The 56319-nt window shown below is 60.5% G+C and carries 55 protein-coding genes (2 of these 55 cut by a window edge); 18 read left to right on the forward strand and 37 right to left on the reverse strand.

Annotated elements, in window-relative coordinates; all coding sequences use genetic code 11:
- The 3 genes in view from K7R21_RS06990 to K7R21_RS07000 are tightly spaced (at most 43 nt apart) and all read right to left on the reverse strand, a layout consistent with a single transcriptional unit that may run on beyond the window.
- Nucleotides 1–98 carry the start of a glycyl-radical enzyme activating protein gene (locus K7R21_RS06990; RefSeq protein WP_224982551.1) on the reverse strand. 796 nt of this gene lie to the left of the window's left edge, so 98 of the gene's 894 nt are visible here — the first part of the coding sequence; its start codon is at nt 96–98; its stop codon lies beyond the left edge, outside the window.
- Nucleotides 99–141: 43 nt separating this feature from the next.
- A complete protein-coding gene (locus tag K7R21_RS06995) occupies nt 142–1092 on the reverse strand; it encodes an aldo/keto reductase (protein WP_224982552.1) in 951 nt (316 codons plus the stop codon).
- Between the two features lie 15 nt (nt 1093–1107).
- Nucleotides 1108–1311, reverse strand: coding sequence for a SlyX family protein (locus tag K7R21_RS07000; protein ID WP_199389585.1), 204 nt, complete (start codon nt 1309–1311; stop codon nt 1108–1110).
- A 151-nt stretch (nt 1312–1462) separates the two neighbouring features.
- On the opposite strand from K7R21_RS07000, the gene K7R21_RS07005 reads away from it, so the two are divergent.
- On the forward strand, nt 1463–2131 hold the full coding sequence (locus tag K7R21_RS07005) for a hypothetical protein (protein ID WP_224982553.1): 669 nt from the start codon (nt 1463–1465) through the stop codon (nt 2129–2131).
- 45 nt (nt 2132–2176) lie between these two features.
- Here K7R21_RS07005 and K7R21_RS07010 read toward each other — a convergent pair whose 3' ends face one another.
- The 6 genes from K7R21_RS07010 to K7R21_RS07035 all read right to left on the reverse strand — a co-directional run bounded on the left by K7R21_RS07010 (nt 2177) and on the right by K7R21_RS07035 (nt 8577).
- Complete coding sequence (locus tag K7R21_RS07010; RefSeq protein ID WP_224982554.1) at nt 2177–2935, reverse strand: TSUP family transporter; 759 nt, start codon at nt 2933–2935, stop codon at nt 2177–2179.
- 9 nt (nt 2936–2944) lie between these two features.
- Complete coding sequence (locus tag K7R21_RS07015) at nt 2945–5155, reverse strand: hypothetical protein (protein WP_224982555.1); 2211 nt, start codon at nt 5153–5155, stop codon at nt 2945–2947.
- 95 nt (nt 5156–5250) lie between these two features.
- Nucleotides 5251–5835, reverse strand: coding sequence for a D-glycero-beta-D-manno-heptose 1,7-bisphosphate 7-phosphatase (gene gmhB, locus K7R21_RS07020; RefSeq protein WP_224982556.1), 585 nt, complete (start codon nt 5833–5835; stop codon nt 5251–5253).
- Nucleotides 5836–5873: 38 nt separating this feature from the next.
- Nucleotides 5874–6443: a D-sedoheptulose 7-phosphate isomerase gene (gene gmhA / locus K7R21_RS07025; protein ID WP_224982557.1), complete on the reverse strand. Its 570-nt coding sequence runs from the start codon at nt 6441–6443 to the stop codon at nt 5874–5876.
- A 34-nt stretch (nt 6444–6477) separates the two neighbouring features.
- Nucleotides 6478–7491, reverse strand: coding sequence for a glycosyltransferase family 2 protein (locus K7R21_RS07030; RefSeq protein ID WP_224982558.1), 1014 nt, complete (start codon nt 7489–7491; stop codon nt 6478–6480).
- A gap of 42 nt (nt 7492–7533) precedes the next feature.
- Nucleotides 7534–8577 carry a rod shape-determining protein gene (locus K7R21_RS07035; protein ID WP_015720676.1) on the reverse strand — a complete coding sequence of 348 codons (1044 nt, stop codon included), beginning with the start codon at nt 8575–8577 and terminating at the stop codon, nt 7534–7536.
- Nucleotides 8578–8818: 241 nt separating this feature from the next.
- On the opposite strand from K7R21_RS07035, the gene K7R21_RS07040 reads away from it, so the two are divergent.
- Nucleotides 8819–10399, forward strand: coding sequence for a peptidylprolyl isomerase (locus tag K7R21_RS07040; RefSeq protein WP_224982559.1), 1581 nt, complete (start codon nt 8819–8821; stop codon nt 10397–10399).
- A gap of 99 nt (nt 10400–10498) precedes the next feature.
- Nucleotides 10499–11389: a phosphoribosylaminoimidazolesuccinocarboxamide synthase gene (locus K7R21_RS07045; protein ID WP_224982560.1), complete on the forward strand. Its 891-nt coding sequence runs from the start codon at nt 10499–10501 to the stop codon at nt 11387–11389.
- 117 nt (nt 11390–11506) lie between these two features.
- On the opposite strand, the gene K7R21_RS07050 is transcribed toward K7R21_RS07045, so the two are convergent.
- The gene (locus K7R21_RS07050; RefSeq protein WP_224982561.1) at nt 11507–11863 is read right to left on the reverse strand and encodes a YtxH domain-containing protein; all 357 of its coding nucleotides are present in this window, start codon (nt 11861–11863) and stop codon (nt 11507–11509) included.
- A gap of 166 nt (nt 11864–12029) precedes the next feature.
- On the opposite strand from K7R21_RS07050, the gene K7R21_RS07055 reads away from it, so the two are divergent.
- Nucleotides 12030–13133 carry an NAD(P)-binding domain-containing protein gene (locus K7R21_RS07055; RefSeq protein WP_224982562.1) on the forward strand — a complete coding sequence of 368 codons (1104 nt, stop codon included), beginning with the start codon at nt 12030–12032 and terminating at the stop codon, nt 13131–13133.
- A gap of 179 nt (nt 13134–13312) precedes the next feature.
- Here K7R21_RS07055 and K7R21_RS07060 read toward each other — a convergent pair whose 3' ends face one another.
- On the reverse strand, nt 13313–14104 hold the full coding sequence (locus tag K7R21_RS07060; protein ID WP_224982563.1) for a tetratricopeptide repeat protein: 792 nt from the start codon (nt 14102–14104) through the stop codon (nt 13313–13315).
- A 156-nt stretch (nt 14105–14260) separates the two neighbouring features.
- Here K7R21_RS07060 and ptsP point away from each other — a divergent pair, with 156 nt between their 5' ends.
- Entirely contained in the window at nt 14261–16603 is a 2343-nt protein-coding gene (gene ptsP, locus K7R21_RS07065) for a phosphoenolpyruvate--protein phosphotransferase (protein ID WP_224982564.1), read from the forward strand.
- Nucleotides 16604–16644: 41 nt separating this feature from the next.
- Here the strand turns inward: ptsP and K7R21_RS07070 are convergent, their stop codons facing one another.
- Nucleotides 16645–16881, reverse strand: a complete 237-nt coding sequence (locus K7R21_RS07070; protein WP_224982565.1) for a YtxH domain-containing protein — start codon at nt 16879–16881, stop codon at nt 16645–16647.
- A 192-nt stretch (nt 16882–17073) separates the two neighbouring features.
- Between K7R21_RS07070 and K7R21_RS07075 the strand changes: the two genes are divergently transcribed.
- Complete coding sequence (locus K7R21_RS07075; protein WP_224982566.1) at nt 17074–18081, forward strand: peptidylprolyl isomerase; 1008 nt, start codon at nt 17074–17076, stop codon at nt 18079–18081.
- A gap of 173 nt (nt 18082–18254) precedes the next feature.
- Here the strand turns inward: K7R21_RS07075 and K7R21_RS07080 are convergent, their stop codons facing one another.
- The 4 genes from K7R21_RS07080 to K7R21_RS07095 form a co-directional block, all read right to left on the reverse strand.
- Complete coding sequence (locus tag K7R21_RS07080; RefSeq protein WP_224982567.1) at nt 18255–18770, reverse strand: ferritin; 516 nt, start codon at nt 18768–18770, stop codon at nt 18255–18257.
- 123 nt (nt 18771–18893) lie between these two features.
- Complete coding sequence (locus K7R21_RS07085) at nt 18894–19700, reverse strand: glycosyltransferase (protein ID WP_224982568.1); 807 nt, start codon at nt 19698–19700, stop codon at nt 18894–18896.
- Nucleotides 19682–20350 carry a class I SAM-dependent methyltransferase gene (locus tag K7R21_RS07090; RefSeq protein WP_263630532.1) on the reverse strand — a complete coding sequence of 223 codons (669 nt, stop codon included), beginning with the start codon at nt 20348–20350 and terminating at the stop codon, nt 19682–19684. Before K7R21_RS07090 ends, K7R21_RS07085 begins: the two co-directional genes overlap by 19 nt.
- Before the next feature lie 275 nt (nt 20351–20625).
- Nucleotides 20626–21387, reverse strand: coding sequence for a slipin family protein (locus K7R21_RS07095; protein WP_224982570.1), 762 nt, complete (start codon nt 21385–21387; stop codon nt 20626–20628).
- Between the two features lie 142 nt (nt 21388–21529).
- Between K7R21_RS07095 and K7R21_RS07100 the strand changes: the two genes are divergently transcribed.
- From K7R21_RS07100 to K7R21_RS07110, 3 genes are all read left to right on the forward strand, one after another.
- Nucleotides 21530–22906 carry a sigma-54-dependent transcriptional regulator gene (locus K7R21_RS07100; protein ID WP_224982571.1) on the forward strand — a complete coding sequence of 459 codons (1377 nt, stop codon included), beginning with the start codon at nt 21530–21532 and terminating at the stop codon, nt 22904–22906.
- Between the two features lie 703 nt (nt 22907–23609).
- On the forward strand, nt 23610–24260 hold the full coding sequence (locus K7R21_RS07105) for a LysE family translocator (RefSeq protein WP_224982572.1): 651 nt from the start codon (nt 23610–23612) through the stop codon (nt 24258–24260).
- A gap of 13 nt (nt 24261–24273) precedes the next feature.
- Nucleotides 24274–24804, forward strand: coding sequence for a GNAT family N-acetyltransferase (locus tag K7R21_RS07110; RefSeq protein WP_224982573.1), 531 nt, complete (start codon nt 24274–24276; stop codon nt 24802–24804).
- A 19-nt stretch (nt 24805–24823) separates the two neighbouring features.
- Here the strand turns inward: K7R21_RS07110 and K7R21_RS07115 are convergent, their stop codons facing one another.
- A complete protein-coding gene (locus K7R21_RS07115) occupies nt 24824–25180 on the reverse strand; it encodes a DUF1622 domain-containing protein (RefSeq protein ID WP_224982574.1) in 357 nt (118 codons plus the stop codon).
- Nucleotides 25181–25200: 20 nt separating this feature from the next.
- Between K7R21_RS07115 and K7R21_RS07120 the strand changes: the two genes are divergently transcribed.
- Nucleotides 25201–25671, forward strand: coding sequence for a hypothetical protein (locus K7R21_RS07120; protein WP_224982575.1), 471 nt, complete (start codon nt 25201–25203; stop codon nt 25669–25671).
- Nucleotides 25672–25816: 145 nt separating this feature from the next.
- Here the strand turns inward: K7R21_RS07120 and K7R21_RS07125 are convergent, their stop codons facing one another.
- The 3 genes from K7R21_RS07125 to K7R21_RS07135 form a co-directional block, all read right to left on the reverse strand.
- Nucleotides 25817–26470 carry a hypothetical protein gene (locus K7R21_RS07125; RefSeq protein WP_224982576.1) on the reverse strand — a complete coding sequence of 218 codons (654 nt, stop codon included), beginning with the start codon at nt 26468–26470 and terminating at the stop codon, nt 25817–25819.
- A gap of 488 nt (nt 26471–26958) precedes the next feature.
- Nucleotides 26959–28662, reverse strand: coding sequence for a 6-pyruvoyl-tetrahydropterin synthase-related protein (locus K7R21_RS07130; RefSeq protein ID WP_224982577.1), 1704 nt, complete (start codon nt 28660–28662; stop codon nt 26959–26961).
- 90 nt (nt 28663–28752) lie between these two features.
- Nucleotides 28753–30273, reverse strand: coding sequence for a hypothetical protein (locus K7R21_RS07135; RefSeq protein WP_224982578.1), 1521 nt, complete (start codon nt 30271–30273; stop codon nt 28753–28755).
- A 38-nt stretch (nt 30274–30311) separates the two neighbouring features.
- Here K7R21_RS07135 and K7R21_RS07140 point away from each other — a divergent pair, with 38 nt between their 5' ends.
- Nucleotides 30312–30752 (forward strand): PaaI family thioesterase, encoded by a 441-nt coding sequence (locus K7R21_RS07140; RefSeq protein WP_224982579.1) that lies wholly within the window; start codon nt 30312–30314, stop codon nt 30750–30752.
- Between the two features lie 133 nt (nt 30753–30885).
- Here K7R21_RS07140 and K7R21_RS07145 read toward each other — a convergent pair whose 3' ends face one another.
- The 16 genes from K7R21_RS07145 to K7R21_RS07220 all read right to left on the reverse strand — a co-directional run bounded on the left by K7R21_RS07145 (nt 30886) and on the right by K7R21_RS07220 (nt 48237).
- On the reverse strand, nt 30886–33498 hold the full coding sequence (locus K7R21_RS07145) for a hypothetical protein (RefSeq protein ID WP_224982580.1): 2613 nt from the start codon (nt 33496–33498) through the stop codon (nt 30886–30888).
- A gap of 128 nt (nt 33499–33626) precedes the next feature.
- Entirely contained in the window at nt 33627–35207 is a 1581-nt protein-coding gene (locus K7R21_RS07150; protein WP_224982581.1) for a hypothetical protein, read from the reverse strand.
- An 84-nt stretch (nt 35208–35291) separates the two neighbouring features.
- The gene (locus K7R21_RS07155; RefSeq protein WP_224982582.1) at nt 35292–35633 is read right to left on the reverse strand and encodes a DUF192 domain-containing protein; all 342 of its coding nucleotides are present in this window, start codon (nt 35631–35633) and stop codon (nt 35292–35294) included.
- A 2-nt stretch (nt 35634–35635) separates the two neighbouring features.
- Complete coding sequence (locus tag K7R21_RS07160) at nt 35636–36238, reverse strand: porin family protein (protein WP_224982583.1); 603 nt, start codon at nt 36236–36238, stop codon at nt 35636–35638.
- Between the two features lie 25 nt (nt 36239–36263).
- Nucleotides 36264–37175, reverse strand: a complete 912-nt coding sequence (locus K7R21_RS07165) for a hypothetical protein (protein ID WP_224982584.1) — start codon at nt 37173–37175, stop codon at nt 36264–36266.
- A 225-nt stretch (nt 37176–37400) separates the two neighbouring features.
- Nucleotides 37401–38312, reverse strand: coding sequence for a type II secretion system F family protein (locus tag K7R21_RS07170; RefSeq protein WP_224982585.1), 912 nt, complete (start codon nt 38310–38312; stop codon nt 37401–37403).
- Nucleotides 38313–38321: 9 nt separating this feature from the next.
- Nucleotides 38322–39287 carry a type II secretion system F family protein gene (locus K7R21_RS07175; RefSeq protein WP_224982586.1) on the reverse strand — a complete coding sequence of 322 codons (966 nt, stop codon included), beginning with the start codon at nt 39285–39287 and terminating at the stop codon, nt 38322–38324.
- Between the two features lie 8 nt (nt 39288–39295).
- Nucleotides 39296–40600: a CpaF family protein gene (locus K7R21_RS07180; protein WP_224982587.1), complete on the reverse strand. Its 1305-nt coding sequence runs from the start codon at nt 40598–40600 to the stop codon at nt 39296–39298.
- Nucleotides 40601–40627: 27 nt separating this feature from the next.
- The gene (locus tag K7R21_RS07185) at nt 40628–41749 is read right to left on the reverse strand and encodes a response regulator (RefSeq protein ID WP_224982588.1); all 1122 of its coding nucleotides are present in this window, start codon (nt 41747–41749) and stop codon (nt 40628–40630) included.
- A 22-nt stretch (nt 41750–41771) separates the two neighbouring features.
- The gene (locus K7R21_RS07190) at nt 41772–42863 is read right to left on the reverse strand and encodes a pilus assembly protein TadG-related protein (RefSeq protein WP_224982589.1); all 1092 of its coding nucleotides are present in this window, start codon (nt 42861–42863) and stop codon (nt 41772–41774) included.
- Nucleotides 42842–44299, reverse strand: a complete 1458-nt coding sequence (locus K7R21_RS07195) for a type II and III secretion system protein family protein (RefSeq protein WP_224983423.1) — start codon at nt 44297–44299, stop codon at nt 42842–42844. The genes K7R21_RS07190 and K7R21_RS07195 overlap by 22 nt, the downstream gene beginning before the upstream one ends.
- 36 nt (nt 44300–44335) lie before the next feature.
- A complete protein-coding gene (cpaB, locus tag K7R21_RS07200; protein ID WP_224982590.1) occupies nt 44336–45262 on the reverse strand; it encodes a Flp pilus assembly protein CpaB in 927 nt (308 codons plus the stop codon).
- Between the two features lie 23 nt (nt 45263–45285).
- Complete coding sequence (locus tag K7R21_RS07205) at nt 45286–45762, reverse strand: TadE family protein (protein ID WP_224982591.1); 477 nt, start codon at nt 45760–45762, stop codon at nt 45286–45288.
- 199 nt (nt 45763–45961) lie between these two features.
- Nucleotides 45962–46156, reverse strand: a complete 195-nt coding sequence (locus K7R21_RS07210) for a Flp family type IVb pilin (protein ID WP_224982592.1) — start codon at nt 46154–46156, stop codon at nt 45962–45964.
- Nucleotides 46157–46228: 72 nt separating this feature from the next.
- The gene (locus tag K7R21_RS07215) at nt 46229–46384 is read right to left on the reverse strand and encodes a Flp family type IVb pilin (RefSeq protein ID WP_224982593.1); all 156 of its coding nucleotides are present in this window, start codon (nt 46382–46384) and stop codon (nt 46229–46231) included.
- Between the two features lie 374 nt (nt 46385–46758).
- On the reverse strand, nt 46759–48237 hold the full coding sequence (locus K7R21_RS07220; protein WP_224982594.1) for a sigma-54 interaction domain-containing protein: 1479 nt from the start codon (nt 48235–48237) through the stop codon (nt 46759–46761).
- Nucleotides 48238–48432: 195 nt separating this feature from the next.
- On the opposite strand from K7R21_RS07220, the gene K7R21_RS07225 reads away from it, so the two are divergent.
- The 4 genes from K7R21_RS07225 to K7R21_RS07240 all read left to right on the forward strand — a co-directional run bounded on the left by K7R21_RS07225 (nt 48433) and on the right by K7R21_RS07240 (nt 51867).
- Nucleotides 48433–49842 carry an ATP-binding protein gene (locus K7R21_RS07225; RefSeq protein WP_224982595.1) on the forward strand — a complete coding sequence of 470 codons (1410 nt, stop codon included), beginning with the start codon at nt 48433–48435 and terminating at the stop codon, nt 49840–49842.
- 173 nt (nt 49843–50015) lie between these two features.
- Complete coding sequence (locus K7R21_RS07230; protein ID WP_224982596.1) at nt 50016–50213, forward strand: GSU3473 family protein; 198 nt, start codon at nt 50016–50018, stop codon at nt 50211–50213.
- Nucleotides 50214–50708: 495 nt separating this feature from the next.
- On the forward strand, nt 50709–51338 hold the full coding sequence (locus K7R21_RS07235) for a hypothetical protein (protein WP_224982597.1): 630 nt from the start codon (nt 50709–50711) through the stop codon (nt 51336–51338).
- Nucleotides 51325–51867: a hypothetical protein gene (locus K7R21_RS07240; protein WP_224982598.1), complete on the forward strand. Its 543-nt coding sequence runs from the start codon at nt 51325–51327 to the stop codon at nt 51865–51867. Before K7R21_RS07235 ends, K7R21_RS07240 begins: the two co-directional genes overlap by 14 nt.
- 266 nt (nt 51868–52133) lie before the next feature.
- On the opposite strand, the gene K7R21_RS07245 is transcribed toward K7R21_RS07240, so the two are convergent.
- Entirely contained in the window at nt 52134–52640 is a 507-nt protein-coding gene (locus K7R21_RS07245; RefSeq protein WP_224982599.1) for a hypothetical protein, read from the reverse strand.
- Between the two features lie 181 nt (nt 52641–52821).
- On the opposite strand from K7R21_RS07245, the gene K7R21_RS07250 reads away from it, so the two are divergent.
- The 3 genes from K7R21_RS07250 to K7R21_RS07260 all read left to right on the forward strand — a co-directional run.
- Nucleotides 52822–54036: a molybdopterin molybdotransferase MoeA gene (locus K7R21_RS07250; protein WP_224982600.1), complete on the forward strand. Its 1215-nt coding sequence runs from the start codon at nt 52822–52824 to the stop codon at nt 54034–54036.
- Nucleotides 54037–54386: 350 nt separating this feature from the next.
- Nucleotides 54387–55217 carry a c-type cytochrome gene (locus K7R21_RS07255; protein WP_224982601.1) on the forward strand — a complete coding sequence of 277 codons (831 nt, stop codon included), beginning with the start codon at nt 54387–54389 and terminating at the stop codon, nt 55215–55217.
- Nucleotides 55217–56319, forward strand: partial view of a nitrate reductase subunit alpha gene (locus K7R21_RS07260; protein WP_224982602.1) — the 5' portion only. Its footprint extends 2470 nt past the window's final position; the window shows 1103 of its 3573 coding nt (coding positions 1–1103); its start codon is at nt 55217–55219; its stop codon lies off the right edge, out of view. The genes K7R21_RS07255 and K7R21_RS07260 overlap by 1 nt, the downstream gene beginning before the upstream one ends.

The following is a 56319-nucleotide window of genomic DNA, read 5'->3' on the forward strand; positions in this document are numbered from 1 at the left end:
CGCGCCGGGCACCCTTTCAGGAACACCGTGGTCCGGATCCCCGGCCCATCGTGCAGCGAGTACCGCTGCACGTTAAAGACAATGCCGCTGCTCGTCATAATCGCATCATCCCCATCATTCCCATAATGCCATCGCTGCCGCCTACACCACCCGGATCATGAACTCCGGGCACGCCGCCCCGCAGTACCCGCACAGGATGCAGGTATCGTCGTCCACCTTCGCCTTGCCGTCCACCATGGCCAGTGCATTGTTGGTGCAGGCCGGCACGCAGGCGCCGCACCCCTTGCAGAAGGCCTCCATGATGGTGAGCTTGCGCCGCCTCCCCTCCAGGGTGTTCCAGAGCGCCTCGTCGGCGCGCCCCTCCTGGAACAGCGCCAGGTTGCCGTCGATCTCGGCCTCCGAGAGCATGCCCAGGGCGATGCCGTGTACCCCGTCAAGCCCCAGCACGAAGCGCAGGCTCTCCCGGGCCGTGGAGATCAGGTTGCCGCCCGCCAAGGCCTTCATGGCGTACACGCCCTTCCCCGCAGCGGCGCAGGCGGCGATGGCGGCAGCCATCTCCTCCTGGGTGCCGTCGATGATTCCCATACCGGTCCGGTTGATGAGCGGATGCACCACCTCGATCTCCGGGTGCTGCACCGACTTAACCATGGCGCTCACGAAGTGCGAGGAGAGCCCCACGTGGGCAATCTTTCCCTCTTCCTTCATCCGGACCAGCGTCTCGATCACCTCGGGGCGCTCCACGAAGGGGTCCGCCACCCGGGCGCCGTGCAGGTGCACGATGTCGAGCCGCTCCACGCCCAGTTCCGTGAGCGCCCGCTCGACGTGGCCGCGCGCCGCCTGCGCCGTGTTGGCGTGGGTTTTGGAGGCGATGAAGACCTCGCCGGTGTACCCGGCCAGTGCGGCGCGGATATGCGGGTAGGTCTGGTACAGTTCGGCGGTATCCAGGAGGTTCACGCCGCGCTCCAGGGCGTAGCGGATCAGGCGCCCCCCCTCTTCAGGGGAGAGCGAGGCCTGCAGGGGGCCGAGCGGAAGGGTGCCGAAAACAAGGGGATTGATGCTGAGACCGGTAGAGCCGAGGGCAACTGTCTTCATGTGATTCCTGTTTCGTTAGTAGTGGGGCGGAGGCTCTTCTTCGGACGGGAGCCTGTTTTCGGAAGCGCTCAGGCCGCGCAGGTGTTCCTTGATGATCTTCAATTCCTTGGTGAGCTGATCGATGAGGGCCTGGTGCCCGGTGACCACCTCGTTCAACTGGTCGATGATGTGACCCTGGTGCATGATCAGCATCTCCATGTCAGTCAGACGCTGTTCCATAGTGAACTCCTTGTCGTGCCGGTTGTGAAGCAGGCAAAAGTTTAACCTGATTCAGTGCGATAGCCAAGATAAAAAACTTCAAAAACCGGACGGATTCTGATAATTTCGCTGACGCTTTGAGCACGAGAAGTGCGGGGCACGGGAGGTAGCGATGCAGGAAACACCGAAGTCGAGCAGCGAGCGTCACATCGAGGCCATCATGCAGCACCTGGAGCCGGGGAGCGACCGGTACGAGGTGCTGGACAAGGCCAAGCGCTTCAAGTCGTCGTGGGTCGAATTGGGCGAGAAGCTGCTGGACGTCAGCAAGAGGGGTCGTTTTCGCGAGTGGGGTTACGGCACCTTTGAAGAGTACTGCGTGCAGGAGATACGCATCAAGCGCGGCACCGCCGAGAAGTTGACCATGGCCTACCGGTTCATGGAAAAGGAAGAGCCGCAGTTGTTGGACCGGCGCGAGGAGTTGCGTCCCCTGCCCGATTTCAGGTCGATAGACCTGTTGCGTCAGGCCAAGGAAGAGAAGGGATTTTCCGCCGAAGAGTACGGCGATCTGAGAAAGCGCGTGGTCGAGGACGACAAGAGTCATCCCACCGTACTGAAGAAGTTCAAGGAAGTGGCCGCGCTGCGTGAAGAGCCGAATCCCTTGGTGCCCCTGAAAGCGGCCGTTTCAGCCGCCAAGCGGCTGGACAACGCGCTGCGTCTTTTGGAGAGCGTGCCGCAGGAGTATGTACAGCAGGTGGCCGAGGTTTTGAACCACCTGGAGCAGGAACTGAACGCCCGCGACCTGGGCGCCGAAACCGAAGCCGGCAACCTGCGCGAGATTTAGTTGCACGAGCTGCCACCCCCGGGGTGGCAGCCGCACCTTCCAGCCCTAGCGGTAGCTATCCCAAAACAGCTTCGCCGTCACTGCCAGAACCGAGCAGATGAACACCGGCCTGACGAACCTGGTCCCCTTGTGGATCACCAGCCTGGCCCCGGCGCGCGCGCCGACCGCCTGCCCCGCCCCCATCAGCAGACCCGCCCCGAACAGCACGTGCCCTCCCGCCACGAAGATCACCAGCGAGACGATGTTGCTCACGAAGTTGAACAGCTTGGTGTACCCGGTCCCCTTGCGCATGTCGAAACCGAGCCCGAGCATGATGGCGATCACCCAGAAGGAACCGGTCCCCGGCCCGAGGAAGCCGTCGTAGAAGCCGAGCGTCAGTCCGGCCAGGGTGTAGAAGAGCCTGCGCGGCAGGCGCGGGTGCACCTCCTCGGCGCCGAGCTTCGGCGTGAAGATGGTGTAGCAGAGGATCCCCAGCAGAAGAAACGGGATGCACTTCTTCAAAAAGCCCGGGTCGATTTGCTGGACGGTGTAGGAGCCGAGGATAGCGCCGATGGTGGTCCAGATGACGCCGGGGAGCGCGTCGCGCAGGTTGACGGTGCCCGCCTTGACGAAGTGGGTCATGGCCGAGCACGAGCCGAAACTGGCCTGGAGCTTGTTGGTGCCCAGCGCCGCCTGCGGCGGCAACCCCATGCCGAGCAGCACGGGAATGGTGATCAGGCCGCCGCCTCCGGCGATGGCGTCGATGCAGCCGGCAACTGCGCCGGCAAGGAACAGGACGGGAAAAAGAACCGGTGAAATCTCCATAAACTACAATTACTCCCCTACCTGTTGTTGTTCGTTACGTTTGCGGTACGCCGTGTAACTCTGGCGTGCTATCGATACTGCCAAGGGAATCTCCTTCAAGGCGATGCTGTCATCGGCAACCGCCTGCGCCACGTAATACATCTGCTGCCAGGGGATGGGCGCCTCCCCTCCTGCCGCCTTCAGCCACAGTGTTTGCAGCACGAGCCGCTGCAGCAACACCGGTCGCTGCTGCTCCAAGACCTGGTCGCACAGCCGCTCCAGCACCGTCGCTGTCTTGAGCGCCTTGCCAGCGCCGCGCGCCGCCTCGATAACGCGGTCGACCGCGCTCCCTTCCACCCTCCACTGCCCGAACAGGGCGCGGTAGCCGTGCCACCGACCCGACTCCTCCAGGGCAAGCAGCTGCTCGCTGGGGCTGTCCAGCGAACCTTCATGGCCGCCTGAAGGGAACTGGCTCCGCAGGTGCCTGCCCCCTTTAGCCTCTTGGGCCAACAGTTGCAGCATCTGCACCGGGTCGCACGTGCTCCCTTTCCAGTGGTCGCGCCCCAAAAGCTCCGCTGCCCGGACCAGCCAGTGCCCCGGCACCCTCCCCGCTTCGCTGCCGGCGGCGAGTGCCATGCCCACTCGCAGGTCGAGGTAGTCACCGGTGGACGGCAGGCAGCAGCGGCGGCTTCTGGCGGCCCTGACGAAGTCCTCCCGGTCCCGGCGCGTCTCCAGGCGCACCACGGTGCAGTCGGCGATACCGTTTTCCTCCAGAAGGGTCACTGTGCAGCCGGCGTAGGCACCCTGGTCGGCAACGATGATATCGAAGACCTGGCCGCCGGAACCGTCCAGGCAACTCGCGTAGACCGTCTCCTCGCCTGGAGGCTCCAGGTGGGCGCACGGGACGCGGCCCCTGCGCGCGTTGTTGATGGTCTGGTCCACGATGCTCCGGGTCGGCTCGGCGAACCAGTTGCGCGCCATGATCAGGCGCCTGAGCGTAGTGGGCGTCAGCGTCGCCCCCGCCACCGCGACCAGCATCCGCGCTACCTCGCGGGAGAGCTCGGGGTCCGGGTCGAAGACCAGCAGCGCGGCAATTTCGCGCAGAAAGGGGGCGTCTGCGGTCAAAAGCTCCCAGGTCAAGCCCGGCCTCAGTTCCGGGTCGTTCACCGAGAACAGTTCCAGGATCTCCTGCGCCCCGGCAAAGGGGCAGGTCACTCCCGCCGCGGCGAAATGCCTCAGAATGCCGGCGACAAACTCCTCGCTCGAGGCGGCGCCGACATCGAGTGATCCCTGCGCCTCGCCCTCCCCCTCAACCGCCTGGCAGATGCCCTGCAGCTCGGCAATCAGGTTCAGACGGCTGCGCAGCAGGATGTCGGCTACCGAGAGGCGCAACTGGGTGCCACTCCTCTCCCGGTACACCCGCAGTGCCAGCGCGCTTTGCAGTCGCTGCAGCTGCGCCCTCGCCCCCGGGCGCCCCCCCGCCGCTTCCACCTGGTAGAACTCCAGGGTCAGGGAGAGGATCCTCAGCGCCGCCGAGACCCGGTCGTGGTCGGCCTTGGCATCGCGTCCCAGTGTCGCCAAAAGCGAGGCCAATTCCTCCACCGCCAGCGGGTCGGCAAGCAGGTGGCGGTGGAGTTCGTCCTGCAGCCCGAGCAGGACGGCGATGGGGGCGCTCACCCCGGCTCGCGCGTACAGTTCCACCAGGCGCATGAGGCCCGAAGGGCTGCCCTCTCCGGCACAAGGGGGCTGGGGGCACGAGGGGGTGAATCCGTGCCGCACCGACTCGGTGAGCATGCTCTCCAGGTCCGGCGCCGGCAGGGCCCGGTAGAAAAGATCGCCGGGAAGCGGGAATGCCCTGCCGCGGTAGGGACTGCCGTCGATCAACTCCCGCACCTCGCGGTAACGCTCATACATGCGCGTCACCCAGTCCGGGCGGGAATTGAGTGTGTGCACGCAGAAGTCAAGCAGGTCGGCAGCATAAGGAACTTGGTAAGTAGAGCCGTCCAGGTAGGGGCCGGAAAAGGGACCGTCGCCGTCGAAGCCGAGGCAGATCATCGCCTTTTGCCGCTGCTTCTGGTCCAGCACCAGGAGGGCGACCCGTCGGCAGTCGCACCCCGGGGTGGTGCAGTAGCACTCGACGAACGCGTAGCTCCCCCTCGGGATCCGTGCGCTCTGCGCCAGCAGTTCCAGGGTCATGGTAGACCCGGCGGCGTTCGGGAAGATCTGGTGGTACGGCTTCATGCCCACTCCATCGAAAAAGGCCGCTCCTGCCGGTGATGGAAAACCGGTCGGTAGCGGCCGCGAAAAGAAGGCGGACGTCACTCACTGCTGCCGGTTCAGCGTTTTCTGCGCTTCCCCTTTCCCTCGGCGATGATGATGGCCTCCACCGCCGCCTGCAGGTCCTCGTAGGCCCGCACCCCTTTGGGAAGCCGGGCCGAATCCGCCGCGCCGTAGCCGGTACGCACCATGAGCGCGCGGCAGCCGGCATTGATGCCCGCCTCCACGTCGGCCAGCTTGTCGCCGATCATGTAGGAGCGGGAGAGGTCGATATCGAAATCGCGTGCCGCCTGCTGCAGCATCCCCGGTGCGGGCTTGCGGCAGGAACACTCCACCCGGTAGTCTCCAACGCCGTGCTCGGGGTGGTGCGGACAGAAGTAGCAGGCGTCGATGGTGATGCCGAAATCGCCCAGTTCCTCGTGCATCCGGTCGTGGATCGCCTCCAGCGCCGCCTCGTCGTACAGGCCGCGCCCGATGCCGGACTGGTTGGTCACCACGACCAGGAGGAAGCCGGCGTCCTTGAGCCGCTGCAGGGCGTAGGGGACCCCGGGGATGAGCCGAAACTGCTCCGCCCTGCTCAGGTACTGCACCTCTTCGTTGATGGTCCCGTCCCGGTCAAGAAAAACCGCCCGCCGCTGCTCCATGGTACCCCTGGCCTTTCCCGCCTCTTCCCGCCTCGCCGCTACGAAAAAAGTTCACGCTCCACGAGGTCGCACAGGATGTGGATCATGGTGATATGCCCCTCCTGGATCCTGGGGGTGTCATTGCTGGGAACCACCAGGGCGAGCTCGGCCACACCCTTGATGCTCCCCCCGTCCTTGCCCAGGAGGGCGATGGTACGGCACCCAAGGCTCTTGCCTGCCTCCAGGGCCAGCTGCACGTTGGGAGAGTTGCCGCTGGTGGAAATACCGACCAGCACGTCCCCCGGTGCGGCATGCGCCTCGACTTGACGCGAGAAGATGCGGTCGAAGCCGTAGTCGTTCCCCACCGCGGTGAGGATGGAGGTGTCGGTACTGAGGGCGATGGCCGGCAGCGCGCGCCGCTCCAGTTTGAAGCGCCCCACGATCTCAGCGGCAAAATGCTGTGCGTCGGCGGCGGAACCACCGTTGCCGAACACGAGCAGCTTCCTGCCGTCGCGCAGCGCCTGGGCCAAAAGCGAAACGGCGCTCTCCAGGGACGGACAGAGGTCCCGTTCGAGCGCCGCGATGACCTGGGCGTGGGCCTGGAGCTGGGCCTTGATCTCTTCTTTCATCAAACCTCCATGTGCGGGTGTCCCCGCGGCAATGCTAGTGAACCCGGCCCTTGATCCTCTCGGCAAGTTCGGAGAACGAGAGGTAGCTCTCGCTCCAGGGAAACGGCAGCCCGTCAACCGCGGTCACCGGCATGGTGCCGGGACGCTGGGCGACCAGCTTCTGGTAGAGCCGCCGCCTCATGCCGTCCCAGGACAGGCGCGGCAGCGGCACCAGCTTCACGTTCTCGTGCAGGCAGCAAAGCCCGGACTGCTGGGCCGACACGTACAGGGCATGGGGCAAAAGCAGCGTGTAACTGTCGCCATGGCGCGCACCCAGGAGCAGCGACTCCAGTTTCTGGCCAAGCAGGTCCAGTTCGACCCCCTTGGGCACGTGCACCAGGAAACTCCCCCCCTCGCCCCAACGCTCCCGGAACAGGGCAATGCTGCGCTGCAGAATCTCCCGGCGCCTGAGCTCAGACCCCAGCGGTACCTCCTCCTGGTGACTCACCAGGGGGCCCGGTACCTGGAAGGTGAAATACCCCTTGGCGCAGGCGCGCCTGGTAAAGTCCTTGAGGCACCAGGCACCTCCGTCCAGGTGCTCGTCCAGGCCACCGATCTCGCGGTAGAGCTCGCGGCGGATCACCATGGCAGCGAAAGAGCCGTTGGCAACCTCGCAGGGGCCCTCGCACGGTTCGCCAGGATCGAGACAGGGCAGCAGGATGCCGGCCTCGGCGTGCTGCTGGGCAAACTGCAGTAGCGGGTCAAGCCAGCGGGGAGTTACTATGCTGGTGTTGCGCACCAGGGCCAGGAAAGGGGCCTCGGAGCTCTCAAAACCGCGGTTGACGGCACGCACGAACCCGATATTGCTGTCGTCGCGCATCAAAAGGGCGCGCTCGTCCAGCCCGTCCGCGAACTCCTGCAACATCCTCTCGGTGTCGCGTTCGGATCCGCAATCAACGATGATAAGCCGGGCATTCGGGGTGTGGTTGATCAGGTTGACCAGGCAGTTTCGAGTCTCGTCGGGCCGGTTCCATACGGGTATGATGACGTCTATGATAACGTCGGTCATGAGCATCCCTCGGGCAGAAACGGCAAATGGGAGAACGGGGAACTAGGAGCTGACCGCTACGTTGCGCAACAGCGCGAGTTCGTCGAGCACCTTGCCGGAACCGAGCACGACGCAGGAGAGCGGGTCTTCTGCGGTCACCACGGGAAGACCGGTCTCCTCGCGCAGCAGCACGTCGAGGTTACGGAGCAGCGCGCCGCCGCCGGCCAGTACTATCCCCTTGTCCACCAGGTCGGCCGCCAGTTCGGGCGGGGTACGCTCCAGGCAATTGCGCACCGCATCCACGATGGCGGTAACCGGCTCGGAGAGCGCCTCGCGGATCTCGTTGGAGTCGATCTCGGTGGTCTTGGGTATCCCGGACACGAGGTCGCGCCCCTTGACCTCCATGTGCAAAAGCTGGGTGCCCGGGTATGCCTCGCCGATCTCGATCTTGATCAGCTCGGCCATGCGGTCGCCGATCAGCAGGTTGTACTTGCGCTTAATGTACTGGACGATCGCCTCGTCCATCTTGTCGCCGCCCACCCGGACGCTCTTGGTGTACACGATGCCGGCCAGCGAGATCACGGCAACCTCGGTAGTACCGCCCCCGATATCGACGATCATGTTGCCCGACGCCTCGGTGATGGGGAGTCCCGCACCGATCGCGGCCGCCATCGGCTCCTCGATCAGGTACACCTCGCGGGCACCGGCGGACTCAGCGCTCTCCTTGACAGCGCGCTTTTCCACCTGGGTGATTCCGGAGGGGACGCAGATGACGATCCTGGGACGGACCAGGGTCTTTCTGTTATGGACCTTGTGAATGAAGTAGCGCAGCATCTCCTCGGTGATATCGAAGTCGGCGATGACCCCGTCCTTCATCGGCCGGATCGCCGTGATGGTGCCGGGGGTGCGACCGAGCATCTTCTTTGCCTCCATCCCTACGGCGAGCACCTTCTGCTGACCGTTTGGCATCTTCTGGACCGCAACCACGGAGGGCTCGCGCACCACGATTCCCTTGCCCTTGAGATAGACGAGGGTATTGGCCGTGCCGAGGTCGATGGCGAGGTCGTTAGAAAACATGCCGAAAAGGGCATCGAAAATCTTGAGCATGCATGAACTCCTTTGAATTATCGCAATAGCCGGGCCCTTGCCCGGCGTCAAAGGAGGAAATATAGCAAATGGTACACACCCTTGCAAGAAAGAAAACCCGCACCATGACACACGCCGGGCACAGGGATGTCGGTATACTGCTTCATTCTACCGTTGCTTTTGCGATTAAAGTATATTATCATTCGCCACTCTTGATTATGAAATAGACTCAATTTTATGAGCGCAAAGGAGCCGAACCGGAATGCTAGGCGTAATGAGGAAGTACAAGCAATCCATTGTCATCAAAGTTGTATTCATTGTCATCGTTCTTTCTTTCATCGGGACCATCTTCCTGGTCTGGGGCAAGGGCGGCAGTGATGGACGCGGTGGCAAGAGCTATGCGGCAACGGTAAACGGCACCAAGATATCCCTCGAAGAATTCCAAAAGAGCTACTACCGCACCCGCGGCCTTTACGAGCAGATCTACGGCCGCTCCCTCACCCCGGAAATCGAGAAGCAGATGGGGATCAAGAAACTCACCATCGACACCCTGATCGACAACGTCCTCATCCTGGACGAGTCCAAGAAGATGGGCATCAAGGTCAAGAAGGACGACGTGGCCGCCGAGATCGCCAAAATACCGGCCTTCCAGAGAAACGGCGCCTTCGACTTCGGCATCTACCAGCAGACCCTGAAGGCCAACCGCATCACCCCCAAGGACTTCGAGGAGTCCCAGGAGCAGGAGATGCTGCTGCAGAAGACCCGCAACAAGATCAAGGAATCCGCCACGGTGACCGACGCCGAGGTTAAGGACGCCTACAAGAAGCAAAACGACAAGGTGAACCTCGCCTATGTCTCCTTCTCCCCCGCCGACGTCAAGGGAAGCATCAAGCTGACCGACCAGGAGCTCACCAGCTACCTGCAGGACCACCAGAACGAGTTCAAGACCCCGGAACAGATCTCGGTGGCCTACACCCTGGTCAGCCCGGCTCAGGCCGCCGGCAACGTCAGCGTGTCCCCGGAAGAGGTGCAGACCTATTACCAGAAGAACATTGACCGCTACCAGGGCAAAGGGGGCATCCTGCCGTTCGCCGAGGTGAAGGACAAGGCCACCGCCGACGCCCAGAAGCAGAAGGCAGCCAAGGAAGCTTACGAGAAGGCCGCCACCGCGGTCAACAAGTTCAAGGCCAACGGCGACCTGGACGGGGCCGCGGCCTCCCTGGGCAGCAAAGTGGAAAAAACCCAGCTGTTCACCGCCAAGGCACCGGCGGCAGCGCTGGCCGGCGAGAGCGAGGTAATCGCCCGCGCCTTTGCCCTGAAGCAAGGTGAGCTTGGTGGCCCGGTTGAGACCGCCAAGGGGATCTACCTGGTCAAGGTGCTGGACAAGAAGCCGTCCGCCGTTCCGCCGCTGGCCCAGATCAAGGGCGCCGTCGAAGCCAAGGCCATCGCGATCAAGGCCGCCGACCTCGCCAAGAAGAAGGCAGAGGAAGCGCTGGCACAGTTCGCCAAGGGCGGCGTAGCCGCCAAGGAGACCGGCAGCTTCGGCTACGCTCCGACCGGCCAGGTGCCCACCATCGGCGCATCCCCCGAGATAATGGAAGCTGCCTTCACCCTCAACGCTCCCAACCAGGCCGCCAAGCAGCCCTTCAAGGTGGGCGACCGCTGGTACGCCGTGGCGCTCAAGTCCCGCACCGAGGCGCCGCTTACCGGCCTCGCCAAGGATTCCGGCTCCATCAAGGCGGCGCTGCTGCCCAAGAAACAGCAGGAGGCCCTGGACAAGTGGGTCAAGGACCTGCGCAGCAAGGCCAAGATCGACGTCAATCCGCTGGTGCTCCAGGACTAGACGGGAAGTACCACAGGTTACAGTGCGAGGTGGAGGGTGCGGGTGCACTCTTCACCTTTCACTTTTCACGCTCAGCGCGAATAAAAGGAGAATGCACCAATGACAACACCGGTACTCAACACTGACTTCCCCGGCCTCAAACTTGCCGCACGCGGGAAGGTGCGCGACATCTACGACCTCGGGGAGACGCTGCTCATCGTCACCACCGACAGGATCTCCGCCTTCGACGTCATCATGAACGAAGGCATACCCAACAAGGGGTACGTCCTGACCCAGATCTCCGCCTACTGGTTTCGCCAAATGGAAGACATCATCAAGAACCACATCATCTCCACCGATGTGGCCGATTTCCCCGCTGAGTGCCAGCCCTACGCCGACGTCTTGGCCGGCCGCTCCATGTGGGTGAAGAAGGCCCAGCCGCTCGCGGCCGAGTGCATCGTGCGCGGTTACATCTCCGGCTCCGGCTGGAAGGACTACCAGCAGACCGGCGCGATCTGCGGCATCAAGCTCCCCGAGGGGCTCAAGGAAAGCGACCGCCTGCCGCAGCCGATCTTCACCCCTTCCACCAAGGCAGAGCTCGGCACCCACGACGAGAACATCTCCTTCGAGCGCATGTGCGAGATCTGCGGCAAGGAGATCTCCGAGAAGGTGCGCGAGGTGACGCTGAAGATCTACGAGAAGGCGCGCGACCTGGCCGACCAGAAAGGGATCATCATTGCCGACACCAAGTTCGAGTACGGCATCTACGACGGCGAACTGATCATCATCGACGAGTGCATGACCCCGGACTCCAGCCGTTTCTGGCCCAAGGACAGCTACAAGCCGGGCGGTGCGCAGCCCTCCTTCGATAAGCAGTTCCTGCGTGACTACCTGGAGACCCTGGACTGGGGCAAGACCGCTCCCGCCCCGCCGCTTCCCGAGGAGATCGTCAAGAAGACCGGCGAGAAGTACATGGAAGCGCTGGTGAAGCTGACCGGCAAGGGGATTTAAAGGCAGGCCAAGACAAAGATTGAGACAAAGCAAAGGCCCCGCATCGACGATGATGCGGGGCCTTTTTCTTGCCAACATCAGGCAGCTTGCCTTGTCCCCCTCCCCTTGCGGGAGGCCCTACCCTATCAGCTTGGCCAGTCGCGACCTCTCCTTCATCAGCCGCGCCTCACCGTCCTCCAGGGCCTTCAGAAGTCCCTTCTTGGCGCCGTAGGCCATGTCCTTGCCGCGGTCCAGGATCTCGGAGGCGCGCTCGCCAACTGCTTCGGCCATCTCCCCCACCTGCTCGGAGAAATCCTCAACCGCCTCCAGCGCCTCTTCGCCTTTGCGGCGCGCCTTCTTGGCGTAGCGGCCGAGCTCCTTGCGGGTTTTCTCGCCGCTTTGCGGCGCGTACATAAGGGCGACGCCAGCCCCGATGATCCCTCCGGCCAGGAGCAGCAGCGCCCCAACCATCACCTTGTTGTCTCTTTCGGCCATAGCCCCTCCTCCTTCGCCAGCGTTGTTTTTTTCGGACTGCCTCCCTATACTACCCGATGCCGCCTCTTTGCCAAGCACGCTTCTCATTATTGCTAGGAAGCACCCGGCCAAACGTGTATAGTTGTACCGTTATAGAACACCCAGAAAGAGACCCGCGAGGAGCACAATGGATCAAAAATACGATGTACTTATCGTCGGCGGAGGCCCCGGTGGTGTGGCCGCTGCTTACTTGTGTCACAAAAACGGGCTTTCCCACCTCCTGATCGAGGGGGGCAAGTCGATCTTCCAGGGCATTGCCAACACCTACCCCGAAGGGAAGAACGTCTATCCTTCCAAACCCAAGGAGAACCCGGAACCGTTCCTGGTGGAAGAGCTGCGTCCGCCCGACAAACCGGTCACCGTGGAGAAATACATCCAGTACGTGCAGCACTTCGTCCAGCACGAAGGGCTCAACGTGCTCACCGACACCCAGTTCGAGAACATCGAAGAAGGTCGCGACTACCTGAAGGTGCACACCTCCCGCGGCACCTTCCAGGCCAAGAAGGTGCTGCTCGCCTTCGGCAGCTCCATCCCCAAGGAACTCTCCGTGTACGGCGACGCCAAGATGGTCGCCAAGGGTCTTGACGATCCCAAGAAATACATCGGCGTACGCACCCTGGTGATCGGTGGTGGCAATTCCGCCGCCGACGTCATCATTTCCATCCTGAAGGAGAAGAGGAACGCCAACGACAAGGAGCCGGTGTACTGGGCACACGTTGCCGAAACCTTCGACGTTAACAAGGAAACCGCGCAGCGCCTGGGCGAGGAGATCCTTCTGGGGGGTAACATCCGGCTCCTGCCCGGCGCCACCCCGAGGATCGGCGAAGTCGATGACGAAGGTGTGGACCGGTTGGTGATCCGGGTCAGCGAGGACAAGATGGCAGGCGGTATCGAGCGTTACCACGCCATGAGTTTCCCGATGAAGAACGTCATTGCCTGCATTGGCAGCCAGGGTCCCACTTCCATCTACGACAAGATCGGCGTGCAGACCATCGCCTGTGCCGAGGGCGTGTGCCAGGTGGCCAAGGAAGGAGACCGCTTATTGCTGCTCACCGCCGACTTTGAATCCACCAGGAAGGGAGTCTACGTGATCGGCGGCGCCATCTCCCCCTCCTACATGCGTATCAGCAAGGGGGCGATCCACGAGGAGCGTCACCCGAACCTGATCTACACCGCCGTCAACGACGCCCACCACGTCGTCGACGCCATCCTGAAAAAGATAAAGAAGTAAACGCCTCACCGAAGCACCGAGCCGCTGCCATAACACGAGAAGGCACCCAAACGTCCCCCCTTTACGAAAGGGGGGACAGTGGGGATTTGCCTCTCCCGCTGCAACAACAAAAAAGGGGAGCCCCAACAGGCTCCCCTTCTCACTTCATATTTACTTTAACCAGTCTCTAGTCCTGGCCCCTACTTCATCTCTTCCTTAAGCCCCTCGATCACAGCCTTAACCTCGGCGATCATCTCCCTTGCCTGCGGCGAGTGTTCCCGCTTCAGGTAGTTCTCGAAGTGCTTGATGGCCTCAGCGGTGCGGTCCTGGTCGATGCAGATATTGCCCAGGGTCAGGTAGCTCATGGTAAAGTCCGGGTCAAGCCGGATCGCCTCCAGCGTCTCGCGCTCGGCAGCCTCGAGGTCGTCCATGTCGTAGTAGAGCTCGCCCAGGTTGAAGCGGGCGGTGGCGTCAGTGGGATCGATCTCGATGCCCTTGTGGTAGGCGGCGATCGCCTTCTCGTTGTCACCCAGGCCGTAGTAGAGGTCCCCCATGGCGTTCAGAGCGAAGACGTTACCCGGATCGAGCTCCAGCGCCTTCTGGAAAGCCTTCAGCGCGTCATCGGCGCGCTCCATGGCGTTGTAGACCAGCCCCATGCTGACGTAACCGTCGCACTCCTTGGGCTGCAGCTCGGTCACCTTGCGGTAGCAGGCCAGCGCGTCCTTGTGCTTGCCCGATTCGAAGTAGACATCGCCCAGGGCGGTCAGGCCGTCCAGGTCCTGCGGGGCCAGCTCCAGCCCCTTCTTGAGGGCGGCGACGGCATCGTCGACGTGCCCCGACTCGGAGTGCGCCTCGCCGAGGTAGAAGTATCCCTCAGCGTTCTGGGGCTCCAGCTCGATGCAACCCTTGAAAGCCTCGATGGCCTGAGCGTACTCGCCGGACTCCATCTGCGCTATGCCGTTTGCCAGCTTTTCCTCAAAAGTTGTTGCCATTGCCACCTCCACGACTCCAATCGGATTTCATTGGCGCACACTATAACAGAGAAGCCCCCCTTTTGCCAACTTAAGAGCTACTTAAATTGCATTAAAACCTTTCACATATCATTTTTCTCATCTATACTGCGAGCATCACACGCAAAGGGGAAGGCAATGCCAGAGGAGGCTGGTGAGCAACTGGGACTGAGGACATTGGAGGACATCAGCGCGCTGATTCTCCAATCCCACGATCTGCAGGAGACTCTGGACAACATCGTTAACCTGGTGGCTAAGAGGATGTCCTCCGACGTCTGCTCCATCTACCTTCTGGAGAAGGACGGCGAGACCTTGCGCCTGCACGCCACCCGCGGCCTTTCCAGGCTCTCGGTCGGCATCACCATGAAGATCTCCGAGGGCCTGACCGGCCTGGTCATGGAGCAGCGCGGCGTGGTCGCCACCGATAACGCCCCCCGCCATCCACGCTACAAGTACTTCAGAAAGACCAAGGAGGAGAAGGTGCTCTCCTTCCTGGGGGTCCCTTTCTTCGAACGCGACAACCCGATGGGGGTCCTGGTCATCCAGAACCGCGAGGCCCGCACCTTCACCCCCCAGGAAATCAGTGCCGTCTCCACCATCGCCTGGCAGATCTCCAGCATCGTCTCCAACGCCAAACTGCTCGACTCGGTACGCAAGAAGGAGGAGGAACGCGCCTTTTTTGCAGCCGAGGTGGACCGCCTCAAGAAGAGCGGCGTCCTGAAGGAAGGCAGCCGCCCTGCCCGCAAGTCCCCTTCCTCCGCCGCCCTGACCGGTATCGGCATCTCCCCCGGCTTCGCTCTCGGCAAGGTCTCCATCCTGCACCACAGGGGCCCCACCGACGAGGCGATCCTGGAGCGGGCCCGGCCGCGCTCCGAAGAATTGAACATGTTCCACCAGGCCCTGGAGAAGGCGCGCATCCATACCATCTACATGGAAAAGCGCATGGGCGAGATCCTCTCCGAAGCGGACGCGGGCATCTTCCACAGCCACCTGATGATCCTCGAGGACCGCGGCTTCATCGCCAAGATCACCACCCTCATTGAGGAAGGGCTCGGCGCGCACCGCGCGGTGAACCAGGTCGTGGAGGCCTACGTCTCCGCCTTCGCCAGGATGGAGGATCCCTACCTGCGCGAGCGCTCCGCCGACATGGAGGACATCGGACGTCGGATCTGCGACGCCCTGAACGGCCACAGCAAACACCGTGAGCGCCTGCGCGAGGAGCGCATCATCGTGGCGCGCGAACTGCTCCCCTCGGACCTTGCCATCATGGACCACGGCAAGGTGATCGGCATCGCCACCGAGAAAGGGAACCAGAATGCCCACTCCGCCATCATGGCGCGGGCCCTCGGCATCCCCGCCGTCTTCGGTGTCGAGGGGCTCCTGCAGCGGGTCGGCGTGCGTAGCGAGGTGGTGGTGGACGGCAACTCCGGCTGCGTCTACGTGAACCCGGACCACTCCGTGAAGCAGGAATACGTGCGGCTGCAGGGCGATTTCGACCAGAAGCAGCGCGCACTGGAGGAGATCCGCGGCCTCCCCGCCTGCACCCAAGACGGCTGCAGCATCTCCCTCTTGGCCAACATCGGCCTTTTGAGCGACCTCAAGGTGGCGCACCTGCATGGGGCCGAAGGGGTGGGCCTGTACCGCACCGAATTCCCCTTCATGACCCGCGCCTCGTTCCCCACGCGCCAAGTGCAGGCATCCGTCTACCGCAAGGTGCTGGAAGGTTTCCCCGACATGCCGGTGCACATCAGGACCCTGGACATCGGCGGCGACAAGGGGCTCTCCTACTTCCCGCACCCCAAGGAGGACAACCCGTTCCTGGGGTGGCGCTCCATGCGCCTGTCACTGGACCGCGAGGATATCCTGCGGGAGCAGCTGGCGGCCATCCTGATCGCGTCCGGGTCAGGGAAGTGCAACCTCATGTTCCCGATGATCTCCGGAGTGGACGAGGTGCGCCGCATCAAGGCGATCCTGGCGCAGGTCCAGGAGGAGTTGACACGCGAGGGACGCAGTTTCGACCCTGAGATAGGCTTCGGCGTGATGGTGGAGCTCCCCGCGGCGATCCTGGTGATCGACATGCTGGTCCGCGAGGTCGATTACGTCAGCATCGGGACCAACGACCTGATCCAGTACACGCTGGCGTGCGACAGGAACAACCCCAGGGTGCGCAAGTGGTACGACCCGTACCATCCGGCGGTGCTGCATTCGATAAAGAAGGTGGCGGATGCCGCGGCGAGCGCGGGAAAACCGGCGTCGCTGTGCGGCGAAATGGCGGGAGAACCGATCAACGCGGTACTGCTCATGGGGCTTGGGCTGCGCTGTTTCAGCCTGTCGGCGCCCAACATTCCCAAAGTGAAGGAGGCGGTGCGGCGCGTCACCCTACAAAAGGCACGCGAGATCGGCGACCGGGTGCTCGCCATGGAGAGCGCCCAGTCGATAAGGGAGTACCTGGAAGCGGCCCAGCGGGAACTGGGGCTGTAAAAACAAAGGCCGGACCCCATCGGGGGCCCGGCCTTGTTACGTTATATCCAGCAGTCGCCGCCGTCGTAGTTCATCTGATCGGAGCCGTTCTTCCTGGAGCGCAGCTTCGCGTTTTTCACGCACCCTTTCAGCTTGTCCATCGCCTCGTCTTTCGCTTCGCCCAGCTTCTCGCGGACCTCGCGACCGGTTTTCGGGGTAAAGAGGAGAGCGGCACCCGCAGCTACCGCGGCTCCGGCCAGGAAGGCCAACAGAGCGGCCTGTTCGCTTTTCTTCGACATGTCGTATACTCCTTTTGGTTCTGGAAGTTATAACCGGAGAAAAATGTGCAGTCATTCTTACCACATTCCGCAGCACATTAAAACCCCCAACAGCAAATAAAGACGCTTTTCCCGCCTTTCTGTTTTCTGATTTGAATTGAACTGCATTAGATGCTACTATCCGCCGACAATAAAACTTAAAAGGAGATGTGCATGTTTTCCTTCAAGAAATCCTCTGTACCTGTCGCTGCCGCCCTGCTCATGGCCTTGACACTTCCCGCTGCAGCACTTGCTGAAGAAGCCAGCAGCACCGCGGCCAAGCCGGTCGCCAAGGCAGCGGCCATCGTGGTATTGCACGTCAACAACTCGGTGATCACCAAACTCGATCTCGATCGCGCCCTCAAGGTCATGCTGGCGCAGAGCCAGGTGAACCAGCCCTTAACGCCCGAAGCCCAGAAAGAGGCCGAAGCCGCCGTATTGGACCAGCTCACCTCCGTTGAGCTTCTGTACCAGGAAGCCAACAAGCTGGAGATTCCCGACCTCGACAAACAGGTCAACGACAAGGTGGCCCAGAACCGCGCCAAGTTCAAGACCGACCAGGAGTTCATCGACGCGCTGAAGAGCGTCGACATGACCATGCAGGACATGCAGGACTTCACCCGCAAGGACATCGTGATCAACAACTTCATCGAGCAGAAGTTCACCGCCAAGGCGGCGGCCACCGATGCCGAGGCGAAGAAGTTTTACGAGGACAACAAGGACCAGTACTTCAAGCAGCCGGAAGCCGTCCGCGCGAGCCATATCCTGGTGAGTGCCGACGGGAAAGCCACGCCGGAGGAGCGCAAGCGCGCCAAGGAGAAAGCCGAAGCGCTGCTTAAGCGCGTGAAGGCCGGTGAAGATTTTGCCGCGGTTGCCAAGGCCGAATCTTCCTGCCCCTCCGCGAGCCAGGGTGGCGATCTCGGCGCCTTCGGTCGCGGCGAAATGGTACCCGCCTTCGATAAGGCCGCTTTTGCGCTCAAGGTCGGCGAAGTGAGCGGCGTGGTCGAGTCCGAGTTTGGCTATCACATCATCAAGGTGACCGATAAGCAGGAAGCCGGTGCCGAGAAGTTCGAGAACGTAAAAGACAAGATAGCCGACTTTCTGAAAAAGCAAAAAGTGCAGCAGGAAGTCACCAGCCTGGTCGAGCAACTCAAAAAGACCGCCAAGATCGAGAAGAACTAAGTCCCCTGCTCCACCGATAGCAATAAAAAAAGGGCCCGCAGCAACGGGGCCCTTTTTCTTTTCAAAATTCACCAGCTCAGCAGTGCCGCATCCAAGAAGCGTCGACGCGAAGCACCACGTCCCCCCCTTTTGCGAAGGGGGGACAGGGGCGATTTGGCTCCCGGAAGCCTCCCTTACGCCGCCGTAGTCGGCGGCGGCACAAACACCCTAGCCGCCAGCTCTGTGTCAAGCATCAATAGCCCCTGCCCATTATCCCCGATCAGCTTCAGCTTACCGATGATATCCCTGTCGTTCTCCTCCTCCTCGATCTGCTCGGTGACGAACCACTGCAGGAAGATGTTGGTGGCGTGATCCTTTTCGGACAGGGCAAGGTCGGTGAGTCCGTTGATGGACGCAGTGATGGTAAGCTCGTGCTTCAGGGTCTGTTCGAACATGTCCAGGAGGTTCTTGAACTCGGCCGGCGGGGCGTCGATCGCCTGCAGCTTCACGTGCTCGCCGCGGCTGTTGATGTAGTTGTAGAATTTCATGGCGTGAACCATTTCTTCCTGGTACTGGACCATGAACCAGTTGGCACTCCCTTTGAGTCCGATGGAAGCGGCATAAGAAGACATGGATAGATAGAGGTAGGCAGAGTAAAGCTCATTATTCAGTTGGTTGTTGAGAGCGACGCACAGCTTTTGGGTCAGCATCAGGTTTTCCTCCTTGAAATCAAATAGCACGTTCTCGAATTATCTTCTCAGTGTCGTTCACGTACTATGTTACCTGAGGCTGAGCCGTTGGCAAGCAGGGTATACGCTAGGCAGGTAGTGTGGTCAGACCCGTGATTCCACCGGCCGACTGTTCCAGCCATCCAGGTAGCGTTTATACCCCTTCCGGGCTGGCGTCCTCAGGTACACGAACAAGGTGGCAAACTCCGCCATCGCCTTCAGGTAATCCGTCATGGAAACCTTGGAACCTTTGACGTCATACCATTCCTCGAGGGGGTATTCGACCCAATTGGCGCACACTTCGAGGCTAGGGGCTTCAAGCACCAGGGGAAACCTGGCCAGGACCTCGACATCGAAGGTCCATCTCACCTTGAAGGGACTGGAGAAGACAATTTTCAACGCCGTGGAATTGCGGAAGATCTTGGCGCCGCACTGGGTGTCGTAGACATTCATGCCGAGAAGCAGCGAGGCGAAAGTCGCAAAAATCCTGCCCAGGTAATGTCGCAGAGGTCTGCGCTTGATCCTCCTGCCCAGCAGTCGAACACGCGCTCCCAGCACGGCATCGACATGGCGCTTCTCCAGCACCTCGCGGAACTCGGTGATGACCTCCAGGGGGGTGGCCAGGTCCGCGTCCCAATACCCGATGTAGTCAAACGGTCCCTCGCTCGCCTCCAGGATACCGCGTCGGACCGCCTCCGCCTTGCCGCAGTTTACCTCGAGGTCGAGCACGTCGACCTGGGCCGGGTTCTTGTCCCTGATGGAGGTGAGAATCCTGAGCGTATCGTCTCTGCTGCCGTCGTTAACGAAGAGAAAGGACAAGGAGGGATCGCTGCGCAAGGCGGCGAGGAACGAGTGCGGTTGCAGGCGCTGCGATTCGTTGTAACAGGGGACTACTATCCGTGTTTGTCGCACAGCACCCATCCTGTCAGGCCCGGTATCTTGATACCCAACCGGCCTGCGGCAAGGAGAATCTTGTTGTCCAGCTTGAGAGCCAAGTGGATCAGGGAGGTAAGCAAAGGCCCTTTGCGCCAATGCCCCACCCCTTCTGAAGAGTCGGCGGATTTGAGCACCTTGAACAGCACCAGCTTTGGCAGCAGCAACGAGAAGAAGAGGTAACCGCAGCGGCGGGATGTCAGCCCGGCCTCCTCGACCACCCGCAGTAACTGTGGCAGGCTATAGCGCCGGTAGTGCCCCAGGAAGTAATCGTGCCCGCTAAAGATGGCCTGAAACGCCGGTACCGTGATCAGGACCAGCCCTTTGCCCGCCACGTGGCGCTCGACGATGCCGGCAAGAAAGGAGTGATCAGTTTGGACATGCTCCATCACGTCCAGCAGCAGCACCAGGTCGAAGCTCGATTCATCGGGCAACTCCTTCCGGAAGTCGATCCCCCCCTTGGTGGCGGAGAACTCGGCAATCTGCTGATCGGAAAGGTTGGTATCCACCGCCGTGATCTTCAGACCCGGGATCTCTTTGCCAAGGCTCTCCGCGATAAAACCGTCGCCGCACCCAATATCGAGGACTCGCATTCCCGGTGTCAGGAAGTCGGACAGAATCTCCAGCAAGGCATCCCGCCGGGAAGTTTCCCAAGGATGTCTGTTCCGATTGTCGGTCCGTGCCTCTTTCAGGTCCATCCGCCGTTACCACGCCTTTGCCGACAGTTTAAGATTGCGCCAATGTCTCACATCGCCATTACATAGTCAACTTTGAATGCAGCCGGCAACTGCTCCAGTCAAAGCGTCGCACATGCCACGGTATCCCCTTTGCGAAGGAGGGACAGGAGGGATGATTTGCCTCTTTTTAGTCTGCTTTTAACTTGCCACCCCGCCCCTCCAATCCCCTATGTCCCCATCTTATCAATAAACATCTTAATCAAGTCGATAGGCACCGGGAAGATGGTGGTGGAGTTTTTTTCCGCCGCGATCTCCGTCAACGTCTGCAAGTACCGCAACTGCAGCGACATCGGCTCGTTCCCCATGATGGTCGCCGCCTGCGCCAGTTTCTCCGAGGCCTGCAACTCGCCCTCAGCGTGGATGACCTTGGCGCGCCGCTCGCGCTCGGCCTCCGCCTGCCTGGCGATGGCTCGCTGCATCTCCTGCGGCAGGTCGATGTTCTTCACCTCGACCGTGGAGACCTTCACCCCCCAGGGCTCAGTCTGCCGGTCCAGGATCTCCTGGAGTTCCTTGTTGATCTTCTCGCGGTTGGCGAGGAGTTCGTCCAGGTCAACCTGCCCGAGCACGCTCCTGAGCGTCGTCTGGGAAAGCTGGCTGGTGGCGTACAGGTAGTTCTCCATCTCGACCACCGCCCGCACAGCATCCACCACGCGGAAGTAGATGACCGCGGAAACCTTCACGGTGACGTTGTCGTGGGTGATCACGTCCTGGGAGGGAACGTCCATGGCCACGATGCGCAGCGAAACGCGTACCAGCCGGTCGATGCCGGGAATGATCAGCACGAGACCAGGGCCGCGTACCTTTTTAACCCGCCCCAGCCGGAACAGTACCCCCCGCTCGTATTCAGGGAGGATGCGGATTGCATTGGCCAAGAAAGCCACGATGAAAAACAGGACGATAAGCACCGGAAACAGGTTCACGACGTTCATGATTTCCTCCGCGGATACTGCTTAATAAAGGGCGATAAACCCGCGTAAGTATATCGGAACAAGGCTTTACGTCAAATATGCATATTGCCAAATGCTTTCATCCATGTTATTGAAGAAATCTCTAACACTGGGAACTCACCGAATGAAACCCACCATAAAAATACTGCTCATAGAAGACGACGACGGCAGCCGCGAGGCGATGCTCATCTTGCTCAAGGCGAGCGGCTTTGCCATCAAGGGGTGCTCCAGCGGCAAGGAAGGCCTGGACCAGTTGGCCGGCGAGCCGTTCGACATCGTCATCAGCGACCTGTTTCTGCCCGACATGAACGGCATCGACATCCTGACCCGGGTGAAGCAGGACTCCCCGCACACCGAAGTCATCCTGGTCACCGGTCACGGTTCCGCCGAGACCGCGGTGCAGGCGATGAAGAAAGGTGCCTACGACTACATCACCAAGCCCCTCAACATCGAAGAGCTGCGCATCATCATCGACAAGGCCGTCGAGAAAGGGCAGCTGTTAAGCGAAAACGTCTACCTCAAGAAGCAGTTGCAGGACAAGTACGAGTTCGCCAATATTATCGGTAACTCGCAGGCCATGCAGCAGCTCTTCTCGCGCATGAAGCGGATCATCAAGACCGACTCCACCGTCCTCATCCTGGGCGAATCCGGTACCGGCAAGGAGCTGGTCGCCAAGGCGATCCATTTCAACGGCAACAGAAAGGACAAGCCGTTCATTGCCGTCAACTGCTCCGCCATCCCCGAGAATCTCCTGGAGAGCGAACTGTTCGGTCACGTAAAGGGAGCCTTCACCGGTGCGGTAAAGGAAAAGGTAGGTAAGTTCGAGGCCGCCAACTACGGCACCATTTTCCTCGACGAGATCGGCACCCTCCCGATGCACCTGCAGACCAAGCTGCTGCGTGTGCTCCAGGAGCAGGAAGTCGAGCGCGTCGGTTCCAACAAGCAGATAAAACTCGACGTGCGTGTCATCTCCGCTACCAACGTGAACCTCGAGGAAGAAGTCGCGCGCGGCAATTTCCGTGAGGACCTTTTTTACCGACTCAACGTGATCCCGGTTCTCATTCCTCCGCTGCGCGAGCGTATCGAGGACATCCTCCCCCTCACCCGTCACTTCCTGGCGAAGAACTGCCACTCCATGCAGCGTCCCATCATGCACCTCGACAAAGAGGCGTTGGAGGCGTTGGAGGCGTATCCCTGGAACGGCAACGTGCGCGAATTGGAGAACATCATGGAGCGTATCGTTGCGCTCACCGAAGGCGATGTTATTACCCTGCGCGACCTACCCGCCAACATCGCCAAGAACTACCAGGAAGGCGCCCACTCCGTCAGCGTCACCCCCGCCGGTATCGACATGGTGCAGGCCATCAGTGAGATTGAAAAGCGCATGATCGGCGAAGCCTTGCAGTTATCCGGCGGCGTCAAAGCCCGCGCCGCCGCGATGCTCAGCATCAACCGCACCACCCTGGTCGAAAAGATGCGCCGCCTCGGCATGCCGCTGTAGACCGGCCCCGTCGCCGCGCGCTGCCGATTGCGGTTGTTTTTGAGGTTCACTCCTCCCCGCTACCGCCCTGAAACATCGGAGGGACGTTGCTGAGATTTTGAGATTTACAAGCGCAACAAAGACAGAAAGTCAAAATCTCGGCAACGTCCCCCACTCATTTAACTTCGCGCGGAAAGCTTATTAGCGGGAGGAGGAGCCTTGCCTGACGGAGGGAATCCCCACTCCAATGGCGCCGATGGCCCGCGTCCCTATAGCCGCAGTACCTAAACAGCCGGTGATTTCTCCGTTCCTGATCACCCACACTCCCTGCTGGGGAACTTCAACCTGACACACCATACCCATCGCTACGCTGCAGTCGCCAGCACTGAAGTTGACGCTATGGTCTACCTGGCCGTTGTACGAGCAGTCGCATTCACAATGGAACGTTTGCTGCTTTGGTAGAGCCAGCCCCTGACTGGTTCCCCCCAATATGACGCTCACCCCCAAACACCCCACCACACACGTTTTTGAAAGTAGCCGCATTGCGTACCTCCTCTAGGTTAGGTGATAATCTCATATGCAACTGGAGACACTACTGCAAAATTAACAATCGTCAATGTTGCAAAAAGGTTTTCTGCTGCCTCGGGGGCTAGAGGGGACGTGCTTGCGTTGACACTAAGAATGGGCTACATTTCCCAAACTTCATGCTGTGAGAGGTATCTCCGTGTTCTCAGTTCTTTTGACTATCTGGCTACTTTACGCCGCTATTCTTCTTAGCCCAGGTGCCAACACCCTTTTAATAACACAACTGGCCGCCAGCGAGCAGGGCCGCTCTGCATGCGTTGCCGCACTCGGAGTTGCCTTAGGCTCTACACTCTGGTGCGTCAGTGCGGTGTTCGGAATCCACGTAATCTTCGTGGTTTTCCCGGCGATGCGGTTGACGCTGCAGGTAGGAGGCGGCATCTACCTCCTCTACATCGCCAGCCGCCTCTGGCGTGCGTCCTCGGGAGCAATGACTCGGATGGAGCTGCGTGCCTCTAAAAGTGCTATCGCCGCATTCCGCCTCGGATTTCTTACCAACATGACCAACCCGAAAGCGGCCTTGTTCTTTGGCAGCATCTTCGCGGCGTCGTTCCCTGCAACTCCAAGCAGGGCCCTGCAAGTAGCCGTGATCGTAATGGTCATGGTGAGTTCGAGCTGCTATCACCTGTTTCTAGCGTACTTGTTTTCCCGCGACAAGGTACGAGCCGGTTACGCACGGTCGCGCGGCACGTTCAACCGCATCGCAGCGGTAGCCGTCAGCTCCCTGGGGCTTGGGTTGCTGGTAGCCACCTTAAGAGAGGCACGCCACCAGTTCTTCGCGCCGTCCACTTGACCTGAGGAATCACATGAGTGAACAGAATGTAGTGCGCTGCAGCTTTGAGCGACACGGGGATGCGATACTGGATATTTTCAATGATGCGATCGTGCACTCGACTGCGCTCTACGAGTACCAGCCGCGGACACGGCAATTCATGCAAAACTGGTTCGAGACCAAACGGTCGGCGGGGTTCCCGATTATCGGTATCGAGGACTGCAACGGGGTGCTGCTGGCATTTGGCAGTTACGGCACATTCCGCGCTTTCCCCGCTTTCAAGTACACGGTGGAACACTCGGTATATGTGCACAAGGACCATCGCGGACGCGGCCTTGGCCGGTCCGTGATGCAGGAGTTAATAGCAGCGGCGCGCGGCAACGGGATGCATGCCATGATAGGCGGCATCGACGCCACCAACACCGGCAGCATTGCACTGCACGAGCAACTCGGCTTCAAACACGTCGGTACCCTGCCCCAGGTCGGCTTCAAGTTCGGCAAGTGGCTCGACCTCGCCTTCTATCAGCTGCTGCTCGATACCCCCGCCCACCCAATCGACGGCTGAACAATTTCGACCGGCTCTATCAGCTCGGAGGCGCTTCCTCCGGTTTCCGCTGCCAGGGCCAGTGGCCTTCAAGCTCTACTTGCAAGGCCATGCTCAAAAAGGTCCGAATAACAACTATAACGCCCAGAACTAACACCCCTCCCAGGGTGGGGGTTACGGCAACGGTGCGGATGATGTCCGCTGCAACAAGAAATTCCAGGCCGAGCAGGATCCCCCGTCCGAGGTCCTGACGCAACTGCTTAAATCCGTCCTCGACCCTACGACCTTGGACGGCATACCTGGTTACCGCCACCACTAGACCGACACAAATGGCTATCACACCTGCCCCGTCGATAACGACGCCAACCGTCTCGGCAACCTCCTTGAAAGTTAGCATAGAACCTCTTATGTAAGAGCTTGTTTGGATCGCTTGGCGAGGTTTTGCGTCGGTACGGGTTGCGGGCCCGCCTCACTCATGTACTTATTCTAATTTTATCAGAACTTTCCGCAAGGGCCACCACAGAGAAACGAGACCTCCTGGTTAGGAGACGCGACCTCCTAGTTAAAGAACGCGACCTCCTCGTTAAGGGACACGACTTCCTCGTTAAGGGACACGACTTCCTCGTTAGGGGACACGACCTCCTCGTTAGGGGAAGCGACCTCCTAGTTAGGGGAAGCGACCTCCTAGTTAGGGGACACGACAACCTAGTTAGGGAACGCGACCTCCTAGTTAGGGAACGCGACCTCCTAGTTAGGGGACGCGACCTCCTAGTTAGGGGACCCGACCTCCTAGTTAGGGGACACGACCTCCTAGTTAGGGGTCAGGACCTCCTAGTTAGGGGTCAGGACATCCTAGTTAGGAGACACGAACTCCTGGTTAGGGCGTAAGTACATTAATGAGGGGGAAGGAATTTTTTTTGGTTGTGAGTTAGGAACCAGCTTGGATGCGCTGGTACAACCATTGAGGCGCGTGGTTGGAAGAAAACGGAACGAGGGTGCCTTGGTGGCACCCTCGCTGGATGTGGAAGGAACGTCAGGAGATCAGGACACTGGTGATTGAAGACCAGGGACCGGGGCCATCGGGACCGTGTTGTCTCATCCTGAAGAAGGTGTTCACCGGGTCCAGGTTATCCAAGACCATGTTTCTGGCATCCGGGAACATGGATTTGTGAAACCAATCCGACTCGACCGCAGGATCCTTGGTGTTGATGTGAATCTCGTAGTTATAGGCGCCATGCACAGGACTTGCGCTAGCCATAGCCTTTCTCGGTTCACCGGAATTGGTGACAGTAAAATCGGCAGAAGCGGTAAGAGCAACCTTGGCCCTGCGGAAACTTCTACGCTCCTGAGCGATGTTAAAACCGGTGGTGTACAAGGCATCGGGATTCCGCATCGACACCGCTTCCAGGAACGAGGCCATCTCATCGAGGAGGGCTATGACCTCTTCTATAAGTTTGTCCCGCTCGCGGATCAGAAGCCGATCGCCATTACTAGCCAGACGGTAGGCTGTCACCAACGCCGTCACCAGTTCTACGATCTTTTGCAGGAGCGCGGCATTGCCCCCCCAAACCGAATCGGGGTAGTTCTTGTTGCCAATCAGGCTAAGCTGCACCTTCTGTGAAAATGCGAGAAATTCTTTCGGACCAAACCGGTGATAGTCCCTCTTTATCCTCCTTTGCATGACCATTGATGCCTCCTTTGCCGTTGGTGCGTTGGTTTCCACGCAAAATTAGATATAGCTAACGGGCTAAAGGATATAAAGCACCTTGCACATGTCAAGCGGCTGGGACGACACCAGGCTCCCTTCCTCGATCGTAAGGGCTGGTGACAACGAACAGGTGTAACGGGAAAGGACCGTATCATAGTGTCGGGCTCATTCCGAAACTGGCGGAGCCCACTTCAGCAGCGGGCTTTGTTTTTTTGCCGCTCCGGCTGACTCTTTACCCCGAGCCTGGTCTGATGCCGGCGGTTTCCCCAGGAGAAAGTTCCTCACCTTTTCCGAAAGGGGGACGGAGGTTTCTCCGACGGAGACATCCTGGATATCCTTAGCGGGGCCCGACAAGGTAACTGTCTGTACCTCACCGGAGGCGTACGTGATGACCAGGGTGTCGGCAAAAGCAGGACAGGCGACTGCCACTGCCAAGGCAGCCACGGTTAACGACTTCGTGCAGTAGTTCATGACATCTTCCTTTCTACGGCTATATTTTGTTTCTCTGTGATCATTTGCCCTACAGTGAAGGCTAGGTAGCCAAGTAGCATCGTAAAAAATGCAGCGGAAATGTATTTAGCGGCTGCCCGCAAAGGTGTGTCGACGAACCTGAGGGTAACGAGATGATTTCCAGGAGCGACCCCGATGAGAATTGCTCCACTTCCTGTCTCCACCCCGACCGGCACGGCGACTCCGTCAATGTCGGCTATCCAGCCTGGATAGTACGAGGTGGCGACCCTCACGACAGCTCGCGTCGAAGCATTTGCCGCCAGGACACGACGCTCCGGTAACCACTCCCGTACCTGCGACGATGCGGTACCGGCAACAGTTTCAACTTTTATTGTTTTTTTAGTCAGCAGTGCATCAAGTTCCGTTACCGTCGCAGGGGTGTATTCCCGTGCCACGGGATAGCCCCGGTATCCTGCTGCGATGGTGCTACCGCTCTTGGCCACAATGATCCCCCCGACCAACAGTACCGTAAGCAGGGAGTACACCACGGCCTTATCACGCGTCCCAGAACCTGCACATCCGGCACCTCCTGAAACCACCTTCCCGGCGAGGAAACACAAGGAAACCTCCATCAGCGACAGGAAACGCCAAGGGAATTGCAGGGTGGCTAAGCCGGGGAGTGCCACCCACAGCGGTCCGGACAAGGGCGTTGTCATGAAGAGGGCAACCAGGAACAGCAGGGTGAAAAAGGTATGCTCCCCCTCCTCTTTCTCTTTCGCCCCGCCCCGTAGCACAGCAACCAGCGAGATGAATACGACCAGGTCCAAAATGGTGGCGAGATGTAGCATGGCCCCGAAATTATGCAATCCCTGCGGCGCGTGCCCCAGCCAGAACAGGAAGTTATCCCTGAAATTTCCCACGAAGCATCGGACGATGAAGTCGATGTGGACGAACTTCCTCTCGAAGACGACCGGCACCAGGTAAAAGGACGCGAGCCCCAGGCCACCCGCCATTGCGGTCATGGCCAGAGTGGCGTCCCTCACCTTCTTATGGGACAAGTACTCAAATACGAAAAAGGCGAGCAGGACCGGGGTAAAAATATAGCCGGACACAAGATGGGTGAGGATCAGAGCAGCATAGGTGACGCTCAGCCCCGCAGCATGAAGGTGTTTGCGATCGGAGCTGAACACTCCGTGCGCGAAGAGAAAGACCAAGGGGAACCAGGTGAAGGCGAACAACTCAGCAAGGGTACAGCGAGCATAAAGGTCAAGCAGGTGGTATGGCAACACCTGATACAGGATCCCCGCAACCAAGGCACCTTCCCGGCCGCACAACCGTCCGGCAGCGTGGAACATGGCGATCCCCGAAATAAAGAATGCAAGCAAAATGGTCACGATCATCGCGGCCTGAACAGAGCCTGACAACAGGTTAAGGGCAGCCGTCAAGTAATAACTAAGAGGGGCATAAAAAACGAAATTGGGACTGCCGTACCCCATGTTGGCATCGGCAACCCAGCGCGGCAAGATGACTCCGCTGTGAAGGGAACTGGCAAACTGATCGGCCTGGAAAAGATGAAATCCCACGTCGTGCGCGAGGGGGAGTGCCTGCCGGACCAGGGGCTGAGCCGCGAAACAACAAGCACCGAGGGCAAGCAAGGCGTACGCAATGCCGATCCGACAGGAACGAGCCCTGGCTAGGATGTCTGTGAGAAGGTTCCACATCCTGGTATTTCCTTCAAGTATCCAACAGGAACTTTAAGGTTGCCCAAGGTAAGGGCATTTTGTATCTTGCACCGACCAGCGCATGCAGCATCACTGCGACTTGCGCGCCGTCCTGTTCTTGAAAACCTCCCAAGGACCTGACTTGGCAACAAGGTCACAGTAGCGGAACAAGTCCGGGTAAAGCGACCCGGGAGCGCTGCGAACCAGCAGGTAATCGTAATACGTGCCGTACCGCTCCCAAGAGAAGTCTGCCGGCTTTTTCGGGTAGGGAAGCACCACTCCCGGCTGGTACTGTACCGGCATCATGGCGTTGGGGAACAGCGTCGGCGTTGCCCCTCCTCCCGCAAACATCTGGTAGTATTCGGCGTCGTGGCTATGGATCTCGTTGAAGTAGTAAGGGTCCAGAAAAGGCGAATCGGACCGGTACACGAGTGGAAGTACAAGCGAGTTCTTCTGCGCAACCGCAGCCACAGGGAGGATAGCTTCCTTCTCGAAGGCGACCGCATGCTGCAGGCGAATCGATTGTATCAGCAGCGCCAGCGCGCATACGGTGAGCAGCGCGGCATGACGAAACGGGATCCGCAGACAGCACAGAAGCAGCGCCAACGAGAAATAGGAGACTGGCGCGAGGCGAAGGTTGAAGTAGGAGTAGTAGCCCATCCAGAAAGGAAGGACGAAGATGCCGACCAGTGACGCGGCGAACCAGGCCAGAAAGCGCTTGTCGATAGTGTCCTGGTCGGTACGACGCCTCCATGCCATATCGAAGACGACAGCGACGACCACCCATATCATGACGCAGGACCAGTCCGGTCCGCCAATGATGCGCATCCCGGTGAACTGGAGCAGGTAAAATGCCAGGGAGCGGTGCGGCACCAACCAACGCACGCTCCACGGTACGCTGGTAGGGGTGGCGCTTGGGCCATGCTGGGCCATGTACCAGACACCAATGACCACCGCCATGACCGCCGCCGGCAGCAAGGTCCGCAGCAACTGCTTGCGCTGGGCGATCGAGGTCAAGGCGGGCGTCGCGGAAAGGGCTATGTAGACCAGCAGGCTGTACGGGTGGATCAGGAAAAGAAGGATCAGGTACATGCCGTGGCGTGCCACCCTTCCCACCGAAGGCCCAGCAGCCAGCGCATCGAGGTCCAACAGGGCGAGGAAAATCAACGGCAGCGACAGGACGAAATTTGGGAACCCCAGGAAGTACATCTGGTTGAAGGCAAAGGGGAAGAGGAGCAGGCTGCCCCAGGGGTAGCCGCTCGGCGGCGCGAGGCGCCGCGCAACCAACGCCAGCAGGCCCATCAGCAGTATGTAAAGTGAAAAAAGGATCTTACCCGCAGTCTCGACCGCGCAGACCAGGGTGAGCACTTTCATGGCGAGGTACCACAGCATGTACGGGCGCACGCCGAGGTCGATCCGGTAGAACTCCTGCCAGTTGTACGAGGGGTCGTGATAGGTGGCCATCACCTGGGCGAGGAACAGGTGTTGCGGGTAGTCCTGCATCGGCAGGAGACGGCTCGCCCAGATCGGCCACACCGATGCGACTGTCAACGCCGCGAGGGAAACGTAGAAAAGGATGGCATCTTTACCTGTACCAGGCCTGCTTATCATCGGGCTCCCACGGGCATCACAAGCAAAAAGGAGGTTTCGTGTACCACTACGACGAGGATATGACGGGCAGCGCCGCGCAGTTCCAGCTTTCGGGGTGGATCGCCTGCGCCCCCTTCGAGGAGTACCTCGGCATGCGCATCGAGGAGGCCGGTGACGGACGCGCGGTCCTCAGCATGCCGTTCAAACTGAAACTGGCGCAGGGTGTGGGGCTCATGCATGGAGGCGCTATCACCTCCCTGGCCGACACCGCCGTGGCCATGGCCATCAAGAGCATTCTGCCGGAGGGATCCGACTTCGTGACGGTGGACCTGCACCTGAAATTCTTCGCCGCCGTTCGGGAAGGCTCGGTCCGCGCTGTGGCCCGCGCCACCCCTCAGGACGAGCGCAAGATCGTCGGGGTGGCTGAGATCTTCAACGGGGACACCAAGGTGGCGGAGTTCAACGCTTTCTTCATCGTCAAGAGGAGGGGGCCGGAATAAAAAGGCGGGGCAAACTGCCAAGGCAAATCCCCCCTGCCCCCGCTCAGCAAAAGGGTGGGACTCTTGGGCAGGTCCACTGCTTCGTGGGAAATACCCTGCACGTCGCAGATCTCCAAAGAACCAACTACAGTCTTTACTGGCCGTACTCTTTCCACACGAGGCCGGTGTCGGCGTTGAACTTGGTGATGCCTTCGCTGTCCTGCATGGTGCCGGTGAAGGCTTCGTCGTCTTCCCAGAGGATGCCGTCGGGCATCAGCACCCGGGCCACTACGGCTTTGCCGGCAATGTTCCGGGAACCGAGTTGCTTCAACTTCCCGGTCTTGCTCATCTCGAAGATCTTCAAGGTGAACTTGGCATTGGACGCCTCTTTGCCTTCGCTCTCGGCCGTGAAGGTGTAGATCCCCTCGCCGGCCTTTTCGATGACGGCTTCCTTGGTTTTTTCCGGCGTCTTTACTACCACTGGCGTTATCTTCTGCTCGCGCCTTGCTTCTGAACGGCTGAGTGCCCTGCCCCGCTTCGACTTCGGGTACTCCTTGAAGGAAACCGTGATCTTGAGGTCGCTGGCGCCGGCAACAATCAGCTTGAGGTCGCCATGCATGGAGGGAATCACTACCCCTTTTTCTTCCGGCGGCTTCTCGGACGGTCTTGGCCCCACCGTCTCCTTCTTCGCCGGTTCGGCAGGCTTCACCGGCATCGGCAACTGGCTCGCCGCGGCTAGCGCGGCACGGCGTGCCTGCTCGGCCTTCTCCGCGGCAAGGCGCTCGCGGGCGAGTTGGTCTGCCTGGGCGCGCATGGCGGCCAGACGCTCGGCTTCTGCCCTCTTGCGCTCCAGCATCTCCTGCTCCGCCCTTTTCTTCTCAGCCGCGGCCAGACGCGCCAGCTCCGCCTGGCGTGCGGCTGCCTGGACACGCTCCTGCGCCAGCTTATCCTGTTGGGCCTTCAGGGCCGACTGACGCTCCAGCTCCGCTTTTCTCTTCTCCAGCAGCGCCTGTTCGGCCAGCCGCTTTTTCTCCGCCGCGGCCTGCCGGCGCTGCTCCTCCTGCCGGGCCGCCAGTTGCTCACGCTCGCGTGCGGCCCGTTCTGCCTCGGCACGAAGGGCTGCCTTGCGATCCTGTTCGGCCTTTTTCTTCTCCTCGGCAATGCGCTTTTTCTCGGCCGCAGCCTGGCGTAGTTGTTCGGCCCGCTGTGCCTCCAGCTGCTCCCGCTCTCGCGCGACCCGATCCGCCTCGGCGCGCTGGGCGACCTTGCGCTCCCGCTCTGCCTTGCGCTTTTCCTGCACGACCTGCTCGGCCAGCCGCTTCTTCTCGGCTGCCGCCTGGCGGCGCTGTTCCGCTTTTTCGGCTTCCAGCTGCTCCCGCTCGCGTGCCAGGCGCTCCGCTTCGGCGCGCTGGACCGCCTTGCGTTCCTGCTCCGCCTTGCGCTTTTCCTGGGCCGCCTGATCGGCCAGCCGCTTTTTCTCAGCTGCCGCCTGGCGGCGCTGCTCCGCCTTCTCGGCTTCCAGCTGCTCCCGCTCGCGTGCCAACCGCTCCGCTTCTGCGCGCTGGGCCGCCTTGCGCTCCTGCTCCGCCTTGCGCTTTTCCTGGGCGGCCTGATCTGCGCGCCGCTTTCTCTCGGCCACAGCCTCACGCTCCTGCCGTGCCTTTTCGGCCGCCAACAGTTCCCGTTCCTTGGCCTGTTGTTCGGCCAGGGCGCGGGCCGCCGCCACGCGCTCCCGTTCGGCCTCCCGTTGTTCCTGCTGTTCCTGCTCGGCCTTGGCTGCTGCTACGCGGCGCTCCTGCTCTTCCTTCTCGGCAACGGCACGTTCACGTTCACGGACCAGCCGCTCCTGCCTGGCCCGATCCGCAGCCCGGCGCTGCAACTCCGCCTGGCGTTTTTCCAGTATTTCCTGTTCGGCACGTTTCGCCTCGGCGGCCTTGCGCTCCAGCTCGGCTTTCTCCGCTGCCGCCTTTTCCCGCTCCAGGGCCAGCTTTTCCTGGCGTACCTTTTCCGCTGCCCGGCGCTCCAGGAGCGCCTTTTCGTGGGCCACCTTCTCCTGCTCGGCTTTCTGCCTGGCCGCTTCGGCTGCCTTGCGCTCCGCGTCTCTTTTTTCCGCGGCTTTGCGTTCAGCCTCTTGTTGCTGGGCCGCCTTACGCTGCCGCTTGGCCTCCGCCTCGGCCTGCCGCTCCTGTTCCGCCTTTACCTCCGCGAGTCGCTTGCGCTCGGCTTCTTCCCGGGCTCGTGCCTCCTCGGCCGGATCCGGTTGCGGCGGTGTATCCAGCTCCTCAACCTCGGCTTCCTCCTGCTCTTCCTGAACGGGTTTGGCCTTGGCCACCACCAGTCCCTTTTTAGGGTCCTGCGCCAGCTTTTTCGGCTGGCTACCGGCGCTTTTCGCGGTCACCATCTCGATGTCGGCTGTTTCTGGGACTGCTGCGGGCAGAGGTTCTTCGGGCAGGGACTCTTCAACTGCGGTTACAGGGGATTTCGGCAGCACAGTAGCAGCGGCACCGCTGGCAGGCTGCGGATCGACCTGCGCCGTGGCCATGGGAGCGCTACTGGTCTCTGCGGGGAGTGCGGTTGGCGCCATGGGCAACGAGGACGTGTCAAGCCAGAGGATGTCGAACCGCGCGCTGAGTCCGGTTTGGGGATAGAAAAGCGACGATGACGTCAGCGCGAGGAACAGCAGCGCGTGCACGACCAGCGACCCGGCAACTGACCAGGCCCCGTCAAGGCGTCTCCTCCTTTTTATCAACCGGATATGGTCTTCCATAGTTATTCCAGATGCGGTGGAAACTTGCTGTTCCAGGTAATGATCCCTGCAAATCCACCTGCCCTCTTCGCAGAGGCTCGATTGGCGAGGCGGAACTTTGCCACTTTACAGTCCCTTCTGCTACCCGATCAGACCTTGTCGTCCTTGTCGTCCTTTGGGACAGGGCGGACCGCAGGATACTTCCTGATAAGGTACTGGTACTGTGGCACGTTGCGGACAAAGATGTTGGCCACCTTGTCGGCGTAGATGAGCTTCCAACCCGGGTTGGCCTGCAGGTACCGAGAAAAGGGCGCGTTGGCGTCGAAAAAGACCCAGGAGATGCGGTACTTGTCTAACACCCCTTCCCACCCCTGCTGAAAGTTGGTCACCTTCTTGTATTCCTTCACCCTGGCGCCACCGTACATGTCGAGCCTGCCATCGATGAACACCTTGTACATCGGGGCTGCACTGTAGATGACACAGTCTCCGAATTCGTCATTGTTGAACATGTTGCCGCTGATCCTTTCCTTCTTGAGGAATTCGATGGCGGCTACCGGTTTAACTTCAGGGCTGAAAGTGAACTCTATTTTACCCGTATAGATGGCTACAAGCACGGCGCCGACAGCGACAGCAGGCCAGAGATGGCCGTAGGACCTGGCATCGATGGCGGCAATGTTGCGGGACCGGGTTTTGAGGAACGTGGCCAGTTTCAGATCGGATCCCTTGAGCATCTGGTCCAGGTGTTTCCCCCAGATCGGGGTCACCACGATGACGAAAAGTGGTATGTACCGGGCGGAGAACAGTGCCATGTAGAGGAAGAGGACCATCAGGGCGGCCTCGATGAAGTTCAGCTTCACCTTGGAGAAGCCTAGGGTGGCCACCAACCCCAGCAGGTAGACCTCGAACCACCTGACGTAACTCTCGTGGAAATTGGGCGAGAGAAACTCAGAAACCGTGTCCATGAGATCCTTGGAGGAGGTCAACTGGAAGGGGAACAGCAGGATGTGAAAGCCGTAGGGATTCATCAGGGTGACGACCAGGCACACCCCGGTGGCCACGCCGAGGGCGCGCAACTTCTCCAGGCTTGGCCGCCCCTCCCCCCCCTTTTTGAGCACCAGGTCGAGGCCGTTGCCCAGCAGGTAGACCCCGAGCAGCATGAAGCCCCCCATGAAGCCCCCATGCAGGTTGACCCAAAGGAGCATGATGACGGGCAGCAGGTAGAGCCCTTGGCGCCGGTCCTCGTACTGGAACCGGTCCAGCAGGCGGTGCCAGATCACCATGAACAACATGGAGATGATGTGGGGTCTCGCTAGCCAGTGCAGGCACGAGGCGGCAGTGGTCAGGATGACCAAGGGGATGGAAACAATTATGTTGTCGAGGGTTGCATCGACAACCTTGAACAAGAGGTAGAAAGTGAGCGCGATCAGGAAAGCGTAGAAGGTGACAACGCCGGTCAGCCCGGAGAAACGGTGGATGACCGCCATAAGAACCTCGGACAGCCATTCGTGCGCGGTCCAGGGCAGCGGCGGGGAAAGGTAGGAGAACATGTCGTAACGGGGGATGGTCAGGGTCTTCAGGATGTACTCGCCGGCGCGGACGTGGTAGCCGGTATCGCCGTCGCCGAGCAGGTTCTTCCCGGAATGGACGGTCATGAGCAGAAAAACGGAGATAAAAAGGAAGTCTCCGATCGATGGAACCAGGAAGGAAGAGCCGCTTTTGGGTTTGATCAATCCATGCCACCTTTTCAGTTCACTACCGGATCCAGCTGACGTCTACACCGGGTCTTAGCCGTGGAAGGCTTGCGGGCAGGAACTTCACGTAATCTCAATCCGGTTTCCCACCGCGGTAACATCGGCGTCGAGGACACCGGCAGGCAGTTCCAGCACACTGTAGGCCCGAGAGCAAAAAGGGGACACGCGGTTGGGGCGCAGCGTCTTCGCCACGGCCACCACCCGCATGTCCCGGTCCATGAAAAGCACGTCGATGGTGAATCTCATCCCGAAGGTGTGCACGCTGCTGCAGGGCCTGATCCATAGCCCTCTCCCGGCGGGAAGCTCGCGCCGCCCGAGGAGACCTTTCAGCCGGGCGAAGAAGCTGTCGGCCAGGTCAACTTCCCGGGCCAGCACCTTGCCGGTATCGAGATCCACCGCCGTCATGGTCAGTCGAAGGGGTGTTCCGGAAGGAAGAGCCGCACGCCGACCATGCCCAGGAAGCTGGTGGGGTCGTACTCGTTGGCGGTCGATTTCAGGTCGCCGGTGGGCGCGAAGACGCCCTTCAGTTCCGCCGTCAAGGCGATCCCCCTGGTCACGAAGTAGTCCACGCCGGCGCTGACATGCCCTCCCGTCGTCCAGGACAGGTCGAACTTGCCGTTGTACTTGTTGGTGAAGCTCCCCTGGATGAAATCGACCCCCGCCCCGAGGTAGGGAACCAACTGCCTGTCCGGGGTGAAGCGGTACTGCAGCCCAAGGGAGAAGTCAGTGAGGGTGACGTCCCCTACTTTCCCGCTGCCGTTCTCGACCGACAGTGACGGCGCATGGGTGATGTCTAGCTCGGCAGCGAAGTTACTGCCGAAGCCGTAGATGAGACCGCCGCCCGCGGCGAAGCCGGTACCGGACTTGGTGGTGCCGCTGATCAGGTCATCCTGCAACGGCATCTGGAAGCCGAGCTTTCCGGTAAGGCCGATCCTGCCGTCGATACCGGCGGCGAAGACGTTCGACGTGAGTAGCAGCAGTCCCATCAGTAAGGAAGTGATAAGGCGCATCAAGTAGTCCCCCTTGGTGATCATATCAGTTTGATGACGGCTGGCTATTGGCCTGGGTGTTCACCAGTGTCGCAATAAAGCCGCCGTAGGAGAAGATTTTGGCCGCAGGGTTGCTCCAGTCCGGCGCCTCGACCTTGTATACCAGCGAGCACGAGTTTTCACTGCCTATTTCAGGAACGGCCACTACCACACCGGCATTGAAGATCCCCTTGCCGGTGTCATCCGTGGTGACGGTCTGCTGCAGGGTTTCCGGTGAGTCGATGAACACGGGACAATTCCCGATCTCGCTGTAGACACTGACCGTTACCGGGACGCGGGTGCGCGGGTAGCCGTTATTGTCCAGCACCTGGAAGGGAACCAGTTGCAGAATCATCCTGGGATCAGAAGGAAGTGGAACGGCATTCAGGCTTACCTTGATGGTGTTCAACGTGCCGTCCGGATCGGTGGGGCTTTTTGTGGTCAAAAACTTGATGATGTTGGTTTCGCTACGCAGAATTTTGGTTATGGCGACAGCGGTGACCAACTGCCCGTTTACCGAAGAGGACGCCTTGAGGATGACGTCAACCGCCGACGTTGTAGTCTCATCAGCTTTCACCACATTGACCGCGGTCCCATCGGAGACGGTCTGCTGTATGGGAGTGGCGATGGTGACCGGTCCTTCGATGGCCTCGAACTTGATGGGCTGTTGTGATACAGGCCTGTTTTCCGAGTCGGTCAGCGTAGCAGTCGCTATGACAGAGCCATTCGAACCGACCGTGGCAGGCACGCTCAACGAGAGCTTATACGAAAGCACCGTACCAGATCCCGTGGGCGTGCTCGCATCACCCGTGCCCGGGGTGAAGGGGTTCGTGTTGCCACTGGAGCTGCCGCCGCACCCGGCCAAGGACATGATCAACACCGGCAGGAGAACGACTGCCGCCCTGAGTATACCTCGCATATTTCCTCCTCAAACTTCACGGGTTCATAGCAGAATTGGGTGTTCGCCCCTAAGGGCGGCTCCCGGTCAGGGAGCCGCCGGGCACGAGAGAAGTTACTTCCTGGCCAGCCGCGTGTAGATAAGAGCCAGTTCGACCGCGATGATCAGCAAAACGATTCCGTCAAAATCCAGTTGCATGAGGTGGTCTCCTTTCCTGCTCGTTTTTCCCCGGTGGGGGTAACCTATCTACTTCATCAGGACCTTGCTGATCTGGACGTAGGCCGGCCCGAGGATCACCACCAACAGGGCCGGGAAAACAAACAGGATGAGCGGGAAGATCATCTTGATGGTGGTCTTAGCGGCCGCTTCCTCTGCCATCTGCCGCCTCTTGGTGCGCAGCGATTCGGCGTGGACGCTCAGGGCCTGGCTCAGGCTGGTACCAAAACGCTCGGTCTGGCTCAGCATGGTGACGAACGCCTTTACGTCATCGACCATGGTTCGCTCCGCCATGTCCTTGAGCGATTCGATCCTCGGCTTGCCGGCCCTGGTCTCCATGGTGGCTACCTTTATTTCCTGGGCCAGGGGATCGCCGGCGAACTGGGGCGTCTCCGTGGTCTTGATCAGCGCTGCGTCCATGCTGAGGCCGGCGTCGACGCAAACCGTGATCAGGTCGAGGATGTCAGGCAGGGTGTGGAAGATCTTCAGCCTGCGCTCGTTGAACTGGTGGTAGAGCCAATAGCTGGGAGCGAGATAGCCGACGATTGCCAGGATCGCAGAGATCAGGATCACCTGCCGGTCGAACTCGAGCCCCTTTGATATTACGTAGAGAAACAGGTAGGCAGCGGGCAACCCGCAGGCGAGCAGAATCTTGGCGCCGAAGAAGACGTAGACACTCTCCCTTTTGTAGCCGGCAGCGACCAGCATCCTCGAGTACTTGTTGCGCTCCTTGGAGGAGAGGTTGAGCATTTTCCCCACGTCGCTCAGCTGGTCGTACCACTTGGGGGCCTCGGGGACCAGCTCGATCTTGCTGACCTCCTGCACCTCGAACTTCTCCAGGCGAGTCTGGACCACGCTGCGCCGTGACAGGTAGGGATAGACTCCCGCCCAGGTAAGGAGAATGATGGCTATGAATACGGTAGCAGTTATGGCGTAGAGCATCTCTGGCCCCTAGATCCTGATCCTGATGATCTTTCTGATGACGAAAAGACCCACCACCTGCAGCACAATCGCCAGTGCAAGTACGTAGAGTCCCTTGGTCTCGGTATAGAGCGCGGACTCGTATTTGGGGTTCAACAGGTTGAAGAGAACGAAGGTGACCACGGGCAAGACGCCCAGCACGTATCCGGTCATCCTCCCCTGGGCAGTGTAGACCCGGACCTGCCTCCTGATCTTCAAACGCTCACGGATGGTCTTGGCGAGGTTCTCCAGGATCTCGGAGAGATTGCCCCCGACGTCGTTGTTGATGGCGATGGCGGTGGTGAAAAACCTCAGGTCGAGACTTTCGATCCTCTCGTTGAGGTTGCTGAGGGTCTCAGTGATCCTCAGGCCTAACAGCTGCTGTTCGTAGGCGGTTTTGAACAACTCCCCCACGGGGTCCGCGATCTCCTCGCCGACCAGCTGGATGGCGCTATTGAAGGAGTGGCCGGCACGCAGGCTCCTGGAGATCATGGTCAAGGCGTCGGGGAAGTTCTCGGTGAACTTTTCCAGCCGCTCCCTGATTTTGAACTGCAGGTAGGCAAACGGGAGCAGCGACAGGAGCACCGCCCCGACAAGGGCCGCCAGGATCGATTTCGACAGCAGCAGGATCAGTATGAAGGCCAGCACCGTGACCGAGGATGCGACCATGACAAAGCGCGAAGCGGTGATCTTCAACCCAGCGTGGTCGAGTTTCTTGTCGAGATCGCGGGTCAGCGGCAGCTTGGCGAGAATCTGGTCCAGGGGGGGGATTTCCCTGATGATCTCGGCACGGAGATCCTCCGGCATCCCTTGGGCGCTCTTGTCCCGGGCCAGGCGCTGCAATCGCCTCTTCAGTTCGTACTTAGGGGAGTTCCTGACCGCGGTGACGCCCAGGTAGAGCGCGATGAACAGGCAGAAAACCGCGAGGAAGGTTATGATCAGGATCGGTACCAGCAAGGTTCCTCCTAATTTTCAAAGATGTCCCGGGGCAGCTCGTATCCGTACACCCTGAAGCGTTCCGCGAACAGCGGCCTGACCCCGGTAGCCCGGTACTCGCCGACCACCCTCCCCTCCTTGTCGATCCCCTTCTGGTCGAAGACGAACACGTCATGCATGACGATGGTGTTACCTTCCATGCCGGTGACCTCGGAGAGCTTCACCACCTTCCTAGTACCGTCGGAGAAGCGGACCAGCTGCACCACCACGTTGAGCGCGCTCGCCACCTGTTCCCTGATGGCGCGCTCAGGGAGGTCCATCCCCGCCATGAGCACCATGGTCTCGATGCGGGCCAGGGCGTCGCGGGTCGTGTTGGCGTGCACAGTGGAAATGGAACCGTCGTGACCGGTGTTCATTGCCTGGAGCATGTCCAGCGCCTCGCCGCCGCGGATCTCGCCCAAGACGATGCGGTCCGGCCTCATCCTGAGGGCGTTGCGCACCAGGTCGCGCTGGGTGACCTCGCCCCTCCCCTCGATGTTGGGAGGGCGGGTTTCCAGCCGCACCACGTGCTCCTGCTTGAGCTGGAGCTCGGCGGAGTCTTCGATGGTGACCACGCGTTCGTCGTGGGGAATGTAGGCCGAGAGGACGTTGAGCATGGTGGTTTTACCGGTACCGGTACCGCCCGAGATGAGGATGTTGAGCCTGGTCTTCACCGCTCCTTCGAGGAGCCGCTGCATGCGCGCGTCAAGCGTACCCAGGGTGAGGAGGTCTTCCATCTTGAGCGGGTCCTGGCCGAAACGCCGGATGGAGAGCACCGGACCGTCCAGGGCCAGAGGCGGGATGATGGCGTTGACGCGGGAACCGTCGGGAAGCCGCGCGTCCACGTAGGGAGAGGACTCGTCGATGCGGCGGCCGACCTTGGAGACGATGCGCTCGATGATCTGCATCAGGTGGGCGTTGTCCTTGAAGCAGACGTCGGTCTTGGCCAGCTTGCCGAAGCGCTCCACGTACACCTGCGAGGCCTTGTTGACCAGGATGTCCGAGACGTGGGGGTCGGCCAGGAGCGGCTCAAGAGGTCCCAGGCCGAAGGTCTCGTGCTGGATCTCGACCACGAGGCGGTCACGCTCGAACTGGTTCAGCGGCACCCCTTCCTCGATGATCAGATTTTCGATGACGAAGCCGATCTCCCGGTTGAGCTCGTTGCTCCCCAACAGGTCCAACTTGGCGAGATCGAGCCGCTCGATCAGGCGCCGGTGGATGCGGCTCTTGAGATCCTGGAAGAATTCCTGGTCCTGCATGGTGCCGGGGGTGCGAAACGGGTCGTTAGGCGTCATGGTGGCCTCTCGTATCGGTAGTCTGCGTTACTTGACCAGCTCGGCCAGCGTCAGGAGCGCCTTGCTGACTGGCGACCGGGGCGACATCTTCACCACCGGCATCCCCTTGTTGATCGAGGCGACCACGTCCAGGTACTCGTTGGGTATGGTCTGGAATACGGTGTGGCCGAGTACCTTCTCGGCGTCCTTCACTTGGATGTCCGCCTTGGGGAGGTAGCGGTTGACTACCAGTTTCAGGCGGTCCTTGCGCAGCCCCTTGCGCTCCATGGCGGTCAGGTAGCGCTTGGAGTTCTTGAGGGCGGGGAGACTGAGAGCGGTGGTGAAGAGCACCACGTCCGAGGATTCGAAAATGGCCATGTTGCACCCGGCCAGCGGCCCGCCGCAATCAACTACCACGTAGGTGAAGACCCCCTTGAGAAACTCCAAGATGCGGCGCACCTGATCCGGGGTGATGGAGATGGCGTCGTCGACCTCGTTGGGCTCGGTAAGCACGAAGGGGCCGGAGGAGTGCCGGGTCATCACGGTCATCAGGAAATTGGCGTCGAGCCGGTCAATGTTGCTGGTGACGCTGCTCAGGGTGTAGGTCGGGTTGACGTCGAGGAAGGTGCTGATGTCCCCGGAATAGAGATTCAGGTCCACTAGCGCCACCTTGGTCCCTTCCGAGGCAAGGCTCGCGGCCAGGTTCACCGCGACCGTGGTGGTGCCGGTGCCGCCGGTCGGGTAGTAGACCGAGATGAGCTTGCCGTTGGGGGTCTTGTCGGAGCTGGAGGAGAAAAAGAAACGGCCCACCTTCTGCAGGGCCTGTTTCAGTTCCTCCTGGGTGATGGGGCGCAGCATGTATTCAACGGCGCCGGCGCGCATGAGCGAGAGGATCCAGTCGGAATTGCGCTCGGCGGAGCTGACGATGACCGAGGTTCTGGGAAAGCGCGAGGTGATGTGCTGCACCTCCTGCATGCCGCGCTGGATGTCGTTCACCTCGAGGATGACCACGTTGGGGGCGCTGTTCTCGATGAGCCGGACCCCATCGGCAAAGGTATCCACGGAGCCCGCGATGCTGATGGTCTCCGCAAACGGCCTCAGGGTTGCCTCGATGGATTCGCGGGCGGAGGCGTCGCTGTCGATGATGGCCAAAGTGATGGAAGGAGGCATATGGGTCGTCGATCCTTTGTCGTTATTTCACCAGGGAGGCCTTGTCCCCCAGGAAGTTGGTGGTTTCGCAGGCTTCGCAGCTGATTGACAGCACTTCTATGTAACCGTCGGGACCACCACAAGAGGGAAGAGTGCTGGGGACGGTACCACTGTGACCGCCCGGCACGCTGACGTCGGAGATGGTGATCTGCGCGTACTGAACCAGCGAGGTGAAGCGCTCGCCCCATGAGACCGACGAGGGGCAAAGCCCGAAGATCGGGACCAGGATAGTCCAGGTGCCCCCGGGGGAAGAAGGCGTCCTCTTGGCGACGAAGGTGTCCTCCAGCACGTTTTTCACCTGGCCGAGGCCGTTGTTGGTGTAGAGCGTCTGGCCACAAAGCCCCAGCGGGATATCCTGCCTTCCATCGATCAGTTCCGCGACGACGCTGTTGCGCCCAAGATCGGTGGCGTGGGAGGTCGCGGAAAACTCAGTCCACCCCACGGTGTAGGTGTAGTCGAGGCCGCAGGCCGGATCCTTGGCCTGGGTCTGGTTGAAGTAGACCCTGAAAGGGGTCGGCTTGGAGCAGAGGTCCTGGCACAAGACCACCGGGGCCGAGGGCTTTGGGGGGCGGCAGGCGATGGCCTCCGACTTGGCGCTCATCTGCCCCCAGTTGAACACCTGCCCGAAAAACAGGGCAACCTGCTTGTTGTCGGTGCTGATCCCGGTCCCGGTCTCGGTGTTCCTGCGGGCCACCACCTTGACGGCGTTGGCGACCTTGCCGGCCGGCACGGGGTTGGCCAGCGTACCGGCGGTCTTGTCCCAGTAGCCGATGACCACGTCGCCGCCATTATCGTTGGTGTCGTTGCGATCGACCTTCACCTGTTCGCCGGCCGCCTGGTTCTTCTCGGCGAAATCCTTGGCTGCCTGGCGCGCCGCTGCGAAATTGGAAAGCTTGGCGACGCCGGCCAGGGCACCAGCGTCGGCCGCGTTTTGCAGCTGCCCCTTGGCGACGTACATGTACCCCATGTCCACCGCCAGGCTGACGAAGGCCACCAGCACCACCAGCATCAGGGCGATGTAGACGATGGCGAAGCCTTTGTCGCCGAGCTTTTTCAATCCCCTAAAGGCATCCATGACAGCTCCTTCTCCTGTCCCGGAGTAAGCTTTCTGTCGGTCGGAAGCTCGGTCTTCACGCCCGGGGCCGTCGGCTGCACGAGCCTGGGCGTGATGAAGAACACCAGCTCCTTCTCCTTGATCTCCTTGCTGCTGGAGCGAAACAGGGCACCGAGTACCGGGATGTCGCCCAAGACCGGGATCTTGGACATGTTCTTGATCTCCTCCTCCTGGAGCAGACCGGCCAGGATCAGGCTTTCGCCGTCCTTCAGCTCGACGCTGGTCTCCACGGTCCTACTGTCGATAATGGGATAGCCGTTGACCGGCAGGAAGCCCTGGATGCTGCTCACCTCGGCCGGGTTGATCTTCAGGGAGATGGTGCCGTTTTCCATGACTTCAGGCTTGAACTTCAGCTTGATGCCGATCGGCTCGTACTTGATGGTGGTCGTGGCCTGGCCGTTGGTGCTCTCCACGATGGCGATGGGGACCTTGCTCCCTGCCAGGAAGTTCCCCTCCTGGGAGCTTCTCACCAGGAGGTTCGGCTCGGCGAGCACCTTGGCATGCCCCTTGGACGAGAGCGCCTGCAGCACCGCGGCGATACCGGCGGGGAAGTAGGAGACACCGACCTGGAAGGTGTCCAGCGAGGGGAAGTTACCGATGCCCGTCCCGGTCCCGGACAGCGTGCCGTTGGGGCCGGCGATCAGGTTGGAGAAGCCTTCGCCGGTCTTGCCCTTGATGGCGTAGCTGATGCCCATCTCCCGGAGCGAACTCTTGTCGATCTGGGCCACCTTGACCTGCAGCAGCACCTGCTGAGGCGCGTTGACCGTGATGTTGTTGATCACCTTGCCCGCGTACGCCTTGGCGATCTCGACGGCCTTGGCCTTGGTCAGGTCGTTGGCAACGTTGCCCGAGAGTACCACCGTGTCGTTGGCGTACTGGACCTCGATGGTCTCGGTCGGCGCGATCTCCTTCAGCTGGGTCTCGATAGCCTGGCGATCACCGGTCACCTTCAGGTCGAAGAAGGTCGGCGCGGGGCGTTCGTCCCCCTCCCCCTTGGTCCAGATGATCATGCTGGTGCTGCCGATCATGATGCCGTCGAGCTTCAGCACGTATTCAGACAGGACCTCGGGGACCACGAACTTGTTGGTGTTGCTCACCTCGGAGTCGGAGCTCCTCTTTTTGGTCACGCTGACCGGCACCGGCACCACGACGGTCTCGTTCGTTCCCGGCCTTGGGAGGGTGACCGTCTGGTCCACGTCCTTCTCCTTGGCCTCCTTGTTGGTGTTGGCGAGGGTAACCAGGACGATCTTCTTGTTCTGGCTCTTGAAGTCCACCAGGATGCTCTTGTAGAGGCCCACCTCCAGGGGAACACCGGCGGTGGCGGCGGTGGCGAAAGCACAGGTCAATAACAACGCCCAGGTCAACAGCAGCAGTTTTCTAGTCGGGACCATTATCATCAAAGCACCTCATTCGTGAGCTTTTTGCCGTAGTGGTTACTGGAGCACGAATTCCTTCGTGGTCCGCACGCCGCCGTCGATCACGGTAACCGTGTGTCCCTTGGCCGGGGCCGGGGCCGGAGCTTTCGGCTCGGTGGCCCGGGGGGCCTTGGGGGCCGCCGCTACCTTCTTGCGCGCAGGACGCTTCTGCACTGCCTTGGCCGGTGCGGCCACCGCAACCGGCGCCGGCGTGGCCTGCATGGGGGTTCCGGCAAGCACGCGCGCAATGGTGGCGCCCCTGGCGTCGATGGGAGCCGAGTCGGCGATGTTCCTGAGCAGGAGCTGCAGCGATCCCTTGCTGCCGGCCAAGACCAGCTTCTCCGAATCGTCCGGGGTCAGGTCCAGGGTGACCGTGGGCACGATGACCGGCTTTCCCTCCTTCTGCTCGGTGATCTGACCTGTGGCGAGAACCGGCACGTTCTGCAGGATGATCTTGCTGATGTTCTCGTTGGGGGAGCCCGGGATGGCGGTGGTCAAGACGATGTCGACGCGGTCGCTGGGGGTGATGAAGCCGGCCACGCCGGCCACCTCGTTGACGGCAACGGTCGTCGCGCGGTGCCCGGGGGGGACGATGTAGGTCATGAAGCCGGTGCCCGCCGCGCCCACCTTGGGTTTAAGCTTCGACTCGGTGACCGCGTCGCCGCTGGAGATGGGGCGAATCGCCACCCTGCCCACCAGCGACTTGAGGTCGGCGGTACTGCCGGCAGGGATGCTGTCCTTGGGCCAGGAGGTGACTTTCAACTGGGCTTCGCTGATGGCACTGCCGATGGTAATGTCAGCCGCGGCGACGACAAGCGGCTGGGGCTGGACCGCCTTGGTCTTATCCATTTCCTTTTGCAGGTAGTGGAACGTGAGCCATGCCGCAATGCCCGCAAAAACCAGAGCAAGAATCGCAACGACGATTACTGCCTTGGGTCGTGTCATAGCACCTCCTGGAGATAATCAGATTACTCATAACGCATCGAAGCTTCGCCGGTGATGGTGTTGGTGATCGGTATCAAGATGGGGAGGATCGCCTCGAACTTGTCCCAGGTAAGGCGGACGTCAACACTGTCGCCGGGACTAAGGCCGGAGGGAGCTTCCAACTCGGTGATGGTGATGTCGACGGTGACATCGGTCTTGACGATGCCGTTGTAAATACTGTTGCAGATCGTCTTGTACACGGGGCCGTTCTGCCCGTTGAACTCGCTGTCGGTGCACAAGAGCTTCTTGGACGAATTGCTGGTGGACATGCCGTTTGGGTGCGTGGTGGCGTCGTACTTCGGCGTCACGACGGCCGTGCGCGCGCCGGCCCGCGCTGCATTGTTCAGTGTGTTCTTGAGAAACATGGCCCGGCCGAACTCAAAGAGTCCCATGATCAAGATGATCACCAAGGGAAGTATTATCGCCGCTTCGACGAGAGCCTGTCCTTTTTGATCTTTCATTGTGTTTTCCTAATCACATACTGTCACAACCTCAACACTATTGGTATCCTTTTATACAAAAAAGATAATATGTCAAGTGCAGACATTATAAAAAAGGGAGAATCTGCGCTTCTGATAGAACACGTCATGTCAGAAACTCAGAGTCTCCCGTAGGCTGCCGAGCCAACCTGATGCAGCTTTTCAACAGGGGCAGCCACTACTAGTTGAGGGCGCTGTTCACCTTGCTGAAAACGGTGTTCGCCTTGCCGCCGATACCGGTGACCATTGCGATGACGACGATGGCAATGAGTACGAGAATGAGAGCGTACTCAACAAGCCCCTGACCCTTCTCGTTCTTCAGGGTGCTCATACTGGTCAGAAACTTCACGTACAGCGACATCAAAAATTCGGTCATGACACGTCTCCTTTTGTGTTATTAGTCGGCGCTTTGCACACGCCATAGCGATGCTGCCGTCAACTGCAACCGTCACCCCCCGGCGTTACTCACGCTGGAGTTGATCGTCTCGTACGTATTGCTCAGTTTTACCCCCAGGCCCGAGACCATGGCGAAAACCACGATCGCTATCAGCACCAGTATCAGTGCGTACTCTACGAGCCCTTGGCCTTTGTTGTTCGAAAGCATGAGACGAAGACTTCTTAGAGGGTTCTCACAACAAGACATAAAGGCTTCCTTTGTCCATGCGGGGACTGACAGGAGATCATGCTCAACATGTTATTCAAGCAATTAAAAGATGTCAATCCGCGGATAGCCACAAAAGAATTATTTTATTGTAATGCTTTTATAGCAACACTGTGGCAATTGAATATTTTTTAATTCAGAAAATATTCAGCACATAGTGTGCCGGTATTAGCGGAGTGGAGTGGCCTAGAGGACAACCTCTTGGAATCCTTATACCAATTTCAGGCTAAACCGTGCCGGACCGCGAGGAGGAAATGGCAGGTGAAGAGGCAACTATGTAAAGAGAGTGTAAAGGAAGTGTAAAGCGCGCTGTAAACTCACGAGTCGCGCCGGCCGGGGCGGTTCATGGGAATGTCGTGCTTCCGGATCAGGGCGTACATGCTGGGGCGGCTGATGTGCATCTGGCGCGCCGCCTTGGCGATGACGTAGCCGTTTTGCTCCAGTACGCTGATGACGTGCTCCTTCTGGGACAAGGGGCGCGCAACGGGGTCAGGCACGGATAGTATTGGCTCATCCTGGCCCAGTTCCATACACTCCGGGTCGATTACCTCCCCGGCCGCCATCAAAAAGCCCCGGCGCACCTTGTTCTCGAGCTCCCGCACATTGCCCGGCCAGGGGTGGACGCGGATGGCGTCCAAGGCCTCCTCCGAGAAATCAAGGAAACGGTTTTCGCTGTGGGAGAACTTGTCCAGGAAATAACGGGCCAGGCGGACCTTGTCCTCCCCCCGCTCGCGCAGGGGGGGGAGCTTGATAGTGAAGGAGTTGAGCCGGTAATAGAGGTCGGTGCGGAACGCCCCCTGCGCTATCGCCCCCTGCAGGTCGCAGTTGGTGGCCGCGACGATCCTCACGTCGATCTTCCTGGAGGCGGTCGACCCTACCGGCTGAACCAACCGGTCCTCCAGAAAGCGCAGCAGCTTCGCCTGCAGGGCAGCCGGCAGGTCGCCGATCTCGTCCAGGAACAGGGTGCCGCCATCGGCGGACTCAAACTTCCCCTTCCTGGCGGTGTAGGCCCCGGTGAAGGCCCCTTTCTCGTAGCCGAACAGTTCCGCCTCAAGCAGGGTCTCTGGAATGGCGGCGCAGTTGACGGCAACGAAGGGTCCCTCCCGGCGCGTGCTCAGGCTGTGCAGTGACTTGGCGGTCAACTCCTTGCCCGTGCCGCTCTCCCCCAAAAGGAGCACGCTCATCTCGGTGGGAGCGACCTTCCTGATCATGGAGAAGACGCACAGCATGGCAGGCGAGGTCCCCACGAACTCTTTGTCGGGGGAGCGGTGCTGGATCTTCAGGAGCTTGGAATCGACGAAGTGAATGATCTTCTGGATGTGTTCAAGGTTGAGCCGGCTCAGGCGGATGTTGAGACGTTGGGCGAAGGTGTTCTCGATGTGCCGTTCGAGGTAGTTTTTCTTGGAGAAGTCGAGGTAGAGATTGCAGTTGTCGCAGGAGCCTTCCCTGGAGTCGTCGGGGTGACTGCAGTAGGGGCAGTCGTCGGTATGGGGGAGTTTGTCGCGGATGTGCTCCCAAAGTGCCTGCATGGTGCCCTGGTCGGAGTAGAACAGGCGGATCGCCGCGCCCTTCTTCCCCTGCCGCACCAGCTTGGCCAAGAGTTCCACCTCTCCCGTGCCGGGCAGAACCGGCCTGATGGCGAAGAGCTCGCTCAACTGGGTGGAAAGCCCGTCCACCAGGGCGCCGCTGAGGCTGAGCTCCCGGATGGTCACCCGCTCTTCCAGCCGGTCCTCCCTGGAGAGGTAGCACACCCTGGACTCCAGATCGGTTCTAACCCTGACGTCAAGCCTGCCCATTGCCCATGCGTCTCCTAGCGATTACCAGCCGCTTCGCTGGACTGTTTAGTTAAAGTGTGTCAATATTCTCCAGACCGTGGAACTGTCAAGTGGGGGCCTTTTTCTGGCACAGCCGTGACACGGGTTCTTTACATACTTTATTATTGAGGTAAATCTTACCACGAAGCCGCGCATATGACAGTCATGGGGGGAACAATGTTCATTCTCGGTGAGAAGCTGGTTAAGGAACACATCATTACCCAGGCACAACTTGACGAGGCCCTGGATCGGCAGCGCCGGCTGGGCGGGCGGCTCGGGCACAACCTGGTCGCCTTGGGGCACGTCACCGAGCAGGATATTAAGAAGCAGTACCAACGGAATCCCCCACCGCCCAAATGCGTGGAAGACACCGGGCTCGACCTCTCCTTCATTACCGACCTGGTCCTCAAGCACATCGTCTTCATGGGGGAGTTCCGCATGGGGGATGTGGTGGACCGGATCAAGCTCCCCATGACCATCGTCAACCGAGCGCTGGAGGTGTTAAAAAGGGAAAAGTTCGTCGAGATCAAGGGCGCCACGAGCTACGCGTCGGCCACCTACACCTTCAAGGTCACGGAGTCGGGACAGAAACGGAGCCTGGAACTGATGGACCTGTGCAGGTATGCGGGGCCGGCGCCGGTGACGCTGGACGAGTACCAGACCATGGTTGAGCTGCAGACGGTGAAGTGTGTCACCATCAGCGAGGAGACCCTGCGGGACGCCTTTTCCCACCTGGTATGCCGGGAGGACCTGTTCCGGCGCCTGGGGCCGGCCATCACCTCGGGCAAGACCGTGTTCATCTACGGACCTCCCGGCAACGGCAAGACCGCGATCGCCGAGGCGGTAGGACGCGTCCCCACGGACTTCGTCTACGTCCCCTACGCCATCGACGTCGGCGGCCAGATCATCAGCGTGTTCGACCCGGTGAACCACATCCCGGTACCGTCGGCCCTGCTGCCCGAGAACGTGGACCAGCGCTGGGTGCTGGTGCGCAGGCCGGTGGTCATGGTGGGGGGCGAGCTGACCATGAGGATGCTCGACCTTGACTTCAATCGCATCTCCAAGTACTACGAGGCCTCGCTGCAGTTGAAGGCAAACAACGGCATCTTCATCCTGGACGACTTCGGCCGGCAGCAGATCGAACCCCGGGACATACTGAACCGCTGGATCGTCCCCCTGGACCGTCACATCGACTTCATGACCCTGCACACCGGCATGAAGTTCGCGGTTCCCTTCGACATGCTGGTCATCTTCGCCACCAACCTCGACCCGTCCGAGCTTCTGGACGAGGCGTTTTTGCGCAGGATCAGGTACAAGGTGGAGATCGACCGCCCAACGGAAACGGAGTACCACAAGATCTTCAAGATGGTTTGCGCCGCCAACGAGGTCTCCTACAGCCAGGAGGCATACGACTACCTGATAAGTTACTGCTATAAGCAGTACGGCGCCATACCGAACGCGTGTCACCCGCGCGATCTCATAGAGCAGATCATTGTCGAATCACGCTACCACAACCAACCGGCGCGACTGACAAAGGAAAGTATTGAGATGGCATGTTCCAATTATTTTGTTAAAATGGTGACATGACGCAGGCCGTTTGCACTACTCGACTGCCTGGAGGCGGCACAGCGCTGAAGGTTTGAAACATTCCTGGAGGGACTCAGAACACAGCAGTTGGCATCCAATGTCATTCACACCTGTCCGGTTGTCCATGCCATGCGATTTCGTATGAGAGGATGCCATCCGCGGGGGAGAGGACGATGCTGATACGCGTGGTGTACGATGAGTTCCAGAGCGCAAAGGTGCATGACTATCTGCTCGACTCCCTGATCATGCAGCGCAAGATCCTGGGGTTCTTCCGCTCCGACGGCTACGTTCGGGTCGGGCAGGACCGGGTCCGGGGCACGGGCGGCAACTACGTCGGGCACGACCGCAGGCGCGCGCTGAAGGCGGCCTGAGCGGCTGAGCACCACCGGTGCCTGGCCTCCTGTGCAACCTTTCCATTACGGCACTGCCACAGCGGCAGATGCCAGGGGGGCGTTTTGTTACTCGGGACGTCCTTTAAGTGCAACTCTTCTCCGAAGACCCTCGTTTTTAGTTTCCACTCTTTCCACTTTTCCTTTTGATCAGCCAAAGGCAGATCCCTCCTGTCCTCCCTTCGCAATGGGAGGAATGCCGGGGCATCTGCGGCGCTTTGTGTTCTCCCCTCGACGTTGCCCATGTCCACCCACGCAACCTTCTCAGGGAGAACCTCCTCAATCGTGCAGTGCTTGCCCCCCCACAGAGCCTTTTCTTCTCGCTATTGTTGACAGCACAACAAACCACGTTAGATTATAGCTTTCTAATTACAATCACAAATCAAGCCTTAAATACAGTGCAGCACGTTTAACCAGTGAGCGCGACACTACCTCTCGGCAGTGAACGTCAAGGAAGATACCTAGGAGAGGGCGAAAATGAGCATGTTATACCTGTGGCACCCTTCGGTAGGCGCAGACGGAACGGTGGTCGATTTTATACTGACCAGGGGCGACTCCGACCAGGTGGGAGGGGGATCCGAGAGATTCGTGAGTGCCCTCATGGGCGTCCTGGACATACGCGCGGAACTATTGAAGTGGGGCATAAAGCCGTACCTCTGCAACTACTACAGCGAGTACTGGGATGAAGATGGTCGGGAATCCAAGTGGGACTTCGTCTGGCGCGTCACCATCCACTTCCGGGTACAGGTCGCCATTCAGCCGCTCAAGCTGGGCTACCTGGGAATAGACTATATCGACGACTACTCTCCCGAGGTCGAAAGCTACAAGTTCGAGCCCTTCTCCTGCCTCGCCGTAGGTGTCTTCAACTCGGAGCACATGGCCAAGGAGATCGCCCGCAGGGTGATCACCGACAAGGAACTTACGGCGGCGCGCAAGGTGGTGCCGGCACCAGACCCGGTGGTTCAAGTGGTGCGGGTTAACCAAGGGGCATTCCACCTGAGGGCCGCCCTCGGCTCCGGGGATGACAAATTCTTCCTCGGAAGCTACCCGGAGATGGTGCTCTCCTTTCTGCAGGCATCGGGTGCTGTGATCCATGCCCCGGCATAGCCCCCCTCAACAACAAAGCGACGAGGGGGGCAACCTGGAGTCGGCCCTGGACTGGCTAACCCAGCTGGTCACGGGCTATCTGCGGGTGCGACTGCAACAGGCCGAGAAGTACCTCCCCCCTCCCCTGGAGTTTTACAGCGAGGACTCGCCCATCGAGATGTTTATCAAGAGCCAGGATCCCACCCGCGACGAGTTCGCCGTGGTGATGATTGCCCTGGCGCCCCATGTGCACCCTGGGTTCTTCAACAAGATCCTGGGAAGGCTGATCCCCGAGGGGGGCGAGTTTCAGGAATTCGGCGGCGTAACCGGCGCGGACCATCACTCCATCCAGCCGACGGGCGAAACGGCGCAGTTCATCCTGGCCGGGTACGACGTCAGGAAGAGGATCGAGGTGCAGCGCTTCTTCAGCAGCGATCACTGGTTTGCGAAGAAGCGGATCCTCTGGCTGGGCCAGGTGCGTCCCGGTAAACCGGTGATGAGCGGGCGACTCTGTATCGACCCGGAGCTGGTGGAGTGGGTCGGATCATGAACGTGACGCATAACTGCGCGCTGGAGGTACTGGCTGACCAGACGCGACGGCTGGAACCGAAGCGGCTGAAGGCGGCGGTCTTGAGGGAGTATGTGAAGGAGGGGAAGGTTGTGTGAGGAGGGCGCTGTGACAAGGAAGGATGTCCACCCGCCTCTCCCCTTGGGGGAGGGGCGGGGTGAGGGCGAAGCTAGCTAGGCATCATGGTGCCCTCGGCAACTCCCTCACCCGGCCTCCGGCCACCCTCTCCCGAAGGGCGAGGGTACTTCTTAAAACCTCCGGCTGTCGTAGGCCCAATGCAACAGGGCCTGGCGTTGCCTTCTGCGGCAGGTAAGGACTCCTTCGGGGCAATTGTGCCTGATCTGGGCGATGTGCCGGGTCATCGCCTTCCAGCGCTTGATCTGGCGCGCGTCGTCCGGGCACCTACGCCCCATGTAGTAGCGGCAGTACCACTGGAACCAGCCGCGCGGGTCGTCGCTGTAGATCCACCCCTTCTCACGCCAGTAGGAGAGCGGCTTCGATGCGTTGACGCCGAAGAAGTTGTACTCCGGCACATGCCGCTCGTGACAAAGCCGCGCATTTTCGAACCATTCCCTGGGAAACTCATCCTGGCAGTCGGTCATGTACTTGCCGCCGAAGACCCCCATTTCGAGCATCTCTTTCGGTGTCAGGACCGGCTTGAACTCAGGATGAAAGTTCTTTCCCTCCGGTTCGGTCCGGTAATAAACGTAACCCTGCTGCATCATGTCGTTGACGCACACTTTGATTTTTTCCACAGCGACTTGTACTCCCCTGGCAAAGCGGTAAAAATATCCGGACCAAATGTACAATGAGCGGAACGAGTGTCAAGTAGCGGAAATCTGTTGCAGGTGAGGCCGCCGTTTTGATACAACCGCCCCTGTTCCGGTGCAACGCCGCAGCGGACCGGCAATAACCTGTGAGGGAGGCAACGTCGCCATGATCAGCATTGAAGAAGCGCAACAGATCATCCTGAGCCAAATCGGCCCTCTTGAGACGGAGAAGGTCACCGTCTTCCACGCACTGAATCGCATCACTCCGCAGGACCACACCGCCCCGTGGGACATTCCCGCTGCCGACAATTCGGCCATGGACGGGTTCGCCTTTCTCTTCGCCGGGGTAAAGGAAAACCGGCTCCGCGTGTGCGGCTTCCTCCCCGCCGGGGAGGTGCGCGGCGAGCCGGTCCCGCCGGGCGAGGCGGTGAGGATCATGACCGGCGCCCCCGTACCACCGGGATGCGATACCGTGGTCCCCATAGAGGACGTCGAGGAGGACGGAGAGTTCATCGTGCTGCGCGGCAAGGTCAAGCCGGGCGACCACGTGCGGCAGCGCGGCGAGGACATAACGAAAGGCGATGTGGTCATTCCGGCGGGGTCGCTGCTGCGGCCGCAGGAGATCGGCATGCTGTCGGCCATGGGGAGCACCTCGCTCGCCGTGCACCGGCGGGCACGTGTCGCCATCCTCGCCACCGGCGACGAACTGCTGGAACCGGGTTCGACGCCCGAGCCGGGCAAGCTAATCAACAGCAACAGCTACAGCCTTGCGGCCCAGGTTCTCGATGCGGGCGGGGATCCCGTGCTGCTGGGGATAGCCCGGGACACGCTGGAGGCCACCTGCGACAAGATCCGCGCGGGGCTCAACGCCGACTTCCTGGTGATCACCGGCGGCGTCTCGGTAGGGGACCGCGATTTCGTCAAGGCCGCCATCGAGGAGCTCGGAGGGAGCGTCAGCTTCTGGAAAGTGAATATGAAGCCGGGCAAGCCGCTGGCCTTCGCGACCCTGCAGGGGAAACCTATTTTCGCCCTCCCCGGCAACCCGGTCGCCGCCATGGTCTCCTTCGAACTTTTCGTGCGCCCTACCCTGCTCAAGGCGATGGGGCACGCCCGGGTGTTCCGGCCGGTGGTCCGGGCCGAGTTGCAGGAAGCGACCGCAAACAAGGGGAACCGCCCACACCTCGTGCGTGGCATCGTGTCGCGGCAAGCCGACCGCTACCTTGTTTCCACCACGGGGAACCAAAGTTCGGGCCGTCTGTCTTCACTTATCCTCGGCAACGGCCTCATGAAGCTGGCGCCGGAGACATCCTTCGCCGCCGGCACAATGGTTGACGTGATCCTGCTGGACCGCAATTTCGAGATGAACTTGCCGGGGGAGTAACAGCTTCTTTCCGGCATTGATGACGCGCCCTTACCGCCCCTCTCCCTGGGGAGAAGGGAGCACTCGTCCACATATTAGACCTCCCTGCGGCGGAGAGTCTCTCCCGCCGCAGCCTCGCGTCCCTCCCCCCTCCCGTGCAATCCCAACCTGCCATGTTATAATGAGCCCCGAATCCGCCCGGACCTCATTAGTCGAAATTCCATCTCCACTTTTTTGATTTAGGTCAAGAACCTTAACAAACTCCTGTTCTAGAGTCTCCTCTATCCGAAGTGTTTACAACATCGTCCCTGCAGTGCCGCTGGCGCGGCTGCCGGGCGTATCGACACGCTAGAAGCTGAAGGAGAGCATCCATGCCACATTCGCCGTTGACGCCGATTCGTTTTATTGTCGCACTCATGCTGGTAGCAGCCGTTGCGGGGACCGCACTGGCCGACGGGGGAAAGGAGCTCTTCGACAAGCACTGTGCCTCCTGCCACACCATCGGCGGCGGCGATGGCGGCGGCCCGGACTTGAAGGGTGTCGGCACCAAGCACCCGGCCGAGTGGCTGGTGAAGATCATCACCGATCCCGGCAAGCTGACCGCCGAGAAGGATCCCGCCCAGGCGGAACTGGTGAAGAAGTTCGGTTTCGAGATGCCCAATGTCGGGGTAAGCCGCGGCGATGCCGAGAAGATCGTCGCGTTCCTGGGAGGTGGCAACGCGCCCGCGGGTGCCGGCGCCAGCGCGGACAAAGCCGCTCCCGGCGCGGCTCAACCGGCCCAAGCTGAGGCGCCGCAACAAACGGCCGAGGTCGTGGTGACCAAGGAGTTGCTTGCCACCGGCCGAGACCTGTTCACCGGCAAGCAGCGCTTCGCCAAGGGGGGCGCGCCCTGCGTCTCCTGCCACCGATTCGATTACCCCGGCATCTACAGTGGCGCGCTGGCCGCCGACCTCACCAACCTGTACGGCAAGATGGGAGAGACCGGTGTGCGGGGCGTGCTGAAGAGCCTCAGTTTCCCTGTCATGAAGAAGATCTACGCGGACCGCCCGCTGACCGATGAGGAATCCACTGCGCTCACCGCCCTGTTCAAGGACGCCGCCGCCAGAAAGCATCCCGCCACTGACCCGTATCCCGCCATCGGCCTGGGCTTCTTCGCCATCTGCCTTGTCGCCGTCCTGCTGTTCAAGAGGAGAACCAAGTAATGTCACATAACAGGATCAAGGACGACTGCTCCGCGCACAATCGCCAGTGGGAAGAGCTGTACCGGAACCGGGCCCAGTACGACAAGGTGGTGCGCTCCACCCACGGCGTCAACTGTACCGGCGGCTGCAGCTGGATGGTGCACGTGAAGGACGGCATCGTCGGGTGGGAGCTGCAGGCCAACGACTACCCGCAGTTCGACGGCAGCATCCCCAACCACGAACCGCGCGGCTGCACCCGCGGCATCAGCTTCTCCTGGTACCTCTACAGTCCGCTGCGCGTGAAACACCCCTACCTGCGCGGCGCCCTATTGGATCGCTGGAACGAGGCGAAGAAGGTACACCCCGACCCGGTGGACGCCTGGGCCAGCATCGTGGAGAATGCCGACACCCGCGCCTCCTACACCGGGCAGCGAGGCATGGGGGGCTTTAGGCGCGGCGACTGGGATACCGTCACCGAGATCATCGCGGCCTCCAGCATCTACACCGCCAAGAAGCACGGACCGGACCGGGTGGTCGGGTTTTCCCCGATCCCGGCGATGTCCATGATCAGCTACGCGGCGGGGAGCCGCTTCCTGCAGCTCTTCGGCGGCGTCGCCTTGAGCTTCTACGACTGGTACTGCGACCTCCCCCCCGCCTCGCCGCAGGTCTGGGGTGAACAGACCGACGTCAACGAGTCGGCGGACTGGTACAACGCCTCCTACATCGTATTGTGCGGCTCCAACGTCCCGATGACACGCACGCCCGACGCACACTACCTCACCGAGGCGCGCTACCGCGGCACCAAGGTGGTGGTGATGTCGCCGGACTACTCCATCGCAACCAAGTTCGCCGACGCCTGGCTCCCTGTCGAGCAGGGGCATGACGGCGCCTTCTGGATGGCGCTGAACCACGTGATCCTGAAGGAGTTCTACGCCGAGCGCCAGGTCCCCTTCTTCGAGGAGTACGTCACCAGGTACACCGACTTCCCGTTCCTGGTGCAGCTCACCGAGAAAGACGGCGTGTGGCGCCAGGACGAGCTGGTGCGGGCCTCACGCTTCGAGCGTTCCGCATCCCTGGAGCACGCGGAGTGGTGCCTGTGCGTCGCCGACAAGAGCGGCGAGGT

The organism is Geomonas agri (assembly GCF_020179605.1).
In the GTDB taxonomy this organism is placed as follows: domain Bacteria; phylum Desulfobacterota; class Desulfuromonadia; order Geobacterales; family Geobacteraceae; genus Geomonas; species Geomonas agri.

Excerpts from the sequence above, each read along its gene's own strand:
- K7R21_RS07235 (WP_224982597.1), top strand. The coding sequence starts at position 50,709 with ATGAGCATGTTATACCTGTGGCACCCTTCGGTAGGCGCAGACGGAACG.
- K7R21_RS07205 (WP_224982591.1), bottom strand. The coding sequence starts at position 45,762 with ATGAAAGATCAAAAAGGACAGGCTCTCGTCGAAGCGGCGATAATACTT.
- K7R21_RS07230 (WP_224982596.1), top strand. The coding sequence starts at position 50,016 with ATGCTGATACGCGTGGTGTACGATGAGTTCCAGAGCGCAAAGGTGCAT.
- K7R21_RS07045 (WP_224982560.1), top strand. The coding sequence starts at position 10,499 with ATGACAACACCGGTACTCAACACTGACTTCCCCGGCCTCAAACTTGCC.
- cpaB (WP_224982590.1), bottom strand. The coding sequence starts at position 45,262 with ATGACACGACCCAAGGCAGTAATCGTCGTTGCGATTCTTGCTCTGGTT.
- K7R21_RS07050 (WP_224982561.1), bottom strand. The coding sequence starts at position 11,863 with ATGGCCGAAAGAGACAACAAGGTGATGGTTGGGGCGCTGCTGCTCCTG.
- gmhB (WP_224982556.1), bottom strand. The coding sequence starts at position 5,835 with ATGGAGCAGCGGCGGGCGGTTTTTCTTGACCGGGACGGGACCATCAAC.
- K7R21_RS07145 (WP_224982580.1), bottom strand. The coding sequence starts at position 33,498 with ATGGAAGACCATATCCGGTTGATAAAAAGGAGGAGACGCCTTGACGGG.
- K7R21_RS07080 (WP_224982567.1), bottom strand. The coding sequence starts at position 18,770 with ATGCTGACCCAAAAGCTGTGCGTCGCTCTCAACAACCAACTGAATAAT.
- ptsP (WP_224982564.1), top strand. The coding sequence starts at position 14,261 with ATGCCAGAGGAGGCTGGTGAGCAACTGGGACTGAGGACATTGGAGGAC.
- K7R21_RS07095 (WP_224982570.1), bottom strand. The coding sequence starts at position 21,387 with ATGAACGTCGTGAACCTGTTTCCGGTGCTTATCGTCCTGTTTTTCATC.
- K7R21_RS07035 (WP_015720676.1), bottom strand. The coding sequence starts at position 8,577 with ATGCTCAAGATTTTCGATGCCCTTTTCGGCATGTTTTCTAACGACCTC.
- K7R21_RS07210 (WP_224982592.1), bottom strand. The coding sequence starts at position 46,156 with ATGACCGAATTTTTGATGTCGCTGTACGTGAAGTTTCTGACCAGTATG.
- K7R21_RS07005 (WP_224982553.1), top strand. The coding sequence starts at position 1,463 with ATGCAGGAAACACCGAAGTCGAGCAGCGAGCGTCACATCGAGGCCATC.
- K7R21_RS07055 (WP_224982562.1), top strand. The coding sequence starts at position 12,030 with ATGGATCAAAAATACGATGTACTTATCGTCGGCGGAGGCCCCGGTGGT.
- K7R21_RS07075 (WP_224982566.1), top strand. The coding sequence starts at position 17,074 with ATGTTTTCCTTCAAGAAATCCTCTGTACCTGTCGCTGCCGCCCTGCTC.
- K7R21_RS07190 (WP_224982589.1), bottom strand. The coding sequence starts at position 42,863 with ATGGATGCCTTTAGGGGATTGAAAAAGCTCGGCGACAAAGGCTTCGCC.
- K7R21_RS07100 (WP_224982571.1), top strand. The coding sequence starts at position 21,530 with ATGAAACCCACCATAAAAATACTGCTCATAGAAGACGACGACGGCAGC.
- K7R21_RS07165 (WP_224982584.1), bottom strand. The coding sequence starts at position 37,175 with ATGCGAGGTATACTCAGGGCGGCAGTCGTTCTCCTGCCGGTGTTGATC.
- K7R21_RS07000 (WP_199389585.1), bottom strand. The coding sequence starts at position 1,311 with ATGGAACAGCGTCTGACTGACATGGAGATGCTGATCATGCACCAGGGT.
- gmhA (WP_224982557.1), bottom strand. The coding sequence starts at position 6,443 with ATGAAAGAAGAGATCAAGGCCCAGCTCCAGGCCCACGCCCAGGTCATC.
- K7R21_RS07250 (WP_224982600.1), top strand. The coding sequence starts at position 52,822 with ATGATCAGCATTGAAGAAGCGCAACAGATCATCCTGAGCCAAATCGGC.
- K7R21_RS07155 (WP_224982582.1), bottom strand. The coding sequence starts at position 35,633 with ATGACGGCGGTGGATCTCGATACCGGCAAGGTGCTGGCCCGGGAAGTT.
- K7R21_RS07220 (WP_224982594.1), bottom strand. The coding sequence starts at position 48,237 with ATGGGCAGGCTTGACGTCAGGGTTAGAACCGATCTGGAGTCCAGGGTG.
- K7R21_RS07240 (WP_224982598.1), top strand. The coding sequence starts at position 51,325 with ATGCCCCGGCATAGCCCCCCTCAACAACAAAGCGACGAGGGGGGCAAC.
- K7R21_RS07135 (WP_224982578.1), bottom strand. The coding sequence starts at position 30,273 with ATGATAAGCAGGCCTGGTACAGGTAAAGATGCCATCCTTTTCTACGTT.
- K7R21_RS07040 (WP_224982559.1), top strand. The coding sequence starts at position 8,819 with ATGCTAGGCGTAATGAGGAAGTACAAGCAATCCATTGTCATCAAAGTT.
- K7R21_RS07185 (WP_224982588.1), bottom strand. The coding sequence starts at position 41,749 with ATGCCTCCTTCCATCACTTTGGCCATCATCGACAGCGACGCCTCCGCC.
- K7R21_RS07160 (WP_224982583.1), bottom strand. The coding sequence starts at position 36,238 with ATGCGCCTTATCACTTCCTTACTGATGGGACTGCTGCTACTCACGTCG.
- K7R21_RS07010 (WP_224982554.1), bottom strand. The coding sequence starts at position 2,935 with ATGGAGATTTCACCGGTTCTTTTTCCCGTCCTGTTCCTTGCCGGCGCA.
- K7R21_RS07115 (WP_224982574.1), bottom strand. The coding sequence starts at position 25,180 with ATGCTAACTTTCAAGGAGGTTGCCGAGACGGTTGGCGTCGTTATCGAC.
- K7R21_RS07110 (WP_224982573.1), top strand. The coding sequence starts at position 24,274 with ATGAGTGAACAGAATGTAGTGCGCTGCAGCTTTGAGCGACACGGGGAT.
- K7R21_RS07130 (WP_224982577.1), bottom strand. The coding sequence starts at position 28,662 with ATGTGGAACCTTCTCACAGACATCCTAGCCAGGGCTCGTTCCTGTCGG.
- K7R21_RS07215 (WP_224982593.1), bottom strand. The coding sequence starts at position 46,384 with ATGCTTTCGAACAACAAAGGCCAAGGGCTCGTAGAGTACGCACTGATA.
- K7R21_RS07125 (WP_224982576.1), bottom strand. The coding sequence starts at position 26,470 with ATGGTCATGCAAAGGAGGATAAAGAGGGACTATCACCGGTTTGGTCCG.
- K7R21_RS07030 (WP_224982558.1), bottom strand. The coding sequence starts at position 7,491 with ATGACCGACGTTATCATAGACGTCATCATACCCGTATGGAACCGGCCC.
- K7R21_RS07225 (WP_224982595.1), top strand. The coding sequence starts at position 48,433 with ATGTTCATTCTCGGTGAGAAGCTGGTTAAGGAACACATCATTACCCAG.
- K7R21_RS07170 (WP_224982585.1), bottom strand. The coding sequence starts at position 38,312 with ATGCTCTACGCCATAACTGCTACCGTATTCATAGCCATCATTCTCCTT.
- K7R21_RS07060 (WP_224982563.1), bottom strand. The coding sequence starts at position 14,104 with ATGGCAACAACTTTTGAGGAAAAGCTGGCAAACGGCATAGCGCAGATG.
- K7R21_RS07195 (WP_224983423.1), bottom strand. The coding sequence starts at position 44,299 with ATGATAATGGTCCCGACTAGAAAACTGCTGCTGTTGACCTGGGCGTTG.
- K7R21_RS06995 (WP_224982552.1), bottom strand. The coding sequence starts at position 1,092 with ATGAAGACAGTTGCCCTCGGCTCTACCGGTCTCAGCATCAATCCCCTT.
- K7R21_RS07255 (WP_224982601.1), top strand. The coding sequence starts at position 54,387 with ATGCCACATTCGCCGTTGACGCCGATTCGTTTTATTGTCGCACTCATG.
- K7R21_RS07180 (WP_224982587.1), bottom strand. The coding sequence starts at position 40,600 with ATGACGCCTAACGACCCGTTTCGCACCCCCGGCACCATGCAGGACCAG.
- K7R21_RS07070 (WP_224982565.1), bottom strand. The coding sequence starts at position 16,881 with ATGTCGAAGAAAAGCGAACAGGCCGCTCTGTTGGCCTTCCTGGCCGGA.
- K7R21_RS07015 (WP_224982555.1), bottom strand. The coding sequence starts at position 5,155 with ATGAAGCCGTACCACCAGATCTTCCCGAACGCCGCCGGGTCTACCATG.